General features: G+C 58.9%; 54 protein-coding genes (1 of these 54 running past the window's edge). 34 read left to right on the top strand and 20 right to left on the bottom strand.

Annotated elements, in window-relative coordinates; all coding sequences use genetic code 11:
- Together ACR0FG_RS16980 and ACR0FG_RS16975 are read left to right on the top strand one after the other, a co-directional pair.
- Positions 1-3, top strand: partial view of an NADP-dependent malic enzyme gene (locus ACR0FG_RS16980; RefSeq protein ID WP_480894184.1) — the end only. The gene continues 2253 nt to the left of window position 1, outside the view; 3 of the gene's 2256 nt are visible here — the last part of the coding sequence; the start codon falls outside the window, past its left edge; its stop codon occupies positions 1-3.
- Positions 4-6: 3 nt separating this feature from the next.
- A complete protein-coding gene (locus ACR0FG_RS16975; RefSeq protein WP_480894183.1) occupies positions 7-879 on the top strand; it encodes a ribokinase in 873 nt (290 codons plus the stop codon).
- On the opposite strand, the gene msrA is transcribed toward ACR0FG_RS16975, so the two are convergent.
- The 3 genes from msrA to ACR0FG_RS16960 form a co-directional block, all read right to left on the bottom strand.
- On the bottom strand, positions 876-1547 hold the full coding sequence (gene msrA / locus ACR0FG_RS16970; protein ID WP_480894182.1) for a peptide-methionine (S)-S-oxide reductase MsrA: 672 nt from the start codon (positions 1545-1547) through the stop codon (positions 876-878). The two genes, ACR0FG_RS16975 and msrA, sit on opposite strands and share 4 nt — an antisense overlap.
- 105 nt (positions 1548-1652) lie before the next feature.
- The gene (locus tag ACR0FG_RS16965) at positions 1653-1934 is read right to left on the bottom strand and encodes an SCP2 sterol-binding domain-containing protein (protein WP_480894241.1); all 282 of its coding nucleotides are present in this window, start codon (positions 1932-1934) and stop codon (positions 1653-1655) included.
- A gap of 132 nt (positions 1935-2066) precedes the next feature.
- Positions 2067-3293, bottom strand: coding sequence for an argininosuccinate synthase (locus ACR0FG_RS16960; protein ID WP_480894181.1), 1227 nt, complete (start codon positions 3291-3293; stop codon positions 2067-2069).
- A 174-nt stretch (positions 3294-3467) separates the two neighbouring features.
- On the opposite strand from ACR0FG_RS16960, the gene ACR0FG_RS16955 reads away from it, so the two are divergent.
- Both ACR0FG_RS16955 and ilvA read left to right on the top strand, forming a co-directional pair.
- Complete coding sequence (locus ACR0FG_RS16955; protein WP_480894180.1) at positions 3468-4199, top strand: hypothetical protein; 732 nt, start codon at positions 3468-3470, stop codon at positions 4197-4199.
- A gap of 58 nt (positions 4200-4257) precedes the next feature.
- A complete protein-coding gene (gene ilvA, locus ACR0FG_RS16950; RefSeq protein WP_480894179.1) occupies positions 4258-5484 on the top strand; it encodes a threonine ammonia-lyase IlvA in 1227 nt (408 codons plus the stop codon).
- 1 nt (position 5485) lies between these two features.
- Here ilvA and ACR0FG_RS16945 read toward each other — a convergent pair whose 3' ends face one another.
- A complete protein-coding gene (locus ACR0FG_RS16945) occupies positions 5486-5815 on the bottom strand; it encodes an Hpt domain-containing protein (RefSeq protein ID WP_480894178.1) in 330 nt (109 codons plus the stop codon).
- Between the two features lie 146 nt (positions 5816-5961).
- Between ACR0FG_RS16945 and ACR0FG_RS16940 the strand changes: the two genes are divergently transcribed.
- Complete coding sequence (locus tag ACR0FG_RS16940) at positions 5962-7236, top strand: PP2C family protein-serine/threonine phosphatase (protein WP_480894177.1); 1275 nt, start codon at positions 5962-5964, stop codon at positions 7234-7236.
- Here ACR0FG_RS16940 and ACR0FG_RS16935 read toward each other — a convergent pair.
- The gene (locus ACR0FG_RS16935) at positions 7233-7676 is read right to left on the bottom strand and encodes an NUDIX hydrolase (protein WP_480894176.1); all 444 of its coding nucleotides are present in this window, start codon (positions 7674-7676) and stop codon (positions 7233-7235) included. The genes ACR0FG_RS16940 and ACR0FG_RS16935 overlap by 4 nt on opposite strands.
- A 76-nt stretch (positions 7677-7752) precedes the next feature.
- Here ACR0FG_RS16935 and hslO point away from each other — a divergent pair, with 76 nt between their 5' ends.
- The 8 genes from hslO to ACR0FG_RS16895 all read left to right on the top strand — a co-directional run bounded on the left by hslO (position 7753) and on the right by ACR0FG_RS16895 (position 17088).
- Complete coding sequence (hslO, locus tag ACR0FG_RS16930) at positions 7753-8739, top strand: Hsp33 family molecular chaperone HslO (protein WP_480894175.1); 987 nt, start codon at positions 7753-7755, stop codon at positions 8737-8739.
- Entirely contained in the window at positions 8714-9328 is a 615-nt protein-coding gene (locus ACR0FG_RS16925) for a CoA pyrophosphatase (protein ID WP_480894174.1), read from the top strand. Before hslO ends, ACR0FG_RS16925 begins: the two co-directional genes overlap by 26 nt.
- Positions 9325-10479 (top strand): CCA tRNA nucleotidyltransferase, encoded by a 1155-nt coding sequence (locus ACR0FG_RS16920; protein WP_480894173.1) that lies wholly within the window; start codon positions 9325-9327, stop codon positions 10477-10479. The genes ACR0FG_RS16925 and ACR0FG_RS16920 overlap by 4 nt, the downstream gene beginning before the upstream one ends.
- Positions 10480-10671: 192 nt before the next feature.
- On the top strand, positions 10672-12510 hold the full coding sequence (locus ACR0FG_RS16915) for an ABC transporter ATP-binding protein (RefSeq protein WP_480894172.1): 1839 nt from the start codon (positions 10672-10674) through the stop codon (positions 12508-12510).
- Positions 12507-14339 (top strand): ABC transporter ATP-binding protein, encoded by a 1833-nt coding sequence (locus ACR0FG_RS16910; RefSeq protein ID WP_480894171.1) that lies wholly within the window; start codon positions 12507-12509, stop codon positions 14337-14339. The genes ACR0FG_RS16915 and ACR0FG_RS16910 overlap by 4 nt, the downstream gene beginning before the upstream one ends.
- Before the next feature lie 139 nt (positions 14340-14478).
- Positions 14479-15702 carry a class I SAM-dependent RNA methyltransferase gene (locus ACR0FG_RS16905; protein ID WP_480894170.1) on the top strand — a complete coding sequence of 408 codons (1224 nt, stop codon included), beginning with the start codon at positions 14479-14481 and terminating at the stop codon, positions 15700-15702.
- Between the two features lie 24 nt (positions 15703-15726).
- A complete protein-coding gene (locus ACR0FG_RS16900; protein WP_170711216.1) occupies positions 15727-16512 on the top strand; it encodes an ion transporter in 786 nt (261 codons plus the stop codon).
- 57 nt (positions 16513-16569) lie between these two features.
- The gene (locus tag ACR0FG_RS16895) at positions 16570-17088 is read left to right on the top strand and encodes a L,D-transpeptidase family protein (protein ID WP_170711217.1); all 519 of its coding nucleotides are present in this window, start codon (positions 16570-16572) and stop codon (positions 17086-17088) included.
- Here ACR0FG_RS16895 and ACR0FG_RS16890 read toward each other — a convergent pair.
- From ACR0FG_RS16890 to cysQ, 7 genes are all read right to left on the bottom strand, one after another.
- Complete coding sequence (locus tag ACR0FG_RS16890; protein WP_480894169.1) at positions 17072-18517, bottom strand: nodulation protein NodH; 1446 nt, start codon at positions 18515-18517, stop codon at positions 17072-17074. The genes ACR0FG_RS16895 and ACR0FG_RS16890 overlap by 17 nt on opposite strands.
- 6 nt (positions 18518-18523) lie before the next feature.
- Positions 18524-20224 (bottom strand): DUF5927 domain-containing protein, encoded by a 1701-nt coding sequence (locus ACR0FG_RS16885; protein ID WP_480894168.1) that lies wholly within the window; start codon positions 20222-20224, stop codon positions 18524-18526.
- Entirely contained in the window at positions 20221-21207 is a 987-nt protein-coding gene (locus ACR0FG_RS16880; RefSeq protein WP_480894239.1) for a glycosyltransferase family 2 protein, read from the bottom strand. Before ACR0FG_RS16880 ends, ACR0FG_RS16885 begins: the two co-directional genes overlap by 4 nt.
- A gap of 171 nt (positions 21208-21378) precedes the next feature.
- Complete coding sequence (locus ACR0FG_RS16875) at positions 21379-22419, bottom strand: glycosyltransferase family 2 protein (protein WP_480894238.1); 1041 nt, start codon at positions 22417-22419, stop codon at positions 21379-21381.
- Positions 22416-23399, bottom strand: a complete 984-nt coding sequence (galE, locus tag ACR0FG_RS16870; RefSeq protein WP_480894167.1) for a UDP-glucose 4-epimerase GalE — start codon at positions 23397-23399, stop codon at positions 22416-22418. Before galE ends, ACR0FG_RS16875 begins: the two co-directional genes overlap by 4 nt.
- On the bottom strand, positions 23396-24196 hold the full coding sequence (locus ACR0FG_RS16865) for a 3-deoxy-manno-octulosonate cytidylyltransferase family protein (protein WP_170711221.1): 801 nt from the start codon (positions 24194-24196) through the stop codon (positions 23396-23398). Before ACR0FG_RS16865 ends, galE begins: the two co-directional genes overlap by 4 nt.
- A complete protein-coding gene (cysQ, locus tag ACR0FG_RS16860) occupies positions 24196-24993 on the bottom strand; it encodes a 3'(2'),5'-bisphosphate nucleotidase CysQ (protein WP_480894166.1) in 798 nt (265 codons plus the stop codon). The genes ACR0FG_RS16865 and cysQ overlap by 1 nt, the downstream gene beginning before the upstream one ends.
- 122 nt (positions 24994-25115) lie before the next feature.
- Here cysQ and ACR0FG_RS16855 point away from each other — a divergent pair, with 122 nt between their 5' ends.
- The gene (locus ACR0FG_RS16855) at positions 25116-25937 is read left to right on the top strand and encodes an ABC-2 transporter permease (RefSeq protein ID WP_170711223.1); all 822 of its coding nucleotides are present in this window, start codon (positions 25116-25118) and stop codon (positions 25935-25937) included.
- A 57-nt stretch (positions 25938-25994) separates the two neighbouring features.
- Here ACR0FG_RS16855 and ACR0FG_RS16850 read toward each other — a convergent pair whose 3' ends face one another.
- Entirely contained in the window at positions 25995-26597 is a 603-nt protein-coding gene (locus ACR0FG_RS16850) for an alpha-ketoglutarate-dependent dioxygenase AlkB family protein (RefSeq protein ID WP_480894165.1), read from the bottom strand.
- A 215-nt stretch (positions 26598-26812) separates the two neighbouring features.
- On the opposite strand from ACR0FG_RS16850, the gene dnaK reads away from it, so the two are divergent.
- From dnaK to radC, 4 genes are all read left to right on the top strand, one after another.
- Positions 26813-28720: a molecular chaperone DnaK gene (dnaK, locus tag ACR0FG_RS16845; protein ID WP_480894164.1), complete on the top strand. Its 1908-nt coding sequence runs from the start codon at positions 26813-26815 to the stop codon at positions 28718-28720.
- Positions 28721-28794: 74 nt separating this feature from the next.
- Positions 28795-29946 carry a molecular chaperone DnaJ gene (gene dnaJ / locus ACR0FG_RS16840; RefSeq protein WP_480894163.1) on the top strand — a complete coding sequence of 384 codons (1152 nt, stop codon included), beginning with the start codon at positions 28795-28797 and terminating at the stop codon, positions 29944-29946.
- 288 nt (positions 29947-30234) lie between these two features.
- Entirely contained in the window at positions 30235-30384 is a 150-nt protein-coding gene (locus tag ACR0FG_RS16835; RefSeq protein WP_480894162.1) for a hypothetical protein, read from the top strand.
- 164 nt (positions 30385-30548) lie between these two features.
- Positions 30549-31304 carry a RadC family protein gene (gene radC / locus ACR0FG_RS16830; RefSeq protein ID WP_480894161.1) on the top strand — a complete coding sequence of 252 codons (756 nt, stop codon included), beginning with the start codon at positions 30549-30551 and terminating at the stop codon, positions 31302-31304.
- Positions 31305-31308: 4 nt separating this feature from the next.
- Here the strand turns inward: radC and ACR0FG_RS16825 are convergent, their stop codons facing one another.
- The 3 genes from ACR0FG_RS16825 to secA all read right to left on the bottom strand — a co-directional run bounded on the left by ACR0FG_RS16825 (position 31309) and on the right by secA (position 36694).
- Positions 31309-32853: a phosphate ABC transporter substrate-binding/OmpA family protein gene (locus ACR0FG_RS16825; protein ID WP_480894160.1), complete on the bottom strand. Its 1545-nt coding sequence runs from the start codon at positions 32851-32853 to the stop codon at positions 31309-31311.
- Positions 32854-32877: 24 nt separating this feature from the next.
- Positions 32878-33774 carry a hypothetical protein gene (locus ACR0FG_RS16820; RefSeq protein WP_480894159.1) on the bottom strand — a complete coding sequence of 299 codons (897 nt, stop codon included), beginning with the start codon at positions 33772-33774 and terminating at the stop codon, positions 32878-32880.
- A 202-nt stretch (positions 33775-33976) separates the two neighbouring features.
- A complete protein-coding gene (secA, locus tag ACR0FG_RS16815) occupies positions 33977-36694 on the bottom strand; it encodes a preprotein translocase subunit SecA (protein WP_480894158.1) in 2718 nt (905 codons plus the stop codon).
- A 176-nt stretch (positions 36695-36870) separates the two neighbouring features.
- Between secA and ACR0FG_RS16810 the strand changes: the two genes are divergently transcribed.
- Genes ACR0FG_RS16810 through mutT form a run of 3 tightly spaced genes read left to right on the top strand, consistent with a single transcriptional unit; the run spans position 36871 to position 39405 of the window.
- The gene (locus ACR0FG_RS16810) at positions 36871-37719 is read left to right on the top strand and encodes a peptidylprolyl isomerase (RefSeq protein ID WP_170711231.1); all 849 of its coding nucleotides are present in this window, start codon (positions 36871-36873) and stop codon (positions 37717-37719) included.
- Between the two features lie 5 nt (positions 37720-37724).
- Complete coding sequence (gene argJ / locus ACR0FG_RS16805) at positions 37725-38951, top strand: bifunctional glutamate N-acetyltransferase/amino-acid acetyltransferase ArgJ (protein ID WP_480894157.1); 1227 nt, start codon at positions 37725-37727, stop codon at positions 38949-38951.
- A gap of 55 nt (positions 38952-39006) precedes the next feature.
- On the top strand, positions 39007-39405 hold the full coding sequence (mutT, locus tag ACR0FG_RS16800; RefSeq protein WP_480894156.1) for an 8-oxo-dGTP diphosphatase MutT: 399 nt from the start codon (positions 39007-39009) through the stop codon (positions 39403-39405).
- A gap of 279 nt (positions 39406-39684) precedes the next feature.
- On the opposite strand, the gene ACR0FG_RS16795 is transcribed toward mutT, so the two are convergent.
- Positions 39685-39885: a hypothetical protein gene (locus ACR0FG_RS16795; protein ID WP_480894155.1), complete on the bottom strand. Its 201-nt coding sequence runs from the start codon at positions 39883-39885 to the stop codon at positions 39685-39687.
- A 684-nt stretch (positions 39886-40569) separates the two neighbouring features.
- Between ACR0FG_RS16795 and ACR0FG_RS16790 the strand changes: the two genes are divergently transcribed.
- The 9 genes from ACR0FG_RS16790 (at position 40570) to ACR0FG_RS16750 (ending at position 51191) form a co-directional block, all read left to right on the top strand.
- Positions 40570-42513: an AMP-binding protein gene (locus ACR0FG_RS16790; RefSeq protein ID WP_480894236.1), complete on the top strand. Its 1944-nt coding sequence runs from the start codon at positions 40570-40572 to the stop codon at positions 42511-42513.
- 75 nt (positions 42514-42588) lie between these two features.
- Positions 42589-43404 (top strand): ABC transporter ATP-binding protein, encoded by an 816-nt coding sequence (locus ACR0FG_RS16785; protein ID WP_480894154.1) that lies wholly within the window; start codon positions 42589-42591, stop codon positions 43402-43404.
- A 12-nt stretch (positions 43405-43416) separates the two neighbouring features.
- The gene (locus ACR0FG_RS16780) at positions 43417-44370 is read left to right on the top strand and encodes a branched-chain amino acid ABC transporter permease (protein ID WP_480894153.1); all 954 of its coding nucleotides are present in this window, start codon (positions 43417-43419) and stop codon (positions 44368-44370) included.
- An 82-nt stretch (positions 44371-44452) separates the two neighbouring features.
- Positions 44453-45529 carry a branched-chain amino acid ABC transporter permease gene (locus tag ACR0FG_RS16775; RefSeq protein WP_480894152.1) on the top strand — a complete coding sequence of 359 codons (1077 nt, stop codon included), beginning with the start codon at positions 44453-44455 and terminating at the stop codon, positions 45527-45529.
- Positions 45530-45573: 44 nt separating this feature from the next.
- Positions 45574-46866 (top strand): ABC transporter substrate-binding protein, encoded by a 1293-nt coding sequence (locus ACR0FG_RS16770; RefSeq protein ID WP_480894151.1) that lies wholly within the window; start codon positions 45574-45576, stop codon positions 46864-46866.
- 66 nt (positions 46867-46932) lie between these two features.
- Complete coding sequence (locus tag ACR0FG_RS16765; RefSeq protein WP_170711238.1) at positions 46933-47754, top strand: ABC transporter ATP-binding protein; 822 nt, start codon at positions 46933-46935, stop codon at positions 47752-47754.
- A gap of 19 nt (positions 47755-47773) precedes the next feature.
- Positions 47774-48994, top strand: a complete 1221-nt coding sequence (locus ACR0FG_RS16760) for a phenylacetate--CoA ligase family protein (protein ID WP_480894149.1) — start codon at positions 47774-47776, stop codon at positions 48992-48994.
- A 109-nt stretch (positions 48995-49103) separates the two neighbouring features.
- Positions 49104-50768, top strand: a complete 1665-nt coding sequence (locus ACR0FG_RS16755) for an ABC transporter permease (RefSeq protein WP_480894148.1) — start codon at positions 49104-49106, stop codon at positions 50766-50768.
- Between the two features lie 72 nt (positions 50769-50840).
- On the top strand, positions 50841-51191 hold the full coding sequence (locus tag ACR0FG_RS16750) for a DUF2794 domain-containing protein (RefSeq protein ID WP_170711241.1): 351 nt from the start codon (positions 50841-50843) through the stop codon (positions 51189-51191).
- Here the strand turns inward: ACR0FG_RS16750 and ACR0FG_RS16745 are convergent.
- The 3 genes from ACR0FG_RS16745 to ACR0FG_RS16735 form a co-directional block, all read right to left on the bottom strand.
- Positions 51188-51925 carry a C40 family peptidase gene (locus ACR0FG_RS16745; protein WP_480894147.1) on the bottom strand — a complete coding sequence of 246 codons (738 nt, stop codon included), beginning with the start codon at positions 51923-51925 and terminating at the stop codon, positions 51188-51190. The genes ACR0FG_RS16750 and ACR0FG_RS16745 overlap by 4 nt on opposite strands.
- Entirely contained in the window at positions 51922-53304 is a 1383-nt protein-coding gene (locus ACR0FG_RS16740; RefSeq protein WP_480894146.1) for a leucyl aminopeptidase family protein, read from the bottom strand. Before ACR0FG_RS16740 ends, ACR0FG_RS16745 begins: the two co-directional genes overlap by 4 nt.
- Positions 53305-53367: 63 nt before the next feature.
- A complete protein-coding gene (locus tag ACR0FG_RS16735) occupies positions 53368-53757 on the bottom strand; it encodes a hypothetical protein (RefSeq protein ID WP_480894145.1) in 390 nt (129 codons plus the stop codon).
- Positions 53758-53968: 211 nt separating this feature from the next.
- Between ACR0FG_RS16735 and ACR0FG_RS16730 the strand changes: the two genes are divergently transcribed.
- The 4 genes from ACR0FG_RS16730 to ACR0FG_RS16715 all read left to right on the top strand — a co-directional run bounded on the left by ACR0FG_RS16730 (position 53969) and on the right by ACR0FG_RS16715 (position 57089).
- Complete coding sequence (locus ACR0FG_RS16730; RefSeq protein WP_480894144.1) at positions 53969-54442, top strand: phosphoribosyl-AMP cyclohydrolase; 474 nt, start codon at positions 53969-53971, stop codon at positions 54440-54442.
- Between the two features lie 122 nt (positions 54443-54564).
- Positions 54565-55101: an SRPBCC family protein gene (locus ACR0FG_RS16725; protein ID WP_480894143.1), complete on the top strand. Its 537-nt coding sequence runs from the start codon at positions 54565-54567 to the stop codon at positions 55099-55101.
- A gap of 178 nt (positions 55102-55279) precedes the next feature.
- Positions 55280-56206 (top strand): hypothetical protein, encoded by a 927-nt coding sequence (locus ACR0FG_RS16720; RefSeq protein ID WP_480894142.1) that lies wholly within the window; start codon positions 55280-55282, stop codon positions 56204-56206.
- Between the two features lie 637 nt (positions 56207-56843).
- Positions 56844-57089: a helix-turn-helix transcriptional regulator gene (locus tag ACR0FG_RS16715; RefSeq protein WP_480894141.1), complete on the top strand. Its 246-nt coding sequence runs from the start codon at positions 56844-56846 to the stop codon at positions 57087-57089.
- The last annotated feature ends 582 nt before the right edge of the window (positions 57090-57671 follow it).

The raw sequence follows: 57671 nt of genomic DNA, 5'->3' as shown, positions 1-57671 counted from the left end.
TAAACCATGACGATCTGGAACCTCGGCTCGATCAACGCGGATATGATCTATGACGTGCCGCATCTGCCCGGACCCGGAGAAACCCTGGCTGCGCAAGGGCTGCAGCGGTTTCTGGGTGGCAAAGGTGCGAATATGTCGGTGGCGGCAGCCCGTGCAGGGGCGCAGGTGGCGCATATCGGCGCCGTTGGCAGTGACGGGCGCTGGGCGCGGGATCGGTTGACCGAATATGGTGTGGATACGCGCCATATTGCCGAGGCGGATGTGCCGACAGGTCATGCCATCATCGCGGTGGATGGTGGTGGTGAAAACAATATCATCCTGTTTCAGGGCGCCAACAACGCCATTTCCGAAGATCAGCTGGGGCAGGCGCTGTCCTCAGCCGTTTCGGGCGATCTGCTGGTCATGCAGAATGAAACCAACGCACAAGGTCAGGCGGCAAAATTGGCCCGCGATCTGGGGTTGACCGTCTGCTACGCCGCAGCCCCGTTTCAGGCCGAGAGCGTTCGGGCGGTTCTGCCTTATCTGGATTTTCTGATCCTGAACGAGGTCGAGGCCGAGCAATTGCAGCAGGCCACGGGTCTTTCGGTCGATGATCTGCCGGTAGCGCATGTCATTGTCACCTTGGGTTCAAAAGGCGCTCGGTATCATCAGCGCGGGCAGCAGGCGGTAGATTTCGCCGCGCATGTGGTAGAACCCGTTGATACCACCGGTGCAGGGGATACCTTTACCGGTTATGTGTTGGCTGGAATGGATCGTGGAATGCCGATGGCACAGGCGATTGTTCAGGCAAATCGTGCCGCGGCCCTGATGGTCACGCGGCACGGTACGGCAGATGTCATTCCCGATCTGAAAGAGGTGCGCGACGCGCGGCTCGACTAAGACCCGGCAAACGGCGCATCGCCACCCCACAATTGCTTGACCCGGGCATCGCGGCCGCAAGCCTTGCGATAGGCCTTGTAAGCGTTTTTCTGGCGCTTGGGTCCAAAGCGGGTAAAGACGATTTTTTCGCCCTTGTAGTAATCCTGATGATAGGCCTCGGCCGGATAGAACGCACCTGCCTGCAGGATCGGGGTGACAACTGTCTGACCCAACGCCTTTTGCGCATTTGCCTTGGCGCGCTGTGCAAGTGCCTTTTCCCCTGCATCAGAGACGAATATTGCAGTGCGATAGCTGTTGCCACGATCACAAAACTGCCCGCCCGCGTCGGTGGGATCAACGGACCGGAAGAACATGTTCAGCAATGTTTCACGAGAGACGCGCGACGGATCAAACGTGATCTGGACCGCTTCATAATGTCCCGATCCGCCTTTTGAGACCTGATCGTAGGTCGGGTTGGCTGTCTTGCCACCGGTAAAACCCGATACCGCACCAGTTACGCCGGGCACGGATTCGAAATCGGATTCCACGCACCAGAAACAGCCCCCCGCAACGGTCAGCGTTTCGGTTCCCGCTGCCGGGGCAGGCAACGCGCGCAACATCGCGACCAGCGTAATCAAGGTGAATAACAGGGCGGGTTTGATGTGGTCGATATAAGCAGTCCGGGTCATGGCGGGTCTCCTTCCACGACCAAGCTGACCCGTAATTCTGCCCGTTTCAATCCGCTGACATGGTTTGTCACAGGCTGGTGAAACGAGTTTATCCGTGATCACCCGTTATCCCAGCAACTTCCCCAGCTTCATCGCAACCCCCATGTTGCCCGAAATCTTGAGCTTGCCCAGCGCCACGCCGGTCATCGGATTCAGCTTGCCGGTCAGCAGCTTGGTCAGGTTGTCGCGCGAAATGCGAATGGTGCAATCGGTGTCACGATCCGTCGTCGAGGCGGTGTTATCAGCCAGAACAATCACCCCATCCGCGCCGCAATCAAACTTAAGCGAACCGTCGAAGGGTTTGCCGCCCAAGCCCTTCTGAATTCCATCTGCGATGTCTTGCATTATCTATCCTTTCCCAGGTTGACCTGTGGGTAAAGACATCTGCGTGCTGCGGGCAAGCCTGACCCGACGGGAACCCGGCCAAAGAAAAACCCCGGTGCCTGTCAGGACACCGGGGTCTTATTGGGTAAAATGTTGTTACTTGCTCAAACGCTTGTCCCGCGCCGCCAGCAGTTTCAGGCGCAGCGCGTTCAACTGGATGAAGCCTGCCGCGTCTTTCTGGTCATAGGCACCGGCGTCTTCCTCGAACGTCACATGCGCCTCGGAATAGAGCGAATGATCCGACCAGCGGCCCACGGTCGAGGCCAGACCTTTATACAGTTTCACGCGGACGGTGCCGGTGACGTGTTCCTGTGACCGGTCGATGGCGGCCTGCAGCATTTCACGCTCGGGGCTGTACCAGAAGCCGTTATAGATCAGCTCAGCATATTGCGGCATCAGCTGGTCTTTCAGGTGCATCGCGCCGCGGTCCATGGTGATGGATTCGATACCGCGATGCGCCTCCAGCAGGATGGTGCCGCCCGGCGTCTCATAAATGCCGCGCGATTTCATACCGACGAAACGGCCTTCGACCAGATCGAGACGACCAATGCCGTGCTTGCCGCCATATTCGTTCAGTTTGGTCAGGATGGTGGCGGGGCTCATCGCTTCGCCATTGATGCTGACCGCGTCGCCTTTTTCAAAGCCGATCTCGATGAACTCGGGCTCATTCGGCGCGTCCTCGGGGTGGACGGTGCGCTGGTAGACATAATCGGGTGCCATATCGGCGGGGTCTTCCAGAACCTTACCCTCGGACGAGGTGTGCAGCAGGTTCGCATCGACCGAGAACGGAGCCTCACCGCGCTTGTCCTTGGCAATCGGAATCTGGTTCTGTTCGGCAAATTCCAGCAGCTTGGTACGGCTGGTCAGATCCCATTCGCGCCATGGGGCGATGACCTTGATGTCGGGGTTCAGCGCATAAGCCGCCAGTTCGAACCGCACCTGATCATTACCTTTGCCAGTTGCACCGTGGGCCACGGCATCGGCACCGGTCGCCTCGGCAATCTCAACCAGACGTTTCGAAATCAGCGGGCGGGCAATGGACGTACCCAGCAGATACAGCCCCTCGTAAACAGCATTGGCGCGGAACATCGGGAAGACGAAATCGCGGACGAATTCCTCGCGGATGTCCTCGATATAGATGTTCTCGGGCTTGATCCCCAGCAGCTCGGCCTTTTGGCGGGCGGGTTCCAGTTCCTCACCCTGACCCAGATCGGCGGTGAAGGTCACAACCTCACAACCATACTCGGTCTGCAGCCATTTCAGGATGATCGAGGTATCAAGGCCACCGGAATAGGCCAGAACAACTTTCTTGGGCGCGGACATCTGACTTCCCCTTATGCGTAAGACGCTTGGCCCCTAGCGGGTTTTGAAACCGGGGGCAAGTTATCTGCGTTGACGCTCGGTGCGAATTGGGGTGAAACGGGGGAATAGAGAACAAGGATTGGTTGAGAGGGCAGGGTCGTGTTGGGATTAGAGATATTTGTTCATTCGGTGAAGATGGTCTTGAGGAATCTGAAGGAGGCCCTTCAAATCTCGTTGGTGCCTGCCTTTATCGGTGGCGTACTTGTCGTTGTGCTCAGCATTGTCTTTGGCATTTCGTTCGAGGACATCTCGACCGAACCCAATGGCCTGCCGGATGCCGCATCGGCGGGTGCAATTGCAGGTTTCCTTTTGTTTGTCCTGATTACCATTTTTGCGATCATGCTCTGGATCGTTGTGTCCTGGCATCGGTTCGTGCTGCTTGAAGAATATCCCACAGGCTTTCTTCCTGTGTTCAGATCAGATCGCATCCTGGCATATTTTGGTCGCATAGTGATGCTGATTTTGCTTGGGGTTGTTGCGATGCTTCCGGCTATGCTGGTCATTGGCTTTGTGTCGCAAGCCTCGGCCCTGATTGGATTTCTGGTCTGGTTGGTCTTTGTTCTTTTCTTGTCTGTTGCTTTCTATCGGGTTTCCCCAATTCTGCCCGGTGCCGCAATCGGGAAATCGGTGACGTTGTCAGAAGCATGGAATGCGACCACCGGGTCTGCGGGCGCGATCATTCTGTTGGTGATCCTGTCGGTATTGTTCCAGTTAATGCTGCAATTTCTGGCATCGATAATATTGTTTGTTCCGATCATAGGCGTCTTTGTCGTGATCTTTGCGTTTATGCTGGTTATCCCGCTGATCAACGTCAGCATCCTGACCACTATGTACGGCGTCTTTATCGAAAAACGCGAACTGCGCTAACCCGCGTACACATATGTATTCCTTGCCCTTTCGCTCGGGATAGGCCACTGACGCGCCCATGAGTGATTTCATGAACCGTGCCCGCGCCGCCGAACAGGCGATGCGCTCTGTCTTTCCGGCGACGCCGTTGCAGCGGAATGCCCATCTGTCTGATCGCTACGGGGCCGATATCTGGTTGAAGCGCGAAGACCTCAGCCCGGTGCGGTCCTACAAGATCAGGGGCGCGTTCAACGCCATGCGCAAGCAGCAGGGGCAGGGCCTGTTTGTCTGCGCCAGTGCCGGAAATCACGCGCAGGGCGTGGCCTTTATGTGCAAGCATCTGGATGTGAAGGGCGTGATTTTCATGCCCGTCACCACGCCGCAGCAGAAAATCCAGAAAACCCGCATCTTCGGCGGTGACAATATCGAGGTTCACCTGACCGGCGACTATTTCGACGATACGCTCGCCGCCGCGCAAGCATGGTGCGCGCAGCAGGGCGGGCATTTCCTGTCGCCTTTCGACGATGATGACGTGATCGAGGGGCAGGCTTCGCTCGCCGCCGAGATCGAGGAACAGCTGGGCCGTGTGCCCGATCACGTGATCCTTCCCGTCGGCGGCGGCGGCATGTCCTCGGGCGTGGCGACGTGGTTTGGCGATCGCACCCATTGCCTGTTTGTCGAGCCCGCAGGCGGGGCTTGTCTGCGCGCGGCACTTGCGGCGGGGCATCCTGTGGCTCTGGATCATGTGGATACATTTGTCGACGGGGCCGCCGTGGGCCGGATCGGTGCAAAGCCCTTTGAACTGCTCAAATCGCGCCACCTGTCCGACGTACTGACGTTGTCCGAGGACCGCATCTGTGCCACCATGATCGAGATGCTGAATGTCGAGGGCATCGTTCTGGAACCTGCCGGTGCCCTTGCCATCGAAGCGATTGGGGATGTGCAAAGCTTTATCCGGGGCAAGACCGTGGTCTGCGTCACCTCGGGCGGGAACTTCGATTTCGAACGCCTGCCCGAGGTCAAGGAACGCGCCCAGCGCTATTCCGGCGTCAAGAAATACTTCATCCTGCGCCTGCCCCAGCGCCCCGGCGCGCTGAAAGAGTTTCTGGGCATTCTCGGCCCCGAGGACGACATTGCCCGGTTCGAATATATGAAGAAATCGGCGCGCAACTTCGGATCGGTCCTGATCGGGATCGAAACCCGAAAGCCGGAAAACTTTGTGCGCCTGTTTGCCCATCTGGATGAGGCCGGGTTTACCTATACCGACATCACCGAGGATGAGACGCTGGCGCAGTTCGTGATCTGAGTCAGGTCAGATTGGCCGGCAGCTCTGCATCAAATACTGCCTTCGAGGCATCGAACATCGCGAGGATCCGGGGAATATCGACAGTCCTCGCCTCGCCCACAGCCGCCTGCCGTTCCCCATCCTGACAAAGCTTCGAGAACTGATCGAACCCCAGACTCAGCGCGCTGCCCTTGAGGAAATGCAGGTTCTGTTCCATTTGACTGCGCCGCGTGTCCTGCTTCAGCCGGTCCAATGCCTCGTGCACCTCGTCCAGAAAAATCTGCACGACTTCGTCGAATTCCTCGGCCCCGACTTCATGTCGTAATTGTTGAACTCTGGGCCAGTTGATCATCTCGTGCCTTTGCCATTGCTCGCGTTGCCTGTTTGTAGCGCGGTGCACGTAAACAGCCGGTTAAGCCCCGTCTGCTCAGGCCTTCACCAGATGTTAAGCGGCTGGCTTCTAGGTTGGCGTCGTTGCGGGCAAACGGGAAACGCAGGGTGTCAGAATCCAACCAGGCCGAGGTGAGGGGGGAACCCGATTTTGGCGCGATTCAGAAAGTTCTGATCGTGGATGACAGCCGGTTGCAACGCCGCATTCTGGCGGCGTCGCTCAGGAAATGGGGTTTTCAGGTGCTTGAGGCCGATAGTGGCGAGGATGCAATCGCGCTCTGCCGGGATCAGCCGCCCGATCTGGTGCTCAGCGATTGGGTCATGCCAGGGATGAGCGGTCTGGAATTCTGCCGCGCCTTTCGTGACATGGACCGCGAACAATACAGCTATTTCATCCTTCTGACGTCAAAAAGCGAAAAGCAGGAAGTGGCGCGGGGGCTGGATGCCGGGGCCGACGATTTCCTGATCAAACCGCTTGAGGCGGACGAGCTGCGCGCACGTATCGCCGCCGGTGCGCGCATTTTGCTGATGCAGCGCGAGTTGTCCGACAAAAACCGCCTGATCGAAACCGCACTTGCGGAGTTGCGCGTGGCCCATGATGCCATCGACAAGGACCTGATGCAGGCGCGCAAAATTCAGGACTCGCTGGTGCCGGAACTGACGGGGCAGTTTGGCAACTCGCGAGTCAGCCTGCTGCTGAAACCGTGCGGCCATATTGGCGGCGATCTGGTGGGGATGTTCTCGCCCGGTGTGAACCGGCTTGGGTTCTACAGTATCGATGTGTCGGGTCATGGCATCACCTCGGCGATGATGACCGCGCGACTGGGCAGCTATCTGTCCAGCACACATTTCGATCAGAACGTCGCGATGGAGAGGCGATTCAACAAGTTCTACGCGCTTTTACCGCCGGATGAGGTCGCGGCCACCCTTAATTCCCGCCTGATCGCTGACACCGGGATCGAGGAATATTTTACCATGGTCTACGCCATCGTCGATCTGCGCAACGGGCATATGAAAATGGTACAGGCTGGCCATCCGCATCCCTTGCTGCTGCGTCAGGACGGGCAGACCGAGTTTCTGGGCGAGGGTGGACTGCCAATTGGTTTGTTGCCGGATGCCGGGTTCCAGAAGATCGATACCTACCTGCAACCGGGCGACAAGCTGCTGCTATACTCGGACGGTTTTACCGAATGCCGCCAGACGGATGGAACATTGCTGGACGAGGACGGGTTACGCGACATGGCTTTGGAATGCGCTGCGCATATGAAAGGCGGGCCGGAATTTCTGGATGACATGTTCTGGCATCTTACGCAGGCGATGTCACCTGCGGGCGCGATGGATGATGACGTTTCGGCTGTATTCTTCGAATATAACGGGGCTTAGCAGCTGTGAGCATACCGGGCGGCAAAGTGGCGATCCCCCGCGTTGCCCAGCATATGTGCCGCATCTGCGGCGTCCATCCAAAGCGCCTCGTGAAAGGCTTCGGTCGGCGGACCGATGCGGCGGACAGGGCGGGCCTGGTAGATCAGGCAGATTTTCTCGGCCCAGAGGTCATATTCAGGCATATAGGCAAAACGCCGAAACGCTCCGACACGGCGCGGCGCGGCGATCAGCCAGCCGGTTTCCTCGAACACTTCGCGGTGCAAGGCGGTAATGGGCGATTCGCCCGGATCAATGCCACCACCGGGCAACTGCAGGTCGGGGCCCGGGTCGGTCTGACAGGTCAGCAGCAACCGATGGCCTTGGGGCAAAAGGGAATAGACACCAACGCGGCGCGTGTATGTCTGACCGGGAACAGGGCTTTCCCCAAAACGTCTGATCATGTATGGCCCCTTTCAACCCGAAGTGTTCGACCTATATGGTGGCGGTATGCCAACCCGTGGCGTGTAAGGAAACCCCATGTCTCTTGGAACGAAAATCGCGTGGGACGATACCGTCCTGCCCTTTCAGCTTGATGTATCGGATATGCGCGGCCGCGTCGCGCGGCTGGATGGCGTGTTGGACGGCATCCTCAAACAGCACGACTATCCCGAAAAGGTCGAGGCGCTGGTTGCCGAGATGGCCTTGCTGACCGCGTTGATCGGCCAGACCATTTCGCTGCGCTGGAAGCTGTCGCTGCAAGTGCAATCCAAGGGTGCCGTGCGGATGATCGCGACGGACTATTATGCGCCGCAGCAGGAAGGCGAAGCGGCGCAGATCCGGGCCTATGCCAGTTTCGACCGCGATCGGCTGACCGATGCCGCCCCGTTTGATCAGGTCGGCGAGGGGTATTTCGCCATCATGATCGATCAGGGTGAAGGCACGCAGCCCTATCAGGGCATCACCCCGCTGGCCGGAGGCTCTCTGAGCGCCTGTGCCGAGGCGTATTTCGCGCAGTCCGAACAGCTGCCGACCCGGTTTTCGCTGAGTTTTGGCAAATCGACCGAACCCGGTGTCGGTGAGCATTGGCGCGCGGGCGGCATCATGCTGCAGCACATGCCCAAAGCCTCGCCCTTTGCGGCGTCAGGCGAGGGCAGCGGTGACATTCTGACCGCCAGCGATCTGGTTGATGGTGAAGAAGGTGAAAACTGGGATCGCGTCAATATCCTGCTGGATACGGTAGACGATCTGGAACTGATCGGGCCGTCCGTTGCGCCCACCGACCTGCTTGTGCGCCTGTTTCACGAGGAACAGCCCCGCGTTTACGACGCCCAACAGGTAAAGTTCGGCTGCACCTGCTCCGAAGATCGCGTGCGGCAAAGCCTGTCGATCTATTCGGCGCAGGACATCGAGAAGATGACCACCGATGACGGCAAAGTCACGGCCGATTGCCAGTTCTGCGGCGCGCATTACGTGTTGGATCCGCGCACGGTTGGCTTTGATGCCGAAGACACGGATGGCGTCTGACGCGGCAACCCATCTGGCGGCGGCACTGAATCGCCCGGGCAGCGGGTCGAGCGATTTTGACCTGAATCCCGACGTTACTCTGCCTGCGGGGCGCAAACTGCGCCCTGCGGGGGTTCTGGTACCGGTGTCGCTGACCGAAGCTGAGCCGCGCCTGATTCTGACCAAGCGGTCCTCAGCGCTGAAACATCATCCCGGCCAGATCGCCTTTCCGGGTGGCAAGCAGGATCAAGGTGACGCTGACGTCACCGCGACCGCGCTGCGAGAAGCGCACGAAGAAATCGGGCTTCCGCAAAACCTGCCGCGCATTCTGGGCCATCTGCCGACCCATGAAACCGTCACCTCATTCGCCGTCACCCCCGTGGTTGCCGTTCTGGATCGGGCATTTGATCCGGTGCCCGAGCCGGGCGAGGTAGATGAGGTCTTCTCGGTCCCTCTTGCACATGTGCTGAACCCCGCGAATTATGTCGTCGAGTCGCGCCGCTGGCGTGGACAGAAACGGTTCTACTACACGGTTCCCTACGGCCCCTATTACATCTGGGGCGCGACGGCGCGCATTCTGCGGGGGCTGGCAGCACGGGCAAACGGATGATGCAGATCACCGAAGACTGGATCACAGCACCGGCCACGCAGGCCGTCTGTACCGCGCTTATAAGCTCGGGCGCGCAGGCGCTGTTTGTGGGCGGCTGCGTACGTAACGCGCTGCTGCACGCGCCGGTATCAGATATCGACATCTCGACCGATGCGCGCCCCGAACAGGTGATGAAACTGGCCAAGGCTGCGGGCCTCAAGGCGATACCCACCGGTCTGGAGCACGGGACAATCACCGTTGTCAGCGATGGCATCCCGCATGAGATCACCACCTTCCGCCGCGACGTCGAAACCGACGGCCGCCGCGCGGTTGTGGCGTTCTCCGGCAAGGTGGAAGAGGACGCCGCACGCCGCGATTTCACTATGAACGCGCTGTACGCGCGCCCCGATGGCACAATTCTGGATCCTCTGAACGGCTTGCCAGACCTGCAGGCGCGCCGGGTCCGGTTCATCGGCAAGGCAGAAGATCGCATTCGCGAGGATTACCTGCGCTCGCTGCGTTATTTCCGCTTCCATGCCTGGTACGGCGACGCCGAGGCCGGGTTCGACCCGGACGCGCTGGCTGCCATCGCTGCAAATCTCGACGGGTTAGAGACACTTTCCCGCGAACGTGTTGGGTCTGAGATGCTGAAACTGCTGGCCGCGCCGGACCCTGCGCCCTCGGTGGCGGCGATGCGCAGCGCAGGCGTACTGGCGCGGTTGCTTCCCGGCGCAGATGACACTGCGATGGCGATTCTGATCCAGCTGGAACAGGACGCTCATGCCGCACCCGATGCGATTCGTCGTCTGGCTGCCATCGCGCCGCCGGATGTCGCCATAACGCTGCGGCTCAGCAAGGCGCAGCTTCAACGGCTGACCCGGATGCGGGATGAGGCGATGGCCCCCACCAGCGTGGCCGAACTCGGCTATCGCTACGGGGCGGCGGGCGGCCTGCATGAAACCCTGCTGCGTTGTGCGTTTCTGGAACAGCCATGGTCAAACGACCTCGCGCGCGCCCTTGAACACGGGGCCGCAGCCCGGTTTCCAATCAAGGCTGCGGATCTGATTCCCGCCTTCTCAGGCCCCGCGCTGGGCGCAAAACTGGCCGAGCTTGAGGCGCGTTGGATCGCCTCGGATTTCGCGCTCAGCCGCGATGATTTGCTGGCGGATTGAAGCGAAGTCTCAAAAGGGGATGACAAATCCCGCAAGTTTTGGCAGGGTGCGCCTGACTCAAACACGAGGGAGGACTGCGAATGTATTACGGGATCTGGGACAGCTAAGGCTGAACACTTGACCCGTAGGGGTGGTGTTCAGACGCCATCTTTCTTCGCATGACCTATTATCTGCTCAATCGGAGCACCCTCCATGTTTCGCTATTTCGAAAATCTCGTCGACCCCTTTGTCGCCTATGAAGAAACCGACACGCCGCCCACGCGGCTGTGGCCCTTCATGCTGGACTATACACGGCCGTTCTTCCGCCTTTTTGCCTGGACGGCGCTGATTTCGGTGATCGTTGCGGCGGTCGAGATCGGGTTGATCTACTATATGGGCCGCATCGTTGATCTGCTTGGTGGATCGCCCGCCGAACTGTGGCAGGCGCATGGGACCGAGTTGGTGCTGATCGCTCTGTTTGTCCTGTTTCTCAGACCGTTGTTGCATGTGGTCGATGTGCTGTTGCTGAACAACGCAATCCTGCCCAATGTTGGCACGATTTTCCGTTGGCGAGCGCATAAACACGTTCTGCGTCAATCCGTTGGCTGGTTCGAAAACGACTTTGCCGGGCGCATCGCCAACCGCATCATGCAAACCCCGCCCGCCGCCGGTGAGGTGGTGTTTCAGGTGTTTGACGCGATCTCGTTTGCGCTGGCCTATATGATAGGTGCGGCGATCCTGCTGATCGCTGCGGATGCCCGCCTGTTGTTGCCGCTGCTGGTCTGGTTTGTTTTCTATGCCGCGCTTGTCACCTGGACCGTCAAGCGTGTCGGGCCTGCGTCGCAGGCGGCTTCCGACGCGCGCTCGACCGTCACGGGACGGGTGGTGGACAGCTATACCAACATCCATTCGGTCAAGATGTTCGCACATGACGCACAGGAAATTGACTATGCCCGGGAAGCGATCGAGGAAACCCGGCGCACCTTTCAGATCGAGATGCGGATATTCACCATCATGGATGCGGCTCTGGTTACCCTGAACGGGTTCCTGATCGTCGGTGTGTGCGGCTGGGCGATTGCACTGTGGATGCAGGGCAGCGCCTCGGTCGGTGTTGTTGCGGCGGCTACGGCGCTGACTCTGCGGCTGAACTCGATGACCGGCTGGATCATGTGGGCGCTGACCAGTTTCTTTCGTGAACTGGGGATCGTTGCCGAAGGGATGCAGACCATCGCGCAGCCGGTTGGCTTGCTGGATGACCCGGATGCAAAACCCCTGAGGCTCAGGAAAGGTCAGATCGAAATTCGCGACCTGTCGCACCATTATGGCCGCGAAACCGGCGGGCTGGATCATGTCAACCTGATGATCCAGCCGGGTGAAAAGATCGGCCTAATCGGGCGTTCGGGTGCGGGAAAATCGACCCTGGTAAAGCTGCTTTTGCGGTTTTATGACGTCGAACAGGGCGCAATCCTGATCGACGGTCAGGATATTTCGAAGGTCACACAGGACAGTCTGCGCAGCCATATCGGTATGGTCCAACAGGACAGCGCGCTGCTGCACCGCTCGGTCCGGGCCAACATCCTCTATGGTCGCCCCGAAGCGACCGAGGAACAGATGATCGCCGCCGCCAAACAGGCCGAAGCGCATGATTTCATCCTTGACCTGCAAGACCCGCAGGGGCGCAAAGGTTACGACGCCCATGTGGGCGAGCGCGGCGTGAAACTGTCGGGCGGTCAGCGGCAGCGGGTGACGCTGGCCCGAGTGATCCTGAAGGACGCGCCTATTTTGCTGTTGGACGAGGCTACATCCGCCCTAGATTCCGAGGTCGAAGCTTCGATACAGGAAACGCTCTACGGTATGATGCAGGGGAAAACCGTGATCGCCATTGCCCACCGGCTCAGCACCATCGCCCAGATGGACCGTATTCTCGTCATGGATGGGGGCCGCATCGTAGAAGAGGGCGGCCATTCTGACCTGTTGGCGCAGGGTGGGCTTTACGCCCAGTTCTGGGCGCGGCAATCTGGGGGCTTCCTGAACCCGGAGGCCGCCGAATGAGGATTGCCGACCTCATCCAACCGTTCAAAGACACTGACACGCCCCCGCCGCAAACGCTGGGGGCGTTCATTCGCTGGGCCCTGTCCGGCGCATGGCCGATGCTGTTTGTCGCTGCCCTGTTCTCGGCCACAGCAGGCGCGATGGAGGCCGGTACGGCTTGGATCTTGGGCCGGGTAATCGATGTCGCCACTTCTGCCGGGCCGGATGCGTTTCTTACGGGCAGTAATCTGTGGATGATCCTTGGTGCGGTGGCGTTTTTCATGCTGCTGCGTCCCGCGCTGTTCGGCCTGTCGTCGCTGTCGAACAACTACATCGTCATGCCGAATATCACGCCGTTGGTGCTGGCCAAGCTGAACCGCTGGACACTGGGCCAGTCTGTCACCTATTTCGATGATGATTTCGCGGGTCGGATCGCCCAGAAACAGATGCAAACCTCGAACGCGATGGCGTCGGTCGTGTCTGAAACGATCAGCGCGATTGTGTTCGCTTTGGCCTCGCTGGCGGGGTCTTTGCTTTTGTTAGGGTCTATTCATCCGCTGGTGATGTTGCCATTTGTCGGCTGGCTGGTCGTCTATTTCGCTTTGGTGCGCTGGTACTTGCCGCGTATCCGCAAACGCTCGGCCGCGCGGGCCGGGGCGCGGGCGATGGTGTCGGGGCAGGTGGTCGATACGATCACCAACATCAAAACCGTCAAGCTGTTTGCCCATTCCGAATTCGAAGATCAGGCGGCCCGCGATTCTATGGTCGACTTGCGTGAACGGTCGTTGGAGTTTGGTAAGCTTTCCGCCAGCTTCCGCTTCGTCCTGATGACGCTTGCCGGTATCCTGCCTGTTCTGTTGATCGGCGCAACGCTGTGGCTTTGGCAAGCAGGCACCGCAACCGCCGGGGACATTGTGGCAGCAGGGGCGGTTTCGATCCGGATCGCGCAAATGACTGGTTGGGTCAGTTTCACGCTGATGGGGCTATATGCCAATGTCGGCGAGATCGAAAACGGGATGCACACGCTAGCCAAACGTGACCGCGTCGAGGATGCCGCCAATGCCGCCCCGCTTGTGGTGTCAGAAGGCGAGATCGCATTCGACCATGTCAGCTTTGCCTATGGGCGCGATATCGGCGGTGTATCCGACCTGCATTTCACCGCCGCCCCGGGTGAGAAACTGGGTATCGTGGGTGCCTCTGGTGCGGGTAAATCCACCTTGGTTTCGCTGTTACTTCGGCTCTATGACGGGGAAAAAGGCGTTATTCGCATCGACGGTCAGGATGTCGCGACGGTGACGCAGGATAGCCTGCGCCGCCAGATCGGCATGGTCACGCAGGAAACCGCGATGTTCAACCGTTCCGCGCGCGAGAATATCCTATACGGTCGTCCCGACGCGACCGAGGCCGAGATGATCGAGGCCGCCACCAAGGCCGAGGCGCATGAATTCATCCTTGGCCTGCAGGACGCGCAAGGTCGCAAGGGCTATGACGCGCATCTGGGGGAACGGGGCGTGAAGCTTTCCGGCGGTCAGCGGCAACGGATCGCTCTGGCCCGCGCCATCCTGAAAGACGCACCGATTCTGGTGCTGGACGAAGCCACATCGGCGCTGGATTCCGAGGTCGAGGCCTCGATCCAGACGGCGTTGCATCGAGTGATGCAGGGCAAGACCGTGCTCGCCATCGCCCACCGCCTGTCCACGCTTAGCGAGATGGACCGGATCATCGTTCTGGATCAGGGGCATATCGTCGAAAGCGGCACACATGATGCGCTGCTGGAACGCGGCGGGCTATACGCAAGGTTCTGGCACCGTCAGTCTGGCGGGTTCATTCAAGCCGAGGCGGCGGAATAAGGGGCCTTTGCGTTTCTAATAAATCAAGCATCGGAATGCGCGTTCGACCGTAGGGAGAGACAGCGTATTTCGATCCAAAGTAAACGCAAAGGACCCAAAGGGGTTTTGTTGCCTGCAAACCCCCGCTATCAGGCCACCCATGACGCAGCACCACACCATAACCCGCCTTGGCCATCAGGGGGACGGCATCGCCGATGGACCCGTCTATGCCCCACGCACCCTGCCGGGTGAGGTGGTCAGTGGCACGTTGGTTGGTCAGATGCTGACTGATATCCGGGTCGAAGAACCCTCGGACCAGCGCGTAAAAGCGCCTTGCCGGCATTACAAGGCCTGCGGCGGCTGTCAGTTGCAGCACGCATCGGATGCGTTTGTTGCGGATTGGAAGGTTGACGTGGTGCGCAACGCGCTGGCCGCGCAGGGGCTCGATGCCCCGATGCGGCCCATTTACACCTCGCCCGACCGCTCGCGCCGCCGTGCGACCATCGCTGTGCGCCGCACCAAGAAAGGCACTTTGGCCGGGTTTCACGGGCGCGCGTCTGACACGATCACCGAGATCCCCGATTGCCACCTGCTGCATCCCGATCTGATCGCCGCCATTCCGGTCGCTCAGGCTCTGGCGCTGCTGGGGGGCAGCCGCAAAGGCGTTCTGGCCGTGACGCTGACCCTGTCCGAGGTGGGTCTGGACGTGTCGGTCAAAGGCGGCAAGCCACTGGATGGCCCGCTGGAACTGGCGCTGGCACAGGCGACCGAACACCACGGCCTCGCCCGGCTGAGTTGGGAGGGTGAGGTGATCGCCATGCGCGAACCCCCGATCCAACGATTTGGCCCTGCCACTGTCATGCCACCACCGGGTGCCTTCCTGCAGGCCACGAAGGACGGAGAACAGGCTCTAATACAGGCCGTTTCCAATGCAACACAGGGCGCAAAGCGCATCGCGGACCTGTTCGCGGGCTGCGGAACCTTTGCGCTGCCTTTGGCGCAAACCGCCGAAATCCACGCGGTTGAGGGCGAGGGTGAAATGACCAAAGCCCTGGATCAGGGCTGGCGCAAATCACAAGGGCTGAAACAGGTCACGACCGAGGCGCGCGACCTGTTCCGCCGTCCGTTGATGCCGGACGAGCTGGAAAACTTCGACGCCGTTGTCCTTGACCCGCCCCGCGCAGGGGCCGAAGCGCAGGTGGCTGAGCTGGCGCAGGCGCAACGCCCGGTCATCGCCTATGTCTCGTGCAACCCGGTGACATTCGCCCGCGACGCAAAAACGCTGGTGAATGCGGGGTACACCCTTGAATGGGTGCAGGTGGTTGACCAGTTTCGATGGTCGTCACACACCGAACTTGCCGCGCGCTTTGCCCTGAACCCGTAACCCAGACACAAAGGACTATCCGCAATGGGGATCACCCAACGCCTGCTGACCATCATCGAGGCCCCGGCTTTCGGGCGGTTCATCACCGCTGTGATCCTGTTCAATGCGATACTGCTGGGCATGGAAACCTCACCCACGCTGATGGAGGCTGCGGGCCCCGTGATCGTGACACTGGACAAGCTGTGCCTTGCCATCTTCGTCGCCGAGATTGCGATGAAGCTGATCGCGACGCGGCGCAGGTTTTTCACAAGCGGCTGGAATATCTTTGACTTCGTGATCGTCGGCATCGCACTGGTCCCCAGTGCCGGGGCGCTCTCGGTCCTTCGGGCGCTGCGGATCCTGCGGGTTCTGCGCGTCATCTCGGTCGCACCGCGCCTGCGCCGGGTGGTCGAAGGCTTCATCTCGGCCTTGCCGGGCATGGCCAGCGTATTCCTGCTGATGGCGATCCTGTTCTATATCGGTGCAGTGATTTCGACCAAGCTGTTCTCGTATTCCTTCCCAGACTGGTTCGGCGATCTGGGCCTGTCGGCCTATACCCTGTTCCAGATCATGACGCTGGAAAGCTGGTCCATGGGCATCGTGCGTCCGGTGATGCAGGTTTACCCTTACGCCTGGCTGTTCTTTGTGCCCTTCATCATGGTGACGACCTTTGCCGTGGTGAACCTGCTGGTCGGTCTGATCGTGAACTCGATGCAGGACGCCCACCATGCCGAGGATGAGGTCAAGACCGACGCCTATCGCGACGAGGTGCTGGAACGGCTGGAAAACATCGAACGCCGCCTGATGGAGCAGGTCCCCATCAAAAAGTGATTTCAGTTTTTCAGTTTTTTGGCATAATGCAGAAAAAAAGAAGCAGGCAGTGAAAACATGGATCGTCGAGCATTTGGACTAGGGGCAATGGCCACGCTGAGCCTTTCGGCATGTGCCTCAGCAAGCCCCAGATTTCTGGCATATAACGGCCCCGAGGTGACATCGCTTGTCATCAACAAGGGCGCGCGCAAGATGTATCTTCTGCACAACGAGAAGATACTCAAGGAATACAAGGTCGATCTGGGCTTTGCCCCGGCGGGTACCAAGACCAAAAAAGGTGATGGTCGCACGCCCGAAGGCACCTATCTGATCGACCGACGCAACCCACGCAGTCGCTATCACCTGTCGCTGGGGATTTCCTACCCGAACTCTGCAGACATTGCGCAGGCCAAAGCGGCGGGTGTTGATCCGGGTGGCGATATTTTCATTCACGGTCAGCCCAACCGCCGGTCCGAACGCAAACGCGCGAAAAAGACCTCGGATTGGACCGCCGGCTGCATCGCCGTCAAGAATGACGAGATGGAAGAGATCTACGCGATGGTCAACGAAGGTACGGTGATCACCCTGCGTCCCTGATCGGCGCCCAGTCGTCAAACCCGAATTGCAGATAGTCGCGCTGGTAGGTTTTTCTGGCCAGCGCCTCAAGTTTCTGGTCGTAAATCTGTGACAGCGTGAACGGGGTATCCGGTTCCTCGGGGCCGGGCTGCGGTGGTTGATCATGCCCGACCCCCCGCGCCAGCGCTGGCAGTGCCGTGACGATCTCATCTTCGCGCAGGATCAGGTCGGGTAGGGCAAAGCTTGCCATCCCTTCCAGCATCTGCGCTTGCGAACACCACAGCCCGTCAGCGCGGATCGGGGTCTGACCGGCCAGAACGCTTTGCAAAAGCGCCACAAAGGCCGAGAAGGCAGCATAGTGCTGATCCCGATCATACCGCTCGGGTTCGACCTTGCCGGGGATCGGCAGCTTGTACCGGTTGCGCATCATATTGCGGATTTTGACATATGCGCCGGGCCCGGTGCTGAGGATACGCGTGCAAAACACCGTATGCGCCCGCGCCAGAGGGTGGCGCAGAACGGTAAACTTGCGATGCCCCGGATGTTCCTGCATCCAGCTGCGCACCTGTTTCTGGCTGCGATCCGTCAGCAACTGGCTGGTCTGCACCCGGTCCAGATCCGCCAGCCATCGGGCTACAACGGTTTCCGGGCCGCCCCGCATCGGCAGGTACATCAGCGGCGTACTGGCTGCACAGACATAGCGCCCGACCGCAGGGCCCCGGCGCGGCTCAAAGTTCGGAATGCGATGCAGGTTGAACCGGTCCAACCCGGATACGGCGGCTTCCATCGTGTCCGGGTTTGAAACCTTGGACAGAGCAGGGGCCGGGTTCTGTCGCCGCAGATGCTGACCGATTTCGGTTAGGCGGGCGTCGACCCCAAGCCATGCCGCCAGCCCGTTCAACACCTCCAGATCGTTCAGATCGTCATAGCCGATGTAGAACGGCGTCTGCCCGGTCTTTTGCAGATGGCTTAGTGCGCTCTGCAGAAACGCGGTCCGCTGGGTGATCTGATCGGCAAACTCGTCTGCATCAAAGGTAACTTCGGCCTCGCGCCGTTGTTTGATATTGACCAGCTTCCACTGTTTGGTCGCCACCGCGATTTTCCACGAGACATAGCTGTCCAGCGGATTGCGCGTCAGGATGATCTTGGCACAGCGTGGATCATCCAGCGCCGGGGTCAGCGCGCGCGCGTCATGGGTGCTGAAAAAGCGAAACCCGTTCAATTCTCCGGGTGCGTTGCGAATGGCATCGATCAGCGCCAGCGGATCGTGGTCACGGGTCTCGGCGGTGAAGCCCAGCATCTCGGACAATTTTGGCAGTCCGATGAAATAGGGGTTGAACGCTTCGCCATGGCAGGTGACGCCGTCCAGCGCGTTCAGATGTTGTTCCAACAGGTTCGAGCCTGTGCGCATATCCGCCAGCACGATGAAATAGTCAAACTTGGATGCCATCGCGCCTTATTTCACCAGATAGGGTTTGCGATAGGGACGGACCTGCGTGCCAAACACATCATCGGCAGGGAAATCCCCCATCAGATAGGGATGCATCCCCTGATTTTTCAGGTTCTGCAAGAATTTCCCGAATCCCGTCAGATCAACCATCTTGGGTGCCTCGGCGATATGGCTGTGCTGGGTCGGGCCAAGCGCATCAAGGACGGTCTGCAAAGGCTCCATCGGGGCCTCGACAAACTCGGCCATCGACCAGATACGCAGGCCGGGCTTTTCTCCGATGGCACTAAACGCCTTTAGCTGTTTGGTCTCGATCTGCTGCAAACGGGCCGCCTCAGCCCGAATATCGGCAAAGTTCATGTTCGAGCGGAACAGCGGAATGGCCCATGCGCCGGTGATGATCGAGATGTGGGCGTTCTTATCGCGCGCCAGGAACGCGTTGATCTTCTGCGTGTCCATCGGCCCATGCTGGAAACACTGACGCTCGCCCCGGGTGTTCCAGATCAGGTTGGTCAGAAAAGCTTCGGGGTTATAGTCCCGCAAGTTGGCGCAATCGCTCAGCGCGCCATTCACCATAGTTTCGTTGCCAGCAAACTGAGCGCGGGAAGGGTCAAACAAATGGCCATGCACCCGCGCGCTGGTGACATGTGTCAGCCAGGGTTCGAAATCCTCGAACAGTTCCGCAAACCCCTGCAGGACGACATAGGGAAATGCGGTCAGGGCGCAGCCTGCGCTTTGATGAGGAAAGCGGCTCTGCATATACAGGCCGTCGCGACCTTTGACGCGCCGCTCAACCGCTTTTGCAAACAGCCGGTCGATCTTGCCCGGATTGGGCTCGGCGGGCTTCATCGCGCTTGCCTGGCTGGTCAGAAACGCCTGATACAGGCGATCGGCTCTGGGCCAGACCTTGCGGGCAACAAAGCAATCCGACCGGCGCAGCACTTGTAGATGATCGTCATAGAACATGTGCGGGCGGCCCTGATAGTCGAATTTCGACAGTGTCAGTGACCGGCTTTCAATATGCGTGGAATACAGCCGCGCCAGCGTTTGAAAATAGCTTTCATCCGGTATCCAGACCTTTTGAAAATAGCGGTCAAACACCTTGCGATTGGGATCCTGCAGGATCGCCGACAGGGTCTGTCGTGTCAGACACCACCATTGGCTGCCCATATGCGGGATCAGACCCTCGGGGATTTTACGGCGTAGGCCCAGGGCGCGTTGCAGACGCACATAGGCGTCAAACAGCCGGCGATGCTTGCGCCACGAGAACGGGAACCGCAGCGTGAACCGCTCAAGGTCCAGCCCGCCAATGGTCCAGGTGACATCACGGGTTGTGGCGCTTTCGATGAAATCCACCCGCCGACGGTCGGCCAGATAGGCGACCAGCTCATCTACAGGCCGCAGCGGCAGACAGGCCCCCGAGGACAGATAGACATGGGCCACATCCGGAAACCGCTCCAGCATCAGTGTGGCGGCGGATTGTGATGCGGCCACAATGCCCCAACGGCCCCAGTCGCACAGATGCCTTTCCGAGAACAGGATCAGCGGATCATCCGAACATTTGGTGACAAAACGCGCGAACTCGGATTTGGCGACTTTGCGATCCACATGGATGACGACCGGGCAACCCGAAGCGGTCCAGTGCCGGGCCACCTGTTCCACCCGATCCAGCGCCGTATGGACCAGCATGACGATGCCCAGGCTGCTCATGCCCAGTTTCCCTTCGACATCAGCCCGAGGATCTCAAGCTGACGCCAGTTGATATATGCCTCGGACCACTTGTTCCAGAATACGGGCCGCGCCTCCAATTGCTCGGCATAGGCGCGGTATTCGCCCGATGCGCGGTAGTGCTGCCCGCGCAGCATTTCCTCGCGCGCCTTTTCGCCCAGCGTGTCGATCAGTTTGGCGTGCAGCAACGCGCCGCTGGTCTTTTCTCCGCCTCTTTGTTCGTAGACCTGATTCAAACCACGCGGCAGCAGCGCATGGGTCGAGCTGACATAGGTATAGCGCCGGTTCCATTTCACCAGCGGTATCTTGTTCAGCGCCGGGGCCTTGGCTGGGGTGTCCTCAAAAAACACGCGGCTGCGCGGGCCGCCCTGTATCCATAGATTCCCATAGGCCGGGTTGCGCGTGATCATGTAATTTCCGGCGTCGAACCAAGGGGCCACCTCGAACGGATTCTGCCCCTCCTGACACGGGGCATCCTCAAGCGGGCCGCGTGGATACATATCGATCAGCATGGTGCCAAAGCTACGCACGCCGGTGTCATCCAGCCAATCGGTCAGCGCCTGAATTGGCCGGGTATCGCAGAATGGGTAGACAAAGAACTCATCCGGATCGACGGTCAGAACCCAATGGTCATGGGCATAGCTGCGCAGCAGGTAATTCACCCAGTCCACCCCATAGGTCGACTTTCGATAGCTGGCCTGCGTATGCCAGACGGATACATCGCTATGCTGCGACAGATACTCGGCCGAGCCGTCATCGCTGTCGTTATCGACAAACAGAAAGTGCCGGACACCCAGACCGCGATAGTACTCCAGAAAATAGGGCAGGCGGGCGCGTTCGTTGCGGATGACGCTCATCAACAGCACATCGTCCGGCCCGATGGCCACAGTGTTGTTTTGTGCGGGCTTCAATTCGCGCCGCTTGCGCAGGCATCGCAAAAGACGGCGCTTGCGCCGCAATCTCATGCGATAGGAATCCAAAAGGCTCACGCGCTGCCCTACCCTGTTTACGCGAGCTTGCCCGGGAACGTAGCCGAAGCCGGAGTGGCACCGGGCAATTAACGTTTTATGACATTTTTGCACTTTGCGAGGCAACGGGTTTAAATCCCGTTTACTTCCCCCTGGGTCCTTGCGGCATCAGGGCATGTCCCAATCGATTGCCCGCATCAGCCCAGATTGAACCAGATCACCATCTCCTTCGTAACGACGTGACTTCGGCGTCCACAAATCAGGTCCGCCGATGATCCCGTCGTAATATGAGCGGAACCTTTCGGGATCATGAAAATGCTGTTTCCGGGCCTTCTCGACGCGCGATTTATCGACGATTTCGGGCAGGAACTTGGTGTGCAGCAACGCCCCCGACGGCTGCGCGCCACCCGGCCCGTCATAAGCAAAGTTCAGATGCCGCGGCAGCGCGGAATGGCAGGAATTGACAAAGGCGTAGGAACGGGACCAGCGCACCAGCGGGATTTTGTTCAGTGTCGGGGATCGTGCGGGGGTGTCGGCGAAAAAGACCCGCTCGCGCACGCCACCTTGCACCCAGAGGTTTCCCAATGGCTGCTGCCGCTGCACCCGGTAAGGCCCCGGGTCGAACCAGCACAACAAGTTCGTGGGGTCGGTTTCGGGGCCATAATCCTGCGCACCCAGCGGCCCTTTGGGGTACAGGTCCAGCATCAGGGCCCCAAACGCCTGCTGGCCGCGCGCGTCCAGCAACCGCGTCAGATCAGGCAGCGGGTGATCCTGATGCCGGTCATATATCAGCAACTCATCCGCATCGACCATCAGGGTCCAGTGCCCGTGCCCATGGCGGATTTGCAGCCAAGTCAGCCAATCCAGCCCGAACCGCGACGCGCGATAGCTGGCGTCTGTCTGCCACAGCGACACGTCCGGTTGGTCGCGCAAATACTCGGTTGTCCCGTCATCGCTACCATTATCGACGATCAGAAAATGGCCGACCCCCAGCCTGCGATAGTGCTGAAAGAACCATGGCAGCCGGGTGATTTCGTTGCGCATGGTGGAAAACGCCAGAATCGCGCCCGATCCGATCCGATCCGTCCGATCCGCCAACACGGTCAATTGATGGCGGCTGCGGAACGACCGCCAGAGCAGGCGCTTGCGTTTAAGGCGCAGTCGATATCGGTCCAGCCACCCCGGTGATGATGGCGCGGGCCGCGTCACTTTTGATAGCTGCCATTCTGGTGCCAGCGCCACGCATCGGCAATCATCGTCTCTAACGTTGATCTTTTTGGTTTCCAGCCCAGCTCATCCTCAGCCCGGACCGAGCCCGAGATCAGACGCGTGCAATCCCCGGCCCTGCGTGGGCCAACCGAGTAGGGAACCGGCCGGTTGGTGACAGATCTGGATTTCTCGATCACCTCCATGACCGAAAAGCCGGACCCGGTGCCCAGATTGAACACGCGGCTGTCCTTGCCTTGTTCCAGCCAGTTCAGCCCAAGAACATGCGCATCCACCAAATCGCAAACATGCACATAGTCGCGGATACAGGTGCCGTCGGGCGTGTCGTAATCGGTGCCAAAGACTGTCAGCCCATCGCGCTTGCCGTCAATCGCGTCCAGCATCAGCGGCACCAGATGGGTTTCGGGCTGATGGAACTCTCCGACCTGACCATCCGGGTCCGCGCCTGCCACGTTGAAATAGCGGAAGATCACATGCTTTAGCCCATGCGCCGCCTCAAAGTCGCGCAGGATATCCTCGATTGCGCGCTTCGACGCGCCATAAGCGTTCAGCGGCAGTTGCGGCGTGGTTTCGTCCAGCACCACATTGTCATGCTCGCCATAGGTGGCACAGGTCGATGAAAAGACAAAGTTCAGGCACCCGGCCTCAACCGCCGCCTGTATCAGCGTCAGTGACCCTGTGACATTGTTTGACCAGTACTTCCCCGGCTCTGCCATCGCCTCGCCCACCTGGCTGAGGGCCGCAAAGTGCAGAACGGCGGCGGGGCGGTGTTTGGCAAACACCTCATCCAGACGCGCCCGATCCAGCAGGTCGCCCTGTTCGAACGGGCCGAATTTCACCGCATCCTGCCAGCCGGTGATCAGATTGTCATAGGTCACGGGCGTATACCCGGCCTGCGCCAGCGCCTTGCAGGCGTGCGAGCCGATATATCCGGCGCCTCCGGTAACAAGTACAGTCGTCATTCCAGACCCATCGCGGCCATCATCTCTTCGATCCTGGCGACGTCTTGCGGGTTGTTCAGTTCCCAGAACTGGCGCCCCTTTGCGTCGACCTCGACGCACAGCACCTTGCGGCCGTTTTCCATGAACCGCAGTTGCTCAAGGCCTTCCAATGTCTCCAGCTGCCCGGTTGTCCAGCCCGGATAGGCCGCCAGCGCATCGGGCCGGTAGGCATAAACGCCGACATGGTGGAACACCGGTGTCGGATCGGTGCTGTCATAGGTGTCCGACGTATATGGGATCACCTCTTTCGAGAAATACAAGGCACTGTGATCATGACCAAATACAGCCGTGGTGCCGCCAACCCGACCGTGCTTGCGGTCATTCAGCAACCCGTTCAAAGCGTCGCCGTCGCAGCGCAAAACCGGCGTGGCAACACCCGCATCAGGTGCATCGCGTAAGCCTGAAATCAGATCTTCGACAAACCAATGCGGGGTCAGCGGGGCATCTCCCTGCAGATTGACCACGATGTCATATCCCTTACCCAGCACTTCATGCGCTTCGGCGCAGCGTTCGGTGCCATTGCGGCAGGTGTCCGAGGTCATGACAACCTCGGCCCCGAACCCTTCGGACACCTCGCGAATGCGATCATCGTCGGTGGCAACCACAACCCGGTCCACACCCGATACGGATATGGCCGCGCGCCACGACCTTTCAATCAGCGTCATGCTGGACCCGGTCGCCCCGGTCAATGGCACCAGCGGTTTGCCCGGATAGCGGGTCGAGGCATAGCGGGCGGGAATGGCGATCAGAACAGACATCAGGCTTCCTTCAACTCAACACCCGGAGCGTAGGCGATAAAGAACGGATTTGCATAGCCGTCTTTGCCGTATGTCAGGGGCTCATGGGTGTCAAAACGCACAACCTTTCCACCTGCGCCAGCCAGTACCGCGTGTCCGGCGGCGGTGTCCCATTCCATCGTGCGCCCGACGCGGGGATAAAGGTCCGCCTCGCCCGTTGCCACCAGACAGAATTTCAAAGACGAGCCCGCGCTCTTGCTGTCGCGCACGGCGTATTTGTTGATGTAATCCTCGGTCGCCTGATCCCGATGCGATTTCGACGCCACGATCATCAGGGCGGAATTGTCCGGATTAGAGACTGATATCGGCGTCAGATCACCCGGTTGATCCTTGTCCAGCGTGCCGGTTTCCTCGACCGCGCGACCATCGGCCAGTGTGTAAAACATCCGTCCCCGCGCCGGGGCGTAAACCACACCACGCGTGGGCAGGCCGTTTTCGACCAATGCGATATTGACGGTGAAATCTCCGCGCCGGTTGATGAATTCCTTGGTGCCATCCAGCGGATCGACGATCAGAAACGTGTCGCCCTTTTCCGAATGCGACGCAGCCTGTTCCTCGGTCACCAGAAGGATGTCGGGGAAAGCATCACGCAACCCGGCCGAGATCAGGGCATCCGCAGCCTCATCCGCTTCGGTCACGGGGCTGGCATCGGATTTGACCTTCACCTCAAAGTCATCCGCGCCGTAAATTTGCATGATCTTGTCGCCAGCCTGCAGGGCAAGGCGTCTAAGGACGGGGATAAGAGCGTCATAGGTCACAAAAAAATTCCGTTCTGGTGGTTTGTTGATCCAAAATCCTGACGGCCTTATGCTGCGCGGGAAACGGAACGGCAAGAATTTCGTGCCAGAGTGACGGCGATACAGCAGGAAAGAGAACGCGCGTGTTCCACTACAAACGAAATCAGTCCATGCTGGGCGGTGCCTTCACCACCGCTGAACTGATCTTTCATGCCGTGGTCCGAAACATCCGTTCGCAGCATTCCAATGCGGTGCTGGCGGTTATCGTCAACATCGTTCAGGTTGTGCTGATCGTTTCCTTTTTCTATTTGATTTTTTCATTGATGGGCACGCGCATCGCCAAAATACGTGGCGAATTCATTCTGTTTCTGTTGTCTGGCGTGTTTTTGTTTCTGACGCACATCAAATCGGTCAGCGCAATTGCGGGCGGCGGGTCGGGAAACAACCCGATGATGCTGCATTCCCCGATGAACCGCATGATCATGCTGATCGCATCGGCCTGCGGCACCTTCTACACGCAACTGGTATCCATTCTGGTGATCCTGTTTGCCTATAGCATGGCCATCGCGCCGCTTGAGGTTCAAAATCCCGGCGGGGCCTTTGCGATGTTGGTTCTGTCGTGGTTCACTGGCTGTTCGGTCGGTCTGGTTTTTCTGGCCATTCAGCCGTGGTTTCCGCGTCTGGCCTCGATTCTCAGCCTGGTATATCGCCGCCTGAACATGATCTTTTCCGGCAAGATGTTCGTGGCCAACGCGCTGGGCGGCTTTACGCTGACTTTGTTTGCGTGGAACCCATTGTTTCACGTCATCGATCAGTGCCGGGGGTTTGTGTTTCGCAACTACTACCCGCGCAATACCAACTGGGAATATGCGCTGTGGGTTGGGATCATTCTGACCATGATCGGCCTGATGGCCGAATTCTATACCCGTCAGCAGGTCTCAAAAAGCTGGAGCGCGCGTCGCTGATCCGGGTTGGACGCGCGACGTGTTGCGAAAACCGGTGCCCAATTTTCGGATTGCGCTTCAGGTTGCCACCCGCAGCGTCAGGTTGATCCGCCCGCCCTTGGGCAGCAATCGGGACGACCCGAACCGGATGCGGTCCACCCCGTGATAGGCCAGTCGCGCCGGTCCACCCATGATCACAACATCACCAGACCCCAGCCAGATCGACTCGGTCTTGCCGCCCCGTGTCGTATTGCCGATGCGAAACAGCGCATCATCGCCCAATGAGACCGAGACGACAGGCCACGAAAAATCCGCCTCGTCCTTGTCCTGATGCAGGCCCATTTTTGTGCCTTCACCATAGTAATTGATTAAACAGCAATCCGGCGCGCGGTCAGCGCCTGTCAGATCACGCCAGATGGTCAGAACCTCGCCCGGAATCGCAGGCCAGACCCCGCCCTTTGGATGGTTTGCCTGATACCGGTACCCAGCCGCGTCCGACACCCAACCCAAATCCCCGGCCGAGGTCATGCGCACTGACATCTTCTTGCCCGATGGCGTGGTTGGATGGAACAGAGGCGCCGCTTTCAGAATCGGGCGCAACCCCTCAATCAGAGCTGTCTGAGCTCCCGCATCAAGATAGCCTTTGCGGATATCGAAACCGCGCAAAAGCAGCCGTGTCATCGCGGAATCCCCATTCCTTGCCAAATCCTTGCCAAAAAAGGTCTCAGAATCCTGAAAACCTGCATTTCTGAACGCTTGCAGGCCTCTGGTCACGCCCTTATATACGCCTCGACGCGCGATGGTGTAGAGCCATTCGTGCACAACAGATCGGGGCAGGGATGCCATAACGGGTCCCGGCCTCGGGACATCGCCTTGAAGAGAAAGGGATTGCAAAAATGGGAAAAGTAATCGGGATTGACCTCGGAACCACCAACTCGTGTGTGGCCATCATGGACGGCTCGCAGCCGAAGGTCATCGAAAACGCCGAAGGGGCGCGGACCACGCCCTCGATCGTCGCCTTCACCGAAGATGAGCGTCTGGTCGGTCAGCCTGCAAAGCGTCAGGCGGTCACCAACCCCGACAACACGATCTTTGGCGTCAAGCGCCTGATCGGTCGTCGTGTGGATGATGCCGAAGTCGAAAAAGACAAGAAAATGGTGCCGTACGCCATCGTGGATGGCGGCAATGGCGACGCGTGGGTTGAAGCCCGCGGTGAAAAGTACTCCCCAAGCCAGATCTCGGCCTTCACTCTGGGCAAGATGAAGGAAACCGCAGAAAGCTATCTGGGTGAGGACGTCACGCAGGCGGTTATTACCGTTCCGGCGTACTTCAATGACGCCCAGCGTCAGGCCACCAAAGACGCCGGCAAAATCGCCGGTCTGGAAGTGCTGCGGATCATCAACGAACCGACAGCGGCCGCGCTGGCCTATGGTCTGGACAAAGAAGAAACCCAAACCATCGCGGTCTATGACCTTGGTGGCGGTACCTTCGACGTGACCATTCTGGAAATCGACGATGGTCTGTTCGAGGTGAAATCGACCAACGGCGACACCTTCCTGGGTGGTGAAGACTTTGACATGCGCATCGTCAACTACCTGGCGGATGAATTCAAAAAGGAACACGGCGTCGATCTGTCTGCCGACAAGATGGCCCTGCAGCGTCTGAAAGAAGCTGCTGAAAAAGCCAAGATCGAACTCAGCTCGACCTCGCAGACCGAAATCAACCAGCCGTTCATCTCGATGGGCTCGAACGGCCAGCCGCTGCACATGGTCATGAAGCTGACCCGTGCCAAGCTGGAATCGCTGGTTTCGGACCTGATCAAAAAGTCGATGAAGCCTTGCCAGGCCGCTCTGAAAGACGCGGGCCTGTCGGCGGGCGACGTGGATGAGGTTGTTCTGGTCGGCGGTATGACCCGGATGCCGAAAGTCATCGAAGAGGTCACCAAATTCTTCGGTAAAGAGCCGCACAAAGGCGTGAACCCGGACGAAGTGGTTGCCATGGGCGCCGCCATTCAGGCCGGTGTTCTGCAGGGCGACGTCAAAGACGTGGTTCTGCTGGACGTAACGCCTCTGTCGCTGGGGATCGAGACGCTGGGTGGCGTGTTCACCCGTCTGATCGACCGCAATACGACCATTCCGACCAAAAAGTCTCAGGTCTTCTCGACCGCCGAGGACAACCAGAACGCCGTAACCATCCGCGTGTTCCAGGGTGAACGTGAAATGGCTGCGGACAACAAGATCCTGGGTCAGTTCAACCTCGAAGAAATCCCGCCCGCACCGCGCGGTATGCCTCAGATCGAGGTGACTTTTGACATCGACGCCAACGGCATTGTCTCGGTTTCGGCCAAGGACAAAGGCACCGGCAAAGAGCAGAAGATCACCATCCAGGCCTCTGGCGGTCTGTCGGATGACGACATCGAAAAGATGGTCAAGGATGCCGAGGAAAACGCCGAGGCAGACAAGGCCCGCAAAGAGCTGGTCGAAGCCAAGAACCAGGCCGAAAGCCTTGTCCACGCGACCGAGAAATCGATCGAGGAACATGGCGACAAGGTCGACCCGTCGACGGTTGAGGCGATCGAACTGGCTGTTGCCGCGCTCAAGGATGAGCTGGAAACCGACAATGCCGACAAGATCAAGGCAGGCATCCAGAACGTGACCGAGGCAGCCATGAAGCTGGGCGAGGCCATCTACAAGGCGCAGGCGGAAGAGGGCGAGGAAGAGCCCGCAGCCGCGGATGAAGCGCCGGGTGAAGATGACATCGTCGACGCCGAGTTCGAAGATCTGGACGACGACAAGCGTAACTAACGGGAAACCGGGCCAATTCGGGCCGGTCCGGTTGCCGGGCCGGCCCGAACACGTTGAGGCATAAGGAAATACGGATGTCAAAACGCGACTATTACGAAGTGCTCGGCGTGTCCAAGGGCGCTTCGGCGGATGAGATCAAGAAAGGTTTTCGCAAGAAAGCCAAGGAACTGCATCCCGATCGCAACAAGGACAATCCGGATGCCGAAGCGCAGTTCAAAGAGGCCAACGAGGCCTATGACGTCCTGCGCGATGCCGAGAAAAAAGCCGCCTATGACCGCTTTGGCCACGCCGCGTTTGAAAACGGCATGGGCGGTGGCGGACGCCCCGGCGGCGGTTTTGGCGGACAAGGCGATTTCTCAAGCGCGTTCTCGGATGTGTTTGACGACCTGTTCGGCGATTTCATGGGCGGTCAGCGCGGAGGCGGCGGCGGACGCCGCGCCGCGCGCGGCTCGGATCTGCGGTATAACCTTCGGGTGACGCTGGAAGAAGCCTTTGGCGGCTTGCAGAAAACCATCAATGTTCCCACCGCCGTGGCCTGTTCGTCCTGCGAGGGCACCGGGGCCGAAGGCGGGGTCGAACCCACAACCTGCCCAACCTGTTCCGGCATGGGCAAGGTCCGCGCACAGCAGGGTTTCTTTACCGTCGAACGTACCTGCCCGACCTGTTCCGGTCTGGGTCAGATCATCAAAAACCCCTGTAAATCATGCGGTGGCGCAGGTCGCGTCGAGAAAGAGCGTGCCCTGTCCGTCAACATTCCCGCCGGTGTCGAAACCGGCACCCGTATCCGCCTGGCAGGTGAGGGCGAGGCCGGAATGCGCGGTGGCCCTCCGGGTGATCTCTATATCTTTGTGGAAGTGTCCGAGCACAAACTGTTCGAGCGCGACAGCGTAAACCTCTATTGCCGCGTCCCGGTCAGCATGGCCAAGGCCGCGCTGGGCGGGTCCATCGAAGTGCCCACCATCGACGGTGGTCGCGGCCGCGTTCAAATCCCGGCGGGCAGCCAGTCCGGCCGCCAGATGCGCCTGCGCGGCAAGGGTATGCCCGCGCTACGCGGTGGTGGTGTTGGTGACATGTTCATCGAATTGGCCGTTGAAACTCCGGTCAATCTGACCAGCCGCCAAAAAGAACTGCTGCGCGAGTTCGATGATCTGGGCGAAGACAACCACCCGGAATCCAAAAGCTTTTTCTCATCCGTGAAATCCTTCTGGGACGGGATGAAAGGCTGACAAGCCAGCCAAAAGGGGGCTCTGCCCCCGCCGCGGCAAGCCGCGACTCCCCCGGGATATTTATAGACAGATGAAGCAAGGGATCCGCTCTTCATCTGTCCACAAATATCCCGGAGCGCGAGGCAGAGCCTCGCTAAATCCCCCTTTTGTTTATTTCCGTTCCGCCTGAAATGTTCCGCGCAACCGTTGGGGTGCCCTGATCGATGGGCCGAGAGGTGCGAATGCACCAACCCATCGAACCTGATCCGGGCAATACCACCGTTCTGCGCCTGATCGCGCGGCTGCGCGGTGAACCCGACGATATGGACCGCCGCGTCCCTCTTTGCACTGGTCGTCTGGCAGGCGATTGTCAGCCTGACGGACCTGCCGAAATTCATCTTGCCCGAGCCTGCTTTGGTGGCCGAGACATGGTGGCAGAACCGATGGCTGATTGCCTAGCATACTTGGATCACGACGGTCGAAGTAGGGATTGGTCTGGCCTGTGGCGGGGTTCTGGGCGTGTTTTCGATCCTTCTGCATATGCTTGTCCACCTCGCCACCGCGCGCATGGCAGATGAGGGGCGTTAACGTTTCAGAAACTGATTCCGGTCCAGAGTGCGGATATGAAACAGGACGCCTTTGCCGAAGCCCCGACGCTGTTTGACACGGACGAAGCACCTGCGCAGCCGCTGCCCTCTGGTCGGTTACCCTCCTACATCAAGGACCACAGGCGGCGGCTGCGGGAACGGTTCATGGCGGGCGGGTCTTCGGCGATGCCGGATTACGAATTGCTGGAACTTGTGCTGTTTCGGTCCATCCCCCGGCAGGATGTGAAACCGCTGGCGCGGGTGCTGATGGACACGTTTGGGGATTTCAACCGCGTCCTGACCGCACCCGAGGAACGGCTGCGGCAGATCAATGGGGTGGGTGATACGGTCATCACCGACCTGAAAATCCTTGAAGCCTGCGCCCACCGAATGGCCCGCGCACGGGTGATGCAGCGGCACGCGATTTCCGGTTGGGATGCATTGGTGGATTACTGTCACACCACAATGGCCCATCGTGAGACGGAACAATTCCGCGTGTTCTATCTGGACCGCAAGAACGTGTTGATCGCGGATGAGGAACAGGCCAAGGGCACAGTCGATCACGTCCCGGTCTACCCGCGAGAGGTGGCAAAACGTGCGCTGGAACTGAACGCCTCGGCCCTGATCCTGGTGCATAATCATCCGTCTGGTGATCCGACGCCGTCACAATCGGATATCGAGATGACCAACCGGATTCAGGACGCCTGCACTGCATTGGGCCTGACCTTGCACGATCACCTGATTATCGGGAAATCGACCGAGCTCAGCTTTCGCGCGCAGGGGTATCTTTAAGGCGTCACTGCACCCAGACTTCAACCCGGCGATTGACCTTTCGGCCCCACTCGGAATCATCACAGGCCATGGGCATGGCTTCGCCAAACCCCTCGACTGACAATTCGACACTGTCCGGGATCGCGGTTTCCACGGCGGCCAGAACCGCGTTCTGTACGGTTTTGGCGCGCAGTTTTGCGATCCGCGCGTTTGCGGTGGCTGCGCCGTCTCCATCGCTGAAACCGACAAAGACCAGTTTGCGCGCGTCGAACTCTCCGGCCTCAAGTGCCTGTGCCAGGTGCAGGATGTTCGACCGCGACTGCGCATCCGGGCGCGACGATCCGGCTTCGAACCGGAAGGACAGCGACAGGCGCGCCATCGGGCGCAGGATTTCGATCATGCGCTGTAATTCGTCCATCCCAACTTCGGCCCCGCCCGAGGCGATGGCGTTTGCCAGCCGGTCGCCTTGCAACCCGATCCGCGTCACCTCACGCGCCTGATCCACCAGCCCGACCTGCCGGATCACCATCTGCGCGGCGGGGCTTTGAGTATAGGCCAGAAACTGACGCGCAATCCGGGGCAGGCGATGGGGCGGCAGATACAGAAACAGCGGCGCGGTCAGCGGGTAATCCTCGGTTTTCACCGACTGTCGTGTCGCGGTCAGCGCATGTCCGCACCCCCCCGCCAGTGGCAGGGCCCGGGCCGTTCCAACGTCGGCATGGCTGCTGATGCCGATGGCAAACGGGTCTCGGCTGATGGCCTGCATCAGATCACGCGCCCGGCCATGGCGGATGACGGCGTCGGTCAGCGATGCATCAGCCGGACGCAGCAACTGATCCTCGATCGCCTGAGCCAGACCAGACCCAACATCCGGCAAATGCAGGGCAATTGGCGCATCCGGCCCACCCAGTTCAGACCAGTTCGAAACTGTGCCGGAAAAGACGCGCACCAGATCAGCAGGCGCGATCTGCTGCATCGGATTATCGGCTGCAACGACCGGAACGATTGCATCCAGCGCCAGAACGCGTGACCGCCTTGGATGCGCCAGATCGCCCAAACCTGCGGCCTGCGCTGCATCTTGTTCGGGCGCGCGTATTTCGCGTTGCGCCATGACGATATCGGCGCGCCCTGCGATCAGATCGTTGAACCCCGCGCCCGTATCCGCAGCCTGAAACCGCAGCCGCGCCAGCGGCGCGTTGCGCCCCGGCTGGATCAGCGCATAGACCTCTGCTGTGGGCCTTGTTACCGTAAGCCCCTCTTGCCCGGCAAAGCCGTCAACCAATGCGGGCAGCAACCTGTCCGCCATGACCGACGATCCGGAAAAATTCACCTCGGCGACGAAATCGATCAGATTGGGGCAGGCGGGCCCGTCACAGGTCACGCCCGAGCCGTCGATGGTCAGCTCGCCGAACTGCGTGTCCAGACGATAGAACTCGCCGTCATAGCCCAAAAGCGTGCCAACCACTTCGACCTTGCCATCATGCGAGGTCAGGGTGATGTCCTGTGCGCCAGCGCCGGATGCAATTGCAACGCCGATCAGCGCGGCCAATGCCGCACGAAGAAATGCCATGTGGAACCGTTGATGTGACTGCTCTTACTTGGCGGCGATTGTCAGGTCTTGGAACAGATTATTCAACACCAGAAAATCCTCGCCCGTACTGCAATTGGGCAAAGTCAGGATCAGATCGCGGGACCGCAGACGTCCATCGCTGCGAATTTCAAGGGCCTGAACATTCAGGTCGCTGCCGCAATTGGCCTGGGTCACTTCGGCCTCGACGCTCAGCGCGATGTCCCCCGTCGGGGAATCGGAGCCGGTCGGGAAGGAATAAATCTGGACCTGACGCGCAGCCTCAAGCTCGGACTGCCCCAGATGAACGATTGAACCGGTGCCCGAGGCATCCGGGCTTGCCCAGACATGGCCCTCTTCGCCATAGCTGGCCCCAAATTCCAGCGCGTGAAGCTGCAGATCAGTCTGGCCTTGCCATTGCAGCGCCACCCGGTCGAAATCCTTCAACTCAGGGACATGCGTGGTGGCCACCGTGCCTTTGTTGTCTTTCAGCGAAAACAGGAAGATTGCATATTCCGAAAGCGCCGGAACCGTCAGGTTCAACATGCCCTGAGCGTTGGTTTGGGCGCTAAAGGTCAACCCGCTGTGCAGAACCTGGACATATTCTTCCGGGTGACAGGGGGCTTTCAGGGTCAGTCGGGCCGTGGCCTCGGGCGCAGTCATTGCGCGGGCGCTCACGGAGCAATTCAGTGGTTTCGATGGCTGCAGACGATGGGGTGCAGTCGCGCCGTCCAGCGGAGCGGTCTTTTTGGCCGAGGTCAGAGCAACATCTTCCAGCCCGGCCAGAACCGAAGCCTGACCGGTGGATGCCACCTGCTGTGCCGCAGGGGCGGGGCGCGCAGACCCGTTCTGCATCAGATATCCGATCGCAAGGGCGCAGACGACAGTGCCGCCCATGGTCACGTAGTTTCTTACAACAAACAAAACACCCTCCCCAATTTCAAAGGAGCGAGTCGTACTTTCGTTAACAATCGCGGCTTATATGTGGCCGCCGGGCGGAGTCATTGTGACCGGATTGGGGCCTGTTCAAAGCGTTTTGCGTTTTGTCTGAGGCAAACCGATCGAAATACGCGTTCGACCAAAGGTCGAGGCAGCGTATTTCGATTCAAATCAAACGCAAAACGATCTAGGTCAGGCGGCCATGGCAATGTTTGAACTTCTTGCCTGACCCGCATGGGCATTTGTCGTTGCGTGACGGATTGCCCCATGTGGCCGGGTCATTCTCGTCGAAACCGGGCAGCGCATCGCCCGAGGCTTCGGCCTCGGCCACCGCCTCGGCGCGGTCGGTTGCCTGATCCACCGCCTGTTGCGCCTGCGCTTGCTGCGCCGCCATCTGCGCCAGCATTTCCTTTTGCTCTTCTTCGCTCAGCGGACGCACGCGCGACAATTGCTGCGTCACCGTTTCACGCAAGCTGTCCAGCATCGTTTCGAACAACTGGAAGCTTTCGTTCTTGTATTCGTTCAGCGGATCGCGCTGCGCATAACCCCGGAAGCCCACGACCGAGCGCAGATGCTCCAGCGTCAGCAGATGCTCGCGCCACTTGCTGTCGATGGTCTGCAGCAACACCTGCTTTTCTATGTTGCGCATGTTCTCGGGGCCAAAGGCCACGGCCTTTTGCGCCATCATTTCATCGGCGGCCTTGACCAGACGTTCGCGCACCTGCTCGTCGTCTACGCCTTCTTCCGCGGCCCAGTCCTGAACCGGCGCGTCAATGGTCAGCTTGTCCTTGATCGCCTCGTGCAGGCCGTCGGTATCCCACTGATCGGCATAGGTTTTGGGCGGCATGTATTCGTCGATCAGATCGTCGATCACCTGTTCGCGCATGTCCGAAACGATCTCGGACAGGTCATCGGCCGACATGATCTCGCGCCGCTGACTGAACACCACTTTTCGCTGGTCGTTCATCACGTCATCGAATTTCAGGACGTTCTTGCGCATGTCAAAGTTGCGCCCTTCGACCTTGGATTGTGCACGCTCCAACGACTTGTTCACCCAAGGGTGAATGATCGCTTCGCCTTCCTGCATCCCCAGCGTGGTCAGCACCTTGTCCAGCCGTTCCGAGCCAAAGATGCGCATCAGGTCATCTTCGAGGCTCAGATAAAACACCGTGCGGCCCGGATCGCCCTGACGGCCAGACCTGCCCCGCAACTGGTTGTCGATGCGGCGGCTTTCGTGCCGTTCCGAGGCCATGACATACAAGCCCCCCGCATCCAGAACCTTCTGCTTTTCTTCGGCGTGCTTGGCCTCTTCAGCCTCGCGCAGCGCGGTGGGATCGGCTTCGGGGTTTTCGGCCAGCGCCTGCAGAACCTTCATCTCGACATTGCCGCCCAGCTGAATGTCGGTGCCGCGCCCGGCCATGTTGGTGGCAATCGTCACCGCACCCAGACGGCCTGCATCGGCCACGATCTGCGCCTCTTGCTCATGCTGGCGGGCGTTCAGAACATTATGCTCGATGCCTTCCTTGGTCAGCATCTGGCTCAGCAGTTCCGATTTCTCGATCGAAGTGGTGCCCAGCAGGACCGGCTGACCCTTTTTCTGCGCTTCCTTGGTCTGCCCGATCATCGCGTTGTATTTTTCGATGGCCGTGCGATAGACCTGATCGTCACGGTCCTCGCGCGCGATGGGTTTGTTGGTCGGAACCTCGACCACACCCAGCCCATAGATTTCAGCAAATTCCTCGGCCTCGGTCAGCGCGGTGCCGGTCATGCCACCCAGCTTGTCATACAGGCGGAAATAGTTCTGGAAGGTCACGCTGGCCAGCGTGACGTTTTCAGGCTGAATCTGCACACCTTCCTTGGCCTCGATGGCCTGATGCAGACCTTCGGACAGACGGCGACCGGGCATCATGCGGCCCGTGAATTCGTCGATCAGCACGACATTGCCGTCGCGCACGATGTAATCCTTGTCGCGCGTGAACAGCTTATGCGCGCGCAGACCCTGATTGACGTGATGCACCACGGTGGTGCTTTCGGGATCATACAGCGAATGCCCCTCGGGGATCAGTCCGTTGGCCAGCAACTGACCCTCAAGAAACTCGTTCCCCTCATCGGTAAAGGATACGCTGCGTGTCTTTTCATCCAGCGCATAATGTTCTTCGCTCAGCAACGGGATCAGCGCATCGATGGCGGTATACAGGTCCGACCGGTCCTGCGACGGCCCTGAGATGATCAGCGGCGTCCGCGCCTCGTCGATCAGGATCGAATCCACCTCATCGACAATCGCGAAATTGTGGAATTTCTGATAAACCGTCTCAAGATCTGCCTTCATATTGTCGCGCAGATAGTCGAACCCAAGCTCATTATTGGTGGCATAGGTGACATCACAGGAATAGGCGGCCTTTTTCTCTTCATCCGGCTGGCCCGACCAGATCACGCCGGTGGTCATGCCCACCGCGCCAAACACCTTGCCCATCCATTCCGCATCGCGCTTGGCCAGGTATTCGTTCACCGTGACCACATGCACACCCTTGCCGGTCAGCGCGTTCAGATAGGCCGGGAAGGTCGCGACCAGAGTCTTGCCTTCGCCCGTTTTCATCTCGGAAATATTGCCCTGATGCAGGAAGGCACCGCCCATCAGCTGCACATCGAACGCCCGCAGACCCAGCGCGCGTTTCGCGCCTTCACGCACATTGGCAAAGGCTTCGGGCAGCAGATCGTCCAGCGCTTCACCGTCCAGCGCGCGTTTGCGCAGCTCAGCAGTCTTTTCGATCAGCCCGTCATCGGACAATTTCTCAAACTCGGGCTCCAGCGCATTGATCTGTTCGATCAGGGGGCGGGTCGCCTTGATCTTGCGGTCGTTCGGTGTTCCGAACACCTTTTTGGCGAGCGTTCCGAGTCCCAGCATGTTCACTCCAGCGGATCTGTTCTTGTCTTGGTTGCGACAGGCTTGCCCACCTTGCGCGCAACCCATAGATACGGGGGGTGAAAGGCGGCCCTGTCCAAGGCTTCAACGCGATGTAAGCGGCAGGTCCCAGAGTGTCAACGCCGCGCCCTGTCGCGGCAAAGAAATAGGATGATTCCATGCCCAAAGGCCTCACTTTTCTGCCATCGCTGGCCCTGACCGCCGTGATGGCCCTGCCGCTGGCCGCCCAGACCGCGCCCGATGCCGACACCGTGGTGGCACGCGTGAACGGGGATGAGATCACATTGGGTCACGTTATTGCCACCGCCGCCAACCTGCCGCCGCAATACCAGCAGCTTGAAGATCAGGTTCTGTTTGACATCATTCTGGAACAGCTGGTGCAGCAGGAATTGTTCAGCCAGCAGCAAGACGGTCTGACCCGCGCAAATGCGCTGGCGCTTGAAAACGAAACCCGCTCCTTGCGCGCCGTGCAGGCCATGACCCAGCTGACCGATCCGCTGATCACGGATGATGCCATCCAGGCCGCCTATGATGCACAATTCGCAAATTTCGAAGGGCAGGATGAATTTGATGCCAGTCATATCCTTGTGGAAACCGAGGACGAGGCCAAGGCCCTCAAGGTGCAACTGGATGACGGGGCCGATTTCGCGGAACTGGCCCGCGAAAACTCCACCGGCCCCTCGGGCCCCAATGGCGGCGCGCTGGGCTGGTTCGGCAAGGGCCAGATGGTGCCCCCGTTTGAAAACGCCGTGCTGGCGCTGGAAAAGGGTCAGGTCTCGGACCCGGTTGAAACCCAGTTCGGCTGGCATCTGGTGATCCTGAACGACAAACGCAAATCCGAGGCCCCCGCGCTTGAAACCGTGCGGGCGGAGTTAGAGCGGACGATCCAGCAAGAGGCCGTGCAGGCGCGGATCGACGAGCTGACCCAGCAAGCCCAGATCGAACGCCCCGCGCTCGAAGGGGCCGGGGTCGAAGTCATTCGTCAGATCGATTTGATTCAGGAGTAAACCTCGTGGCCACCATCACAAAGGTTTCGCCGCTGGCCCCCGCGGGCTTTCCCGAACTGCCCGCCATCGACGGCGTGCGTTTCGCTACCGTCGAGGCTGGCGTGCGCTATCAGGGCCGCACCGACGTGATGCTGGCCGTCCTTGACCCCGGCACCTCGGTCGCCGGGGTGTTCACCCGCTCGGCCACCCGCGCAGCACCTGTCCTGGATTGCCAGGACAAAATCGGCGGACCCAGCGACGGGCCTGCGGCAATCCTTGTGAATTCAGGCAATGCCAACGCCTTTACGGGCCACTATGGCCAAACTTCGGTGGCCGAGGTTACGCAGGCCGTCGCCACAGCCACCGGCGTGCCGGTCGAGCGTGTCTTTACCTCATCGACCGGCGTGATCGGCGAACCACTGCCGCACGACCGTATCGTGACCCAGCTTGAGGCGCTGAAATCAGGCCTCAGCCGGCACGCCATCGAAGACGCCGCGCGCGCCATCATGACCACGGATACCTTCCCTAAAGGGGCCTCGGCACAGGTACAGATTGACGGCAAAACAGTCTCTATTGCAGGGATTGCCAAGGGCTCGGGCATGATCGCGCCAGATATGGCGACGATGCTGGTTTACATCTTCACCGATGCGCAAGTCGAACAATCGGCGCTGCAGTCGATGCTGAGCGCCCAGACCGACCGCACCTTCAACTGCATCACCGTGGACAGCGATACCTCCACCTCGGACAGCCTTCTGCTCTGTGCCACCGGAGCGTCGGGTGTCGATGCCACCGGCAAAGCCGCCTTCGCCGAGGCGCTGAAATCGGTGATGCTGGACCTTGCGCAGCAGGTGGTGCGCGACGGTGAAGGGGCCACGAAATTCGTGGAAATTCGTGTAACCGGGGCCATCACGGACGCCGACGCCAAAACCCACGGACTCGCCATCGCCAACTCGCCTCTGGTCAAAACCGCCATCGCGGGCGAAGACCCCAACTGGGGCCGCATCGTCATGGCCATCGGCAAATCCGGCGCCGCCGCCGATCGCGACCGTCTGAGCATCTCGTTCGGAGACATCCTTGTCGCCGAAAAAGGCTGGGTTAGTCCCGATTACAGCGAAGACGCCGCCGCTGCTTATATGAAAGGTCAGGATCTGGTAATCGCCGTCGATCTCGGCTTGGGCGAGGGCAAATCCACCGTCTGGACCTGCGATCTGACCCACGGCTATATCGAGATCAACGCGGATTATCGCTCGTGAAACCAAAGCAATTCCAGCAAAAGTGGAGCCCGGTTTTGCGTCCGGGATTGCGACCATGAAAACAGTTCTGGTATCTGCGGTCGCCCTGATCGACATTGAGGGCCGCGTCCTGCTGGCCCAACGCCCCGAAGGCAAATCCATGGCCGGTCTCTGGGAATTCCCCGGCGGCAAAATCGAACCCGGCGAAACCCCCGAAGCCGCCCTGATCCGCGAATTGCACGAGGAACTGGGCATCAACACCTGGGCCTCGTGCCTCGCGCCTCTGACCTTCGCCAGCCACAGCTATGACGACTTTCACCTGCTCATGCCACTGTTCGCCTGCCGCAAATGGGAGGGCATCCCGCAGTCAAAAGAAGGTCAGGCCCTGAAATGGGTCCGCGCGAATGACCTGCGCAACTATCCAATGCCCGCGGCGGATATACCGCTGATCCCGATTTTAAGGGATTGGTTGTAGGGCAGAGTGCCTGAAAACCCGAGATAGTTTGGCAGGATCAATTCCAGTTGCTTAAGAGAATTACAATCATTTCAGGTGTCGTCCTTATCGCTCTGTTTGGCTATTTGTCTTTCGAACTGGCCGAGTGCGACAAGATGCTGAAAGAACATGGGCCGGTCTTTATCTGCCTACCGGTCAGCTTTATCGTGATCCCAATAGTTGCCACTGTCTTTTTGGTGTCATTGGTCTTTCTCGTTAGGGCAAGAGCGAGGAAGTAACAGCCTCATTTGTCCTCCCTGCTCATCCTATTCCACCATCGGCCATGCCATTACCTTTACTGCGGGCAATTTCCTTAGCATCGTAACCTGCGCCCGGAGTGTGTGGACCATGGGATTTCGGAGGCTGAGCTTCTTTGCGATTTTTTCCCCTGAGAAAGTTCCAAACCGCAATCAAAACGAACACCACAGGCAAGAGAAACAGTATAAACTGGTCAATCGTCATCAAAATCTCCACAGCGAAACTTGGAAAGTAACATTAGTTGAGATGTGCAATGCGAACAATGCAACGCTTACTTCCGATCAAACCAAACGCAAGTGGTTGACCTGGCGGCGGCTCGATTGAGGCAACCTTATTTGAGTAACACGATCGGTTACTAAATCGTTCTCCGCAATCCTCTGTTTTCTTAATCAGTTTGGTCCTTTACGCTAGACACAGAGTTTCACAAGCAAAGGTCAAGGCGCATGGAGATCGTTGGAGTTCTATTCCTCGTTGTCATGTTTTTGGCGCTTGGCGCGGTCCTTTATGCGTGGTGGCAGAAGTTCATCATGAGTAGGCCTGACCGCTACGGTAAGGGTCCCAAACATGAGCTTCGTGGTTCAGAAAACCATACAAAGGATATTGTTTAGATTCAGTTAAAGGCGGCGGTGGTCGCTGGAAAAATAGACGCGGCTCCAGCGATTTTGCAGTTTGTACATTTTGTACAAAACGAAACATCCCCCCTCCAGCCCTGTTACAATTCGTAAGATTTGAGAAAACATCAGGCAAAACTTGACGCTGATCGTGCCTGTGCCCTCAATGGGGCGTTGGCGTTCGGGCACTACCCGGACCCGCCATTTCCGGCCCCCCAAAAAGGGCCGGGTGGGGAGGAGATGAAGATTGGCTCAGACGCAGTCGGGCGCCGAAGGGATGACCTCTCTTCCGGCGCTGCTACACCGCAATGTCGCGCAGTTCGGGGATGCCCCGGCCTATCGGGAAAAGGAATTCGGCATCTGGCAATGCTGGTCCTGGGCCGAGGCGGCGCATGAAATCCGCGCAATTGCGCTGGGATTTCTGGAGCTTGGCGTTGAAAAAGGCGACCACATCGCCGTCATAGGCCGCAACCGTCCGGCGCACTACTGGTCAATGGTTGCGGCGCAAATGGTCGGTGCGGTTCCGGTGCCTCTGTATCAGGACTCGGTCGCCGAAGAGATGGCCTATGTGCTGGAACATTGCGGTGCGAAATACGTTGTCTGCGGTGATCAGGAACAAGTCGACAAGGTCATCGAGATTCAGGAAAACCTCAATCAAGTAAAACACATACTCTATACCGACAAGCGTGGGATGCGGAAGTATGACCATTCCCAGATGAACGCGCTTGAGGACATCATGGCCGAAGGCAGCGCCGGTCACGCGCGGTTCGATGCGGAACTGGACAAGCGCATCGCGGCGATCAGTTACGACGATACCTGCGTGATGCTCTATACCAGTGGTACCACCGGCAAGCCCAAGGGCGTGGTACTGTCGAACCGCAATGTCATAGAAAGCGCCAAGAACTCGGCCGAGTTCGATCATCTTTCCCAGCGCGAGGATATTTTGTCCTATCTTCCAATGGCTTGGGTGGGTGATTTCATATTCTCCATCGGTCAGGCGTATTGGTGCGGGTTCTGCGTGAACTGCCCCGAAAGCGCCGATACGATGATGACCGACCTGCGCGAGATCGGGCCGACCTATTTCTTCGCCCCGCCCCGCGTGTTCGAGACCCAGCTGACCAACGTGATGATCCGGATGGAGGACGCAGGCAAGCTGAAACAACGCATGTTCCGCCACTTCATGGCCCATGCCAAAAAGGTCGGTGGATTGCTGCTGGATGGCAAACCCGTGGGCTTTGCAGACCGCATGAAATACACGCTTGGCAACTTGCTGGTTTATGGGCCGCTCAAGGATAGTCTGGGCTATGGCCGGTTCCGCGTTGGCTATACGGCAGGTGAGGCAATTGGCCCGGAAATATTTGATTTCTATAGATCTTTGGGAATAAACCTCAAACAGCTTTACGGCCAGACCGAGGCGACCGTGTTCATCACCGTCCAGCCCGATGGCGAGGTGCGCGCCGATACTGTTGGCGTTCCGGCACCGGATGTTGAGCTGAAGATCGATGAAAGTGGAGAGATCCACTATCGCTCGCCCGGGGTGTTTGTGGAGTATTACAACAACCCGGAGTCCACCGCCTCGACCAAGGATGCCGAGGGGTGGGTGGCCACTGGGGACGCCGGATTCATCGAAGAAAGCAGCGGCCATCTGCGCATCATCGACCGCGCCAAGGACGTGGGCAAAATGGCCGACGGATCGATGTTTGCGCCGAAATATGTCGAGAACAAACTGAAATTCTATCCCGATATCCTTGAGGTCGTGCTGTTCGGCAACGGCAAGGATCGCTGCGTGGCCTTCATCAATATCGACCTGACCGCCGTTGGAAACTGGGCCGAACGCAACAATGTGGCCTATGCGTCCTATCAAGAACTGGCGGGCAATCCCCGTGTGTTAGAGACGATTCGAGGCCATGTGGAAGAGGTCAACAAGTCAGTTGCCGCCGATGAAATGCTGTCGGGCTGTCAGGTGCATCGCTTTGTGGTTCTGCACAAGGAACTGGACGCAGATGATGGCGAGATGACCCGCACCCGCAAGGTGCGGCGCGGCTTTGTCGAGGACAAGTTCAGCGACATCATCGCGGCGCTTTATGATGGGTCCGAGAGTGTTTCGACCACAACTGAAGTGACCTATGAGGATGGCCGCAAGGGCTCGATCAGCGCAACGCTGGAAATCGTCGACGCCCCGGTTGTACCGGTCGCGCAGCACAAGGTGGCAGCGGAATGAGGTCCGTTCGAGCGCCGCTCGACCTGCGGTCATCGCCCCGCCCGCCGTCCCGTTTTTCGTGTCAGGGAGAATCTGATGCTGGATAATTCCGAAGGATACATCACTGAAGATGGTCGCCAGATCGGCGGTGTGGTGATGGAGATGAAGAACATCACCCTGCGTTTTGGCGGTGTAGTGGCGATCAAGGATATCTCGTTCGATATTCGCGAGGGGGAAATTCGGGCCATTATTGGCCCGAACGGGGCGGGCAAATCCTCGATGCTGAACGTGATCTCGGGGTTTTATGTCCCGCAAGAGGGTGAAGTCTGGTTTCACGGTGCCAAACGTCCGCCGATGCGCCCGTTCGAGGTGGCGCGGCAGGGGGTGGCGCGCACGTTTCAGAACATCGCCCTGTTCGAAGGCATGAGCGTGCTGGACAACGTCATGACCGGGCGGCTGAACTTCATGAAAACAAACATCTTTCAGCAGGCGCTCTGGAAAGGTCGGGCCGAAGCAGAAGAGACCGAGAACCGCGAGGCGGTAGAAAAGATTATCGATTTTCTGGAAATACAGCACATCCGAAAGACACCCGTATCGCGCCTGCCTTACGGGCTGAAGAAACGCGTCGAACTGGCTCGTGCGCTGGCGGCGGAACCCAAGCTGTTGCTGCTGGATGAGCCGATGGCCGGGATGAATGTCGAAGAGAAAGAGGACATGAGCCGCTTTATCCTCGACGTGAATGACGAGTTTGGCACCACCATCGCCCTGATCGAACACGATATGGGCGTGGTCATGGACCTGAGCGACCGGGTGGTTGTGATGGATTACGGCCGCAAGATCGGCGACGGCACACCGGATGAGGTGCGCAACAATCAGGAAGTCATCGACGCCTATCTGGGCGTTCAGAATTAGGGTCTGCAAGATATGTTCAACGAAATCTTCATCGCTCCGTTCGCAGACATGATCGCGGCCCCGGACTTTTTGCTGCAGGTGCTGTGGGAGGGGCTGGTCTCGGGCATCTTATATGCGCTGATCGCGCTGGGATTTGTTCTGATCTTTCGGTCCAGCCGCATCTTCAACTTTGCGCAGGGCATCATGGTGGTGTTTGCCGCTTTGACCCTTGTTGGCCTTCACGCGATGGGCGTGCCTGCGTGGATCTGCCTGCTGCTGACGCTTGGAGTGATGTATATTCTGGCAGCGGCCATCGAACGCATCGTTCTGAGGCCGCTTGTCGGGCAGCCGGACATTATCCTGTTCATGGCGACCATCGGGATCACCCTGTTCCTGATCGGACTGGGTGAGATCATTTTTGGCGGCGAAAACAAGGTGATGATCACAAGCGAGTTGGGCATTCCAACCGGATCCTGGACGCTGGAACCCTTTGGTGGCCTGCTGATCCTTGAGCAGAAAGATGTGACAGCGGTTGTTGTGGCGGGTTTGCTGGTGGTGGGCCTGTTGGCATTCCTGAACGGCACGCGCATGGGCCGGGCCATCCGGGCGCTGGGGGACGATTCACAGGCCGCGCTCTCGGTTGGTATCTCACCACAGACGATCTGGGTTCTGGTCTGGTTCATCGCAGGCATCATCGCTTTGGTCACGGGCATCGCCTGGGGTGCGCGGGCGGGGGTGTCGTTTGCGCTTGAGGTGATTGCCTACAAGGCGCTGCCGGTGCTGATGCTGGGCGGGCTGGAGAGCATTACCGGCGCGATCATCGGTGGCCTGATGATCGGCGTGCTGGAAAAGCTGTTCGAGATCTACTGGGGTCAGCCCCTGTTGGGCGGCAATACCGAAACGTGGTTCGCCTTTGTCTTTGCTCTGATTGTGCTGTTGTTCCGCCCGCAGGGCCTGTTCGGAGAAAAAATCATCGAAAGGGTCTAGGGCGGCGCGGTGCGCGCTGCCAACCCGTTCCATCCTGACCATACTTGCGGATGCTGACCGCAGACCCAAAGGAAACCAACTGATGTTTTACAAGATCGCAGGGCAATTCAAGACCTCTTACAGCTCGGATCAATCCCTGTTTCCGATCCGGCAGGACGCGGTTCTGCTGGCCATTGTGTTGCTCTGCGCCTGGGTCGTGTTTCCGCTGTTGGCCAGTGAATTCGCACTGCAGACCCTGTTGATCCCGATCCTGATCTATTCGCTGGCTGCGCTGGGGCTGAACATCCTGACCGGCTATGCGGGGCAGCTGAGCCTTGGGACGGCTGCTTTCATGGGTGTAGGCGCTTATGCCTGTTACAAGATGATCACCCTGATGCCGTGGATGAACCCGATTTTTGCGATCCTGCTGTCGGGTGTGTTTAGTGCCGGTGTCGGCGTGATGTTTGGCATCCCAAGCTTGCGCATCAAAGGGTTCTATCTGGCAATTGCCACGCTGGCGGCGCAGTTCTTTCTGGTCTGGCTGTTTGAAAAATGGGGCTGGCTTTACAACTACAACGCCTCGGGCGCGATTCAGGTGCCGAATCTGGATGTCTTTGGCGTCTTTGTCGCCGGGCCGCAGGCCGCATCCGTGGTGCAATATTATGTGGTCCTTGGCATCGTGACGCTGATCACCATCGTGGCGATCAACCTGACACGGGGCAAGCTGGGGCGAACGTGGAAAGCAACCCGTGACATGGACTTTGCCGCCGAACTGATCGGCATCAACCTGATGAAATCCAAGCTGACGGCCTTTGCCGTTTCCTCATACATCGTGGGTGTTGCCGGCGCCCTGTTCGTCTTCATGTGGCGCGGTGCGGCTGAACCCAACCTGTTCGACATCCCGCTTAGCTTTCGCATTCTGTTCATCGCGATTATTGGCGGATTAGGGTCTATTCTGGGCAATTATCTGGGGGCGATTCTGATCGTCGGGCTGCCGGTTGTGCTGAACACCGTGCCATCGGCGCTGGGAATTCACATCAGCTCGGCCACTGTGGAACACCTCAACATCATGATCGTCGGATCGCTGATCGTGTTTTTCCTGATCATCGAACCGCACGGGCTGGCCCGGTTATGGGGATTGATACGTGAAAAACTGCTCACATGGCCGTTCCCGCACTGACCAAGGACGAAAAGACATCTGAACAATCAATGGGAGGAAACTTGATGAAACATTTTGCCAAACTTGCCGCGGTGTCGCTAGCCGCGGCGCTGACCGCAGGGGCTGCGGCGGCTGAAATCTATGCGCCCAATCTCAGCTATCGAACGGGGCCTTTTGCGGCTACGGGTATTCCGCTCATGAATGGGCAGCGCGACTATTTCATCATGCTGAACGAGCGCGATGGCGGCATCGGCGGCGTGCCCATCAATTTTGAGGAATGCGAGACCGGATACTCCACCGAAAAAGGTGTGGAATGCTATGAAAAGACCAAAGGCTCGGCAGTGGTGACGCAGCCCTGGTCGACGGGGATCACCCTTCAGGTGCTGCCAAAAACCAATGTGGACAAGATCCCGATCCTTGCGCCGGGCTACGGGTTCTCGCCGATGGCTGATGGCAAAGTGTTCCAGTGGGCCTTTAATGCGCCCGGATCGTACTGGGATGCGGCATCCATGATCCTGAACTATGTCTCGGACGGCGATCTGAGCAATCTGAATGGCAAGAAGGTCGCCTTCCTGCATCTTGATCACCCCTACGGCAAAGAACCTATCCCCTTCTATGAGGCGCAAGCCGCCGAGCATGGGTTCGAGTTCCTGCCAATCCCGGTGGGTTTGAAAGAGATGCAGAACCAGTCGGCACAATGGTTGCAGATCCGCCGCGAACGCCCGGACTATGTGATCATGTGGGGTTGGGGCGCGATGAATGCGGGCGCCATCACCGAGGCGGTCAAAACCAAGTACCCGATGGATCAGTTTATCGGTGTCTGGTGGTCCGGGCATGATGCTGACCTGAAACTGGTTGGCGATCAGGGCAAGGGGTACAAGTCGATCAGCTACTCGCGCCCCGTTCTGGACGCGCCTGTTCTAGCGGACATCAAGAAACATGTCGTTGACACAGGTCAGACCAAGTCGAACGAAGAAGAGATGCAGGGCGTATTCTACAATCGCGGTCTGGTTATCTCGATGATCCTGGCCGAGGGTATCAAGGCCGCGCAGGATCATTTCGGCACCGGTGAAATCAATGCCGAACAGCTGCGCTGGGGTCTTGAGAACCTCGACATCAGCGACGCGCGTCTGGAAGAGCTGGGGATGACCGGCATGGTTGCGCCGTTCAGCACATCCTGTAGCGATCACACCGGGCATTCAGGCGGCTGGATTCTGGAATGGGACGGCAGCCAGTTCGTTCAGGCATCTGATCACCTGACCCCGGATCGCGCATCGATCGAGCCACTCGAAAAGGAAAAGGCAGCGGCCTACGCCGCAGAGAATGCGCCTTGGCCGATCAACGAGGATTGCTCGTAAACCCTAAAAGCTCTCCCGGCGGGATGTCCGCCGGGAGGTTTGTTTCAGAAAAAGAAAGGCGGACGGATGCTGGACGCCGGCAAGACGCAGGACACCCTGCTTGAGGTCAACAATATCGAGGTGATCTACAACCACGTGATCCTCGTGCTGAAAGGCGTCAGCCTTTCGGTGCCCAAGGGTGGGATCACCGCTTTGCTAGGCGGCAACGGGGCGGGAAAGACCACCACGCTCAAGGCGGTGTCGAACCTGCTGCAGTCCGAACGGGGTGAGGTCACAAAGGGCACGATCGAATATCGCGGTCAGAGCATTCACGACAAGAACCCAGCCGAGCTGGTGCAGAAAGGCGTCATTCAGGTGATGGAAGGCCGCCATTGTTTCGAACACCTCACGGTCGAGGAAAACCTGTTGACCGGGGCCTATACCCGCAAGGACGGAAAGGCAGCGATCCAGCAGGATCTGGAGCTTGTTTACACTTATTTTCCTCGTCTCAAAGAACGCCGCAAAAGCCAGGCGGGTTATACCTCGGGCGGGGAACAGCAAATGTTGGCGATGGGCCGGGCGCTGATGTCGCGACCTGAAACCATCCTGCTGGACGAACCGTCGATGGGTCTGGCCCCGCAGTTGGTCGAAGAGATCTTTGGCATTGTCAAAGACCTGAATGAGAAAGAAGGCGTGTCCTTTCTGCTGGCGGAACAAAATACCAATGTGGCGCTGAGGTTCGCGCATTACGGTTATATTCTTGAATCCGGTCGCGTCGTGATGGATGGCCCTGCCGCCGAGCTGCGCGAAAACCCGGATGTTAAAGAGTTTTACCTCGGCATGTCCGACGAAGGCCGCAAAAGCTTTCGCGACGTGCGCTCGTACCGTCGCCGCAAACGGTGGCTGTAAGCGGATGGAGGATCTTTCGATGACCAAATTCTATGATACGCTCGAAACCCGCTCGGCCGATGAACGCGCCGCCAATCACTCCAGTGCGCTGCAGGTTCAACTTGAACGGGCCATGGCCGCGCCCGGCTTTGCCGCACATCTGGCGGGGGTCGAGACCGGCAATATCACATCGGTCGAAGATCTGGTGAAACTGCCGGTGCTGCGCAAGGCCGATCTGATCAAGGCGCAGGCCTCGCGCCCGCCCTTTGGCGGATTTACTGTCAAACCGGCGCGGCATTTTCACCATGTCTTTCAATCTCCGGGCCCGATTTACGAACCCGGCAGCACCGATCACGACTGGTGGCGCATGGGCCGCTTCCTGCACGCTGCAGGCGTTGGGCCGGGCGACATTGTGCAGAACTGCTTTGGCTATCACCTGACCCCGGCGGGCATGATCTTTGAAAACGGCGCACGCGCGGTTGGGGCCGCCGTGCTGCCTGCGGGAACCGGGCAGACCGAATTGCAGGTCACCGCTGCGCGGGACGTTGGCTGTACGGCTTACGCAGGGACACCGGATTATCTGAAGGTGATTCTGGACAAGGCCGAAGAAATGGGCGTCACGCTTGGCTTTTCCAAGGCGGTTGTTGGCGGTGGAGCGCTGTTTCCCAGCTTGCGACAGGACTATGCGGATCGCGGCATCGCCTGCCTGCAATGTTACGCCACCGCCGATCTGGGCAATATCGCTTATGAAAGCCCGGCGATGGAGGGGATGATCATCGATGAACATGTCATCGTCGAGATTGTGACCCCCGGCACCGGAACACCCGTGGCCCCCGGTGAGGTGGGCGAGGTCGTGGTGACGTCGCTGAACCCCGATTATCCACTGATCCGTTTTGCCACCGGCGATCTCTCGGCGATAATGCCCGGGCAGTCCCCCTGCGGCCGTACCAACCTGCGGATCAAGGGATGGATGGGACGCGCGGATCAGACCACCAAGATCAAGGGCATGTTCGTGCGCCCTGAACAGGTCGCTGCGCTGGTCGACAAACATGCCGAGATCGTCAAAGCGCGGGTCATCGCAGCCCGTCAGGGCGAGATGGATACGATGACCGTGCAGATCGAAAGCGCCGGTGGTGATGACATGGCCTATGCGAAATCAGTGATCGAAGTGCTGAAACTGAAAGGCGTGATCGAGGTTGTGACCCCCGGTTCCCTGCCCAAGGACGGATTGGTCATCGAGGATCAGCGCGTTTACGACTAAGGCCCGTGCAGCACATGACCCAGATTTGTTGACCGGCCCACTGGTGTTTCCGAGCGTTTTGGTCGAATAAAGGCAAATCGCTTGGGATCGTCAGGTAAGAACCCGGTACATGGCCGAAGTCGAATACGCAGAACACGGAACCCGCAATCGCGGCGCATTGGGCACTCGTCTGGTGGGCGGGATATCCTATGCGGTGGCCGCTGCCTGTCTTTTGCCGATGGTTGCGGTGGTTCTGGCGGCAATCACCGGTGGAACTGACACGATCACCCACCTGATATCGACGGTTCTGCCGAAATACACGCAGACGACGCTGGTGTTGGTCGTGCTGGTGTCCATCGGCACGTTTTCCATCGGCGTCGGAGCCGCTTGGCTGGTGACGATGACTCGCTTCCCCGGCGTGCGACTGTTGGAGATCGCTCTGGTCCTGCCGCTGGCCTTCCCGGCCTATGTGCTGGCCTATGCCTATACCTTCATCCTTGATCACCCCGGCATCGTGCAGGCCACCCTGCGCGAGGTGATGGGATGGGGACCGCGAGACTATTGGTTCCCGCAAATCCGTTCGACTGGCGGGGCGGCGGTGATGCTGATTTTGGTGCTGTACCCGTATGTCTATCTGCTGGCACGGGCTGCGTTCCTGCAACAAAGCGCCACTGCTTTTCTGGCCGCGCGTGCTTTGGGGGATGGCCCGTGGGCGGCCTTCTGGCGGGTGTCACTGCCGATGGCGCGCCCCGCGATTGCCGGTGGCGTCTTGCTTGCGGTGATGGAAACCATCGCGGATTTCGGCACAGTTGCCTATTTCGGGGTGCAAACATTTGCCACGGGTATCTACACCAGTTGGTTTTCCATGGCCGACCGCGCCGCAGCGGCGCAACTGGCGCTGTGTTTGCTTGGTTTCGCCCTGATCATGGCCGTGGCCGAACGGACGCAGCGCGGCAGGGCAAAATACTATCAATCCGGTAAACGGCATGAGGGGATGGGCAGCGCGCGGCTGACAGGCTGGCGGGCTGCTGCGGCTTTTACGCTTTGCATTGTGCCAGTTCTGTTCGGGTTCCTGTTGCCAGTCGTGATCCTTGTGCAGATGGGGCTGGAGTCGGAACAAAACCTGCTGTCCCGCCGTTATGTCGGGTTTGTGCAGAACTCTCTGATCCTTGCGGGAACCGCTGCCGTCGTCACGGTCTGCGCCGCGATCAGCGTCGGGTTCTTTCAGCGTCTCAGGCCCGGGCGTGGTTCGAACATGGCAGCCTATCTGGCGCGGTTGGGATACGCGGTTCCGGGCGGGGTGATTGCCGTGGGTCTGATCGTGCCCTTTGCCGGATTTGACAACGCGCTGGATGCGTGGATGCGCAAGACCTTCGATATATCGACCGGTCTGCTGGTCACAGGGTCAATCTGGCTGTTGGTCGCCGCCTACATGGTGCGCTTTCTGGCCGCCGCGCTCAGCGCTTATGAGGGTGGGCAGAGCACGGTACATAGCAATATGGACGCCGCTGCGCGGTCTTTGGGCCAGACGCCGCTGGGCACGTTGCGCCGGGTGCATCTGCCGATCCTGACACCGTCGCTGCTGACTGCGCTGTTGATCGTCTTTGTCGATGTGATGAAGGAATTGCCCGCGACGCTGATCATGCGCCCGTTCAATTTCGACACTCTGGCGGTACAGGCATACAGGCTGGCCTCGGACGAACGGCTTGAAGGCGCGGCGGTGCCGTCGCTGGTCATTCTGGCGGTGGGATTGCTGCCGGTGATCCTGATCTGTCGGCAGGTCGGGCGCCGGTAACACAGATTCAAAAATACCACACCGGATTTCACCGGGCTTGATTCAAAAGCGATTTCCGGCAAGGCTGGGCGTATGAACATGCAGCCTCCCAGCCGCTTTCCATCTCAGTCGGCGCAGATGCCGGTGGCCTTTGACCGGCGCGAGATGTCTCATATCCTATCCGTATATGGCCGGATGGTCGCCGCCGGGGAATGGCGCGACTATGGTATTTCGAACCTGCGGGACATGGCGGTTTTTTCCATCTTCCGACGTACAGCAGAACATCCGATCTATCGCGTGGAAAAACACCCGCGCCTGCGATTGCGGCAAGGGATGTATTCGGTCGTCGGCATGGATGGCCGCATTCTGAAACGCGGCCATGACCTGCGGGCGGTATTGCGGGTTCTTGAGCGCAAGCTGATCCGGGCTGTTGACCCGGATTAGAGCCTTTTGTGGGCTGTAACCGACCCGTCCCCGTGTTTCGCAATCCGCGCGATGGCCTGATCCAACGGCTCAAACGCAACGGCCATGTGATAGGCGTTGGCGTGCAGCAACAGGTTGTCGCCCGCGACCCAGGCGACATGGCCTTTCCAGAATAGCAAATCGCCACGTTCTGCAGGTGTTCCGCTTGGCAAGGCCTCGCCCAACGCAAGCTCTTGATCGCCGCTGTCACCAGGGCAGGCGGCGCCACAGGCCAGCAAACCAGCCTGCACAAGACCTGAACAATCCAGCCCGAACCGGCTGTTGCCGCCCCATAGGTAGGGCGTGCCCAGAAACTGCTCGGCCACGGCGACCGGGTCGTTCAGGCGGGTATAGGCCGGAACGGTGTGGACGCGGGGGATAAACCCCAGCTCAGTTTCCAGAAATCCATCCTGTTCCGACAGCGCCCGTATCTTGCTGCCCAGACTCAGAGATGCAAGGTCGGGGCTTTTCATATCCGGCTGTTCATAGGCATGGGTTGCCGGGGCCAGAACCCAGTGGGTCTGCGGCGACAAATCGCCAAGCTGGTCCGACGCGACCCAGCCCTGGTACCGGTCCTTGTCTGAGGCAATATGGCTCCACCCGTCATTCTCTTCTGCGACGGTTACGGTATCGCCATACAGCAACTGCCGTTCACGGGGGCCGTCGGGGCTCCGCAACAGGTTAACAACAGGGCGAACGACGCGCTTTTGGGTCATAGGCCAAGCATCTCGGGCAAGGCTGTCAGCAATGCACGTGGTCCTTGACCCAGACCACCCTTGCTACGCCCGGGTTCTTTACTGCGCTGCCACGAATAGATGTCGAAATGCAGATAGCGGCTGTTCCCGATAAAGCGGCGCAGGAACAGGGCGGCGGTGATCGACCCCGCAAACCCGCCTGCGGGTGCGTTATCCAGATCAGCGATTCCGGGTTCGATCATGGCCTCGTAAGGCGTGTGATACGGCAGACGCCAGACCGGATCGGCGGCCCTGTGTCCTGCACGGTGCACCGAGTCCGCAGCCCTATCGTCGGTGGCGTAGAACGGAGCAAGGTCAGGGCCCAGCGCAACCCGCGCAGCCCCGGTCAGGGTCGCCATCGAAATCAACAGATCAGGCGCGTCCTCGTCGGCCAGAGCCAGCGCATCGGCCAGAACCAGCCGCCCCTCGGCGTCTGTATTGTTGATTTCAACCGTTAGCCCGTTGCGCGCGGTCAGGATGTCTCCGGGCCGGAATGCATTTCCTGCGACCGCGTTTTCGACCGCCGGGATCAGCACCCGCAGCTGTAAAGGCAGCTTCAGCGCCATGATCATATGCGCAAGTCCCAGCACATTGGCCGCCCCGCCCATGTCCTTTTTCATCAGGCCCATGGCGGCAGCTGGTTTCAGGTCAAGCCCGCCCGTGTCGAAACAGACCCCTTTGCCAACCAAGGTCAGTCTTGGCCCGCTTGTGCCCCATTTCATCTCGATCAGTCGCGGGGCCTGTTCTGCGGCGCGACCCACTGCGTGGATCATTGGAAAGTTGCGATCAAGCAACGCATCTCCAAGAATTACATCGCAGGTTGCACCGAATGCCTGCGCAAGACTTTCAGTGGCTGCCTGCAATTGCGCAGGACCCATGTCGGATGCGGGCGTGTTGACCAGATCGCGGGTCAGAGCTTCGGCATTGGCCATGGCTTCGATGCGGGCGACATCCACACCTTCTGGCGCGACAAGAGCGGCGTTGGCAGGCGATTGCTGCGCGTAACGGTCAAAGCCATAGCCTGTCATCAGCCAGCCAAAACACTCCATATCGCGCGCGGCATCCGGCAGACCCGATGCAATGCGATAGGTGCCTTTGGGTAAAGCCTCGGCAGCGGCTGCCAGTGGGAACCGCTTGCGCGCGCGCTTGGCGGCGGTCCCGTATCCGGCAATCGCGCGGTCCGGGGTTCCATCGGACCCCGGTAGCAGCAGCGCCTGCCCCAGTGCCCCGGTGAACCCGTTTGCCGCAACCCAAGCGGCAAGGTGATCAGGCTGATCCGCCAGCCACCCCTCGAGATCGGGTTGCGCAATGACATCAAGCGCAATCGTTTGGTCATCCGGCGATGCAAAGGATAGGGTCATGGCATTCCTAGTCCGTTCAATTTGCGCCAAGATTATCCGCCCACGATCTGCCCGCAACCCCTGTCAGACTGTCAGATCCTGCTGATCCCAGACTGCGGCCAATGACCGCTCACCCACACGGATCAACCGGCCGAGCGTAGCACCTGTTGCAACGGCATCCCCAGCGTCGATTGTCAGAGCGACATCGCCAGCCACGCGGGCCAGGGCGGTCATTCCGATCTGATCCGAAATCGCAACCAGCGACCGCGCGCATTTGCGCAGCCCTGCCCAGTCGCGCTGACGCCAGTATCGTTCGCAGTTCGACAGCCGCACGGCCAGTTCTTCAATCGTTCGGCACAGCACGTCCATGGCGTTTTTGTCGCCCAATTGCCGATAAAGCCCGTTCACCCGATCCGGGTCCAACCGCACGGATTCCTTTTGTTCCAGCGTGATTATCTTATCCACCACATTCACCCTAATATTTCCGCCCCCACGGCGTATCTCGAAAATGCGGTCGAACCCTTTTCATTTCCTTGCACTTGCCCGGGATAATGCCGCGAATTTAGTTAGAATTTGGACCGCGCGGGCCGAGGCTACGGCTGTTCGTGGCCTGAACCCATTGATTTGGGACGCAACTGCTGCCAAATAACGCCGGGAAACGCGGTGGACAGAAAAGGACAGGACCATGCCGATTACAACCGATGAACTGGCCGCTGCCAGAACTGCCTGGGGCGAAGGTCTGGTCGCAATTTCGAAAGCCTACGAGGACGGCGGCATCGATGCGGCGCGCGGTGTGGCCGAAAACGTGCTGGACGCGGCTTATGGCTATACCCTCGGCCCGGTCCTATTCAAACCTACCATGGCTTCCGGGGATCAGACCTTTCGCCCGACCAGCCACGGTGCGCTTGCCTATTTCGTCGGCCACGACACCGAATTCCCGCGCGATGGCGGTTTCGGGATCAAAGGCTGGCGGTCGATGGAAAGCGTTACCGCAGCAAGTTTTGTCGAAGGCGACGTTGCCATGTGGATGGGGTCGGTCATGCTGACGGACAAAGACGGCCAGGTCACGCAGGTCGACAAAAGCTTTGGCTACAAGAAAGACGACAAAGGTGTTCTGCGCATCGTGCTGCACCATTCCTCGATCCCTTATCAACCTTAACAACAGGGCTGATTTCAGCCTGTCTGAATTGCAGTTTTCAGCCGGCGTGTGGATCAGCCCTCTGATTCCGCGCCGTTTTTTGGTATGAAGGCCTCATTGTCACCGGATTCGGAGAATGACCTATGAGGTTCGTCAAACGCATTTTTCTTTTCCTGATTGTTCTGGTTCTTGTGCTGGTCGGGGTATCCTATCTGCTGCCCGGCAAGGCCGAAGTTTCGCGCAGCATTACCATCGATGCCCCGGCAGCAGCGATATTTCCCTATGTGAATTCGATGCAAGAGACCGAGAAATGGTCGCCCTGGCTGTCGCGCGATCCTGAGACCAAGCTGTCTTATTCCGGCCCCGAGGCAGGCGTCGGCAATACCCTGAACTGGAGTTCCGAGCACCCGCAGGTCGGGACCGGATCGCAGGAAATTGTCGAAAGCACCGATGACCAGATGGTGAAAACCGCACTTGATTTCGGCCCGATGGGTACCGCCTCGGCGTCATTCGTTCTGCAATCCGAAGGGTCGGCGACGCAGGTTACATGGGGGTTCGAATCCGATCTTGGTTTGAACCCGATGTCGCGCTGGATGGGTCTAATGATGGATGGATGGGTCGGCGGCGACTATGAGCGTGGGTTGGAAAATCTGAAAACGCTGGTCGAAGGTCAGGGATGATTTGCGGCAACCGATGGCATGCGGCGATATCACTGCGGTTTTGTGCTAGGATAAAGCTGATTTCTGTCGGCAACATATGAGGTCTGCTCTGCATAAACGTTGGGTAAAGCTTCGCTATTTCCTAATCGTCTTGTTTCCGATTTGCGTGTTTGCGATCTACTTGGTCATTCAGCGCCACATGATCACGGCAAATATGGAGGTTCCGGTGGCCATTCTGCGCGATGGGCCGAACTGGCTGGAATCGGTGGGACGGTTTCGGTTCCTGGCGGCGGCGTGGTTCTTTATCGCTCTGGCCCTGTTGCCCGCAGCCGTTCTGGCCCGCAATCTGGCCCGTCCGCTTGAGCGCGAGACGAAAATTGCCTCGGTCGCCACGGTTCTGGTGATCTTTCTGCTGGCGCTGTTGCCGACGATTCAGCAGTTCATCACGGGCGAACCACCGCGCGTCTATCATCAGGTCGGCAAGGATGTCTTTGAAACCGCGCTGTCCCGAGGCACCTTACCGGGATGTGAAACGCCGGAGGACGGTTGGCTGCTAGGGCAGTGCGGTGACAACCCGGTCTTTTCCCTGTTCCGGCGCATTCTTGATTTGATTAACGCGCTGGCGGGTCTTGCCATCGGATCCTTGATCGTCGGAATGATCCTGTGCCTGGCCAAAGGTGAAGAGAGCGATATCGAAAAGACATCCAAGGAGCTGTCCGGAAACCTGCGGCAAACCCGCTATCAACTGTATATGTCCAGCGTGATCCTGACTTTCGGCATGTTCTTTGCCGCCAGCTGGATGCATTGGCCGATGCCTTTAGTTGCCGAAGAGGACAAGGCCGCCTATGGCGCGCTGGTCTCGGCCTCGGCATTGTTTACAGGCACGTATTTCTGCCTGCTGATGTTAAGCTATTTCCTGCCCGTGGCCGTAATCCTGGAAAGCCGGGTCCGGACCCTTGCCGATATGGCCAGCCGGGCCGAAGGCGAAGACGCGTTTGATCTTGAAGAATGGCGTTCGTCTCATGGCCTGTCCGAGGGGGCAGGTAGTATCCTACGCGCAGGACTGGCGCTGGCGGCCCCCATTCTGGCAGCTTTCTCTGGGGGAATTTCACCGATCACCGGCTAGTGTGCCAATGGTGTTGCGTGTGTTAGGGCGGGTTCTTGTAAAACCTCAAATCACCGAAATCAGCGCATTCGCCGCGCCGACAAAACCAGCCACCGCCACGGCGCTTGCCAATACGATGCAACAAATTTCCAATGCGCTGAGTTTCATTTTTTGCCCCTCACCAGACTGCTGCGCCGGGGATAAAACAACTCGGGGACGGGGCAAACAGGGTATTTGTTTACGGTGCGGAAACCCGCTGCGCGGACGGCACGTATTCGCTCAGCTTGATATCTAGAACCATGTTTCGAGAGGATACGACCCAGATTGAGACTTGACCTGTAGCCTTGCTGCATCACTGCGACAGGTGGCGCTGTGTGCGAAACAATAAAACGGAAAACGCCATGATTGGCGACCCATTCGAAACAATGATGCATGTAGGGAAATCATGGTGCCAGGAGAGGACTCTACTTTTCAATGTAAGAGTCTGGTAAATAACCATTAATCTCAATGTGGTTTTCCTCGATACCCCAAACGATACCCCCAGGCACACATTTATTAGGAGGTTCGAGTGCAGAACGATGACCCACATTCGGGCCATTTCGGATCCTAAAGAAACATACAAGAACCTCGTCAGATCGGCAATCTATAGATATTCTTGATGAACCTGGAACCGGGCAACCGCAACCGGGGCATCGCGATGCTCCTTATCAAAGGAGTTATCGTGATGAGGATACTATCGAAGAAGGCGCTCAAAGAGTTGGTTTTGTATTCGCCCCAACACATCGCCAGATTGGAGAAAGCAGGCAAATTCCCCAAGCGGGTAAAGCTGGGCTCGAACCGGGTGGGATGGGTTGAAAGTGAAGTGCTGGATTGGCTTGAAGAGCGTCTCCGTGATCGAGAGTAACCACTGATGCTCCAATTTGGAGCAGGGCGGCTCGGACGTGCCTAGTTCGGGTCGCCGTCGGCCCAGAGCTGCCATTGGCCAAGAACCATCATCGCAGCATTGCGGCCCGTATTGCTGTCATTCGCTGCGGGCGCGAAATTTATGAGGGTTCGACCTTACAGATATCAGGAATTACCCGACTCTGAAAAACTAACGAAACTCTGGCACAATTATTAGGTTACAAGAGACGCACATGCTTTGAAAACGTGTGCCTCATACTTTTCTTCCAGATCCCTCATTCCACGTTGGGCATGTTAGCCGATCAAGACCTCTAGAGTGGTAGTGGCACTTTCCCCGATTTCGACACCCCTCTGTCAATTCCGTCAAGAACCTTGGGTTGGCAATTAGATCACGACAGAGGCCAACTTCAACATTGCTTGGTACATCCCCTAGAAAGGTCGAAAGCCGACCTGAAATGATAAAGCGCTGCTCTGGAAATCTTTTCGCGATCTCTGTCCGTCGTCAGGGATTTTGGGACAGATGTCGGCCTGAGCTAAGAGAGGATCTGGCGCATCTGGTTGGATTGATTATGCGGCGGATTTG

It is taken from the genome of Ruegeria sp. E1 (assembly GCF_056534225.1).
This window is presented reverse-complemented; position numbering and strand designations above follow the sequence as displayed.

Excerpts from the sequence above, each read along its gene's own strand:
- hslO (WP_480894175.1), top strand. The coding sequence starts at position 7,753 with ATGTCTCTTGGAACGAAAATCGCGTGGGACGATACCGTCCTGCCCTTT.
- ACR0FG_RS16745 (WP_480894147.1), bottom strand. The coding sequence starts at position 51,925 with ATGACCCAAAAGCGCGTCGTTCGCCCTGTTGTTAACCTGTTGCGGAGC.
- ACR0FG_RS16880 (WP_480894239.1), bottom strand. The coding sequence starts at position 21,207 with ATGAGATTGCGGCGCAAGCGCCGTCTTTTGCGATGCCTGCGCAAGCGG.
- ACR0FG_RS16910 (WP_480894171.1), top strand. The coding sequence starts at position 12,507 with ATGAGGATTGCCGACCTCATCCAACCGTTCAAAGACACTGACACGCCC.
- ACR0FG_RS16775 (WP_480894152.1), top strand. The coding sequence starts at position 44,453 with ATGTTTTACAAGATCGCAGGGCAATTCAAGACCTCTTACAGCTCGGAT.
- ACR0FG_RS16825 (WP_480894160.1), bottom strand. The coding sequence starts at position 32,853 with ATGGCATTTCTTCGTGCGGCATTGGCCGCGCTGATCGGCGTTGCAATT.
- ACR0FG_RS16905 (WP_480894170.1), top strand. The coding sequence starts at position 14,479 with ATGACGCAGCACCACACCATAACCCGCCTTGGCCATCAGGGGGACGGC.
- ACR0FG_RS16960 (WP_480894181.1), bottom strand. The coding sequence starts at position 3,293 with ATGTCCGCGCCCAAGAAAGTTGTTCTGGCCTATTCCGGTGGCCTTGAT.
- ACR0FG_RS16915 (WP_480894172.1), top strand. The coding sequence starts at position 10,672 with ATGTTTCGCTATTTCGAAAATCTCGTCGACCCCTTTGTCGCCTATGAA.
- ACR0FG_RS16850 (WP_480894165.1), bottom strand. The coding sequence starts at position 26,597 with ATGACACGGCTGCTTTTGCGCGGTTTCGATATCCGCAAAGGCTATCTT.
- ACR0FG_RS16900 (WP_170711216.1), top strand. The coding sequence starts at position 15,727 with ATGGGGATCACCCAACGCCTGCTGACCATCATCGAGGCCCCGGCTTTC.
- ACR0FG_RS16895 (WP_170711217.1), top strand. The coding sequence starts at position 16,570 with ATGGATCGTCGAGCATTTGGACTAGGGGCAATGGCCACGCTGAGCCTT.
- mutT (WP_480894156.1), top strand. The coding sequence starts at position 39,007 with ATGAAAACAGTTCTGGTATCTGCGGTCGCCCTGATCGACATTGAGGGC.
- dnaJ (WP_480894163.1), top strand. The coding sequence starts at position 28,795 with ATGTCAAAACGCGACTATTACGAAGTGCTCGGCGTGTCCAAGGGCGCT.
- ACR0FG_RS16715 (WP_480894141.1), top strand. The coding sequence starts at position 56,844 with ATGAACCTGGAACCGGGCAACCGCAACCGGGGCATCGCGATGCTCCTT.
- radC (WP_480894161.1), top strand. The coding sequence starts at position 30,549 with ATGAAACAGGACGCCTTTGCCGAAGCCCCGACGCTGTTTGACACGGAC.
- ACR0FG_RS16920 (WP_480894173.1), top strand. The coding sequence starts at position 9,325 with ATGATGCAGATCACCGAAGACTGGATCACAGCACCGGCCACGCAGGCC.
- ACR0FG_RS16810 (WP_170711231.1), top strand. The coding sequence starts at position 36,871 with ATGCCCAAAGGCCTCACTTTTCTGCCATCGCTGGCCCTGACCGCCGTG.
- dnaK (WP_480894164.1), top strand. The coding sequence starts at position 26,813 with ATGGGAAAAGTAATCGGGATTGACCTCGGAACCACCAACTCGTGTGTG.
- ACR0FG_RS16790 (WP_480894236.1), top strand. The coding sequence starts at position 40,570 with ATGACCTCTCTTCCGGCGCTGCTACACCGCAATGTCGCGCAGTTCGGG.
- ACR0FG_RS16725 (WP_480894143.1), top strand. The coding sequence starts at position 54,565 with ATGAGGTTCGTCAAACGCATTTTTCTTTTCCTGATTGTTCTGGTTCTT.
- galE (WP_480894167.1), bottom strand. The coding sequence starts at position 23,399 with ATGACGACTGTACTTGTTACCGGAGGCGCCGGATATATCGGCTCGCAC.
- ACR0FG_RS16760 (WP_480894149.1), top strand. The coding sequence starts at position 47,774 with ATGACCAAATTCTATGATACGCTCGAAACCCGCTCGGCCGATGAACGC.
- ACR0FG_RS16740 (WP_480894146.1), bottom strand. The coding sequence starts at position 53,304 with ATGACCCTATCCTTTGCATCGCCGGATGACCAAACGATTGCGCTTGAT.
- ACR0FG_RS16935 (WP_480894176.1), bottom strand. The coding sequence starts at position 7,676 with ATGATCAGACGTTTTGGGGAAAGCCCTGTTCCCGGTCAGACATACACG.
- ACR0FG_RS16945 (WP_480894178.1), bottom strand. The coding sequence starts at position 5,815 with ATGATCAACTGGCCCAGAGTTCAACAATTACGACATGAAGTCGGGGCC.
- ACR0FG_RS16890 (WP_480894169.1), bottom strand. The coding sequence starts at position 18,517 with ATGGCATCCAAGTTTGACTATTTCATCGTGCTGGCGGATATGCGCACA.
- ACR0FG_RS16720 (WP_480894142.1), top strand. The coding sequence starts at position 55,280 with ATGATCACGGCAAATATGGAGGTTCCGGTGGCCATTCTGCGCGATGGG.
- secA (WP_480894158.1), bottom strand. The coding sequence starts at position 36,694 with ATGCTGGGACTCGGAACGCTCGCCAAAAAGGTGTTCGGAACACCGAAC.
- ACR0FG_RS16865 (WP_170711221.1), bottom strand. The coding sequence starts at position 24,196 with ATGTCTGTTCTGATCGCCATTCCCGCCCGCTATGCCTCGACCCGCTAT.
- ACR0FG_RS16780 (WP_480894153.1), top strand. The coding sequence starts at position 43,417 with ATGTTCAACGAAATCTTCATCGCTCCGTTCGCAGACATGATCGCGGCC.
- ACR0FG_RS16885 (WP_480894168.1), bottom strand. The coding sequence starts at position 20,224 with ATGAGCAGCCTGGGCATCGTCATGCTGGTCCATACGGCGCTGGATCGG.
- ACR0FG_RS16730 (WP_480894144.1), top strand. The coding sequence starts at position 53,969 with ATGCCGATTACAACCGATGAACTGGCCGCTGCCAGAACTGCCTGGGGC.
- ACR0FG_RS16925 (WP_480894174.1), top strand. The coding sequence starts at position 8,714 with ATGCCGAAGACACGGATGGCGTCTGACGCGGCAACCCATCTGGCGGCG.
- ACR0FG_RS16955 (WP_480894180.1), top strand. The coding sequence starts at position 3,468 with ATGGTCTTGAGGAATCTGAAGGAGGCCCTTCAAATCTCGTTGGTGCCT.
- ACR0FG_RS16765 (WP_170711238.1), top strand. The coding sequence starts at position 46,933 with ATGCTGGACGCCGGCAAGACGCAGGACACCCTGCTTGAGGTCAACAAT.
- ACR0FG_RS16785 (WP_480894154.1), top strand. The coding sequence starts at position 42,589 with ATGCTGGATAATTCCGAAGGATACATCACTGAAGATGGTCGCCAGATC.
- ilvA (WP_480894179.1), top strand. The coding sequence starts at position 4,258 with ATGAGTGATTTCATGAACCGTGCCCGCGCCGCCGAACAGGCGATGCGC.
- ACR0FG_RS16750 (WP_170711241.1), top strand. The coding sequence starts at position 50,841 with ATGAACATGCAGCCTCCCAGCCGCTTTCCATCTCAGTCGGCGCAGATG.
- ACR0FG_RS16755 (WP_480894148.1), top strand. The coding sequence starts at position 49,104 with ATGGCCGAAGTCGAATACGCAGAACACGGAACCCGCAATCGCGGCGCA.
- ACR0FG_RS16770 (WP_480894151.1), top strand. The coding sequence starts at position 45,574 with ATGAAACATTTTGCCAAACTTGCCGCGGTGTCGCTAGCCGCGGCGCTG.
- ACR0FG_RS16975 (WP_480894183.1), top strand. The coding sequence starts at position 7 with ATGACGATCTGGAACCTCGGCTCGATCAACGCGGATATGATCTATGAC.
- msrA (WP_480894182.1), bottom strand. The coding sequence starts at position 1,547 with ATGACCCGGACTGCTTATATCGACCACATCAAACCCGCCCTGTTATTC.
- ACR0FG_RS16795 (WP_480894155.1), bottom strand. The coding sequence starts at position 39,885 with ATGACGATTGACCAGTTTATACTGTTTCTCTTGCCTGTGGTGTTCGTT.